The 57,671-nt window shown below is 42.9% G+C and carries 53 protein-coding genes, 1 pseudogene and 1 riboswitch (1 of these 55 running past the window's edge); of the genes and pseudogenes, 41 read left to right on the top strand and 13 right to left on the bottom strand.

What is annotated here, in order from left to right; translation table 11 throughout:
• Both IQ19_RS18235 and plsY read right to left on the bottom strand, forming a co-directional pair.
• On the bottom strand, positions 1–199 hold the start of the coding sequence (locus tag IQ19_RS18235; RefSeq protein ID WP_144543882.1) for a DUF421 domain-containing protein. 461 nt of this gene lie to the left of the window's left edge; 199 of the gene's 660 nt are visible here — the first part of the coding sequence; it begins with the start codon at positions 197–199; its stop codon lies off the left edge, out of view.
• Between the two features lie 118 nt (positions 200–317).
• Entirely contained in the window at positions 318–944 is a 627-nt protein-coding gene (plsY, locus tag IQ19_RS18230; RefSeq protein WP_144543915.1) for a glycerol-3-phosphate 1-O-acyltransferase PlsY, read from the bottom strand.
• A 168-nt stretch (positions 945–1,112) separates the two neighbouring features.
• Here plsY and IQ19_RS18225 point away from each other — a divergent pair, with 168 nt between their 5' ends.
• The 8 genes from IQ19_RS18225 to IQ19_RS18190 all read left to right on the top strand — a co-directional run bounded on the left by IQ19_RS18225 (position 1,113) and on the right by IQ19_RS18190 (position 8,511).
• The gene (locus tag IQ19_RS18225) at positions 1,113–1,904 is read left to right on the top strand and encodes a class I SAM-dependent methyltransferase (protein WP_144543880.1); all 792 of its coding nucleotides are present in this window, start codon (positions 1,113–1,115) and stop codon (positions 1,902–1,904) included.
• 247 nt (positions 1,905–2,151) lie between these two features.
• Positions 2,152–2,538: an anti-sigma factor family protein gene (locus tag IQ19_RS18220; protein WP_144543878.1), complete on the top strand. Its 387-nt coding sequence runs from the start codon at positions 2,152–2,154 to the stop codon at positions 2,536–2,538.
• A gap of 315 nt (positions 2,539–2,853) precedes the next feature.
• Positions 2,854–3,117, top strand: a complete 264-nt coding sequence (locus IQ19_RS18215) for a hypothetical protein (RefSeq protein ID WP_144543876.1) — start codon at positions 2,854–2,856, stop codon at positions 3,115–3,117.
• Positions 3,110–3,445 (top strand): GNAT family N-acetyltransferase, encoded by a 336-nt coding sequence (locus tag IQ19_RS18210; RefSeq protein ID WP_144543874.1) that lies wholly within the window; start codon positions 3,110–3,112, stop codon positions 3,443–3,445. The genes IQ19_RS18215 and IQ19_RS18210 overlap by 8 nt, the downstream gene beginning before the upstream one ends.
• Positions 3,446–3,479: 34 nt before the next feature.
• A complete protein-coding gene (locus tag IQ19_RS18205; protein WP_144543872.1) occupies positions 3,480–4,097 on the top strand; it encodes a TetR/AcrR family transcriptional regulator in 618 nt (205 codons plus the stop codon).
• 235 nt (positions 4,098–4,332) lie between these two features.
• A complete protein-coding gene (locus IQ19_RS18200; protein WP_144543871.1) occupies positions 4,333–5,268 on the top strand; it encodes a diacylglycerol kinase in 936 nt (311 codons plus the stop codon).
• Between the two features lie 267 nt (positions 5,269–5,535).
• Positions 5,536–6,915, top strand: coding sequence for a 23S rRNA (uracil(1939)-C(5))-methyltransferase RlmD (gene rlmD, locus IQ19_RS18195; protein WP_144543869.1), 1,380 nt, complete (start codon positions 5,536–5,538; stop codon positions 6,913–6,915).
• Positions 6,916–7,053: 138 nt separating this feature from the next.
• Positions 7,054–8,511: a PAS domain-containing sensor histidine kinase gene (locus IQ19_RS18190; RefSeq protein ID WP_242021042.1), complete on the top strand. Its 1,458-nt coding sequence runs from the start codon at positions 7,054–7,056 to the stop codon at positions 8,509–8,511.
• Between the two features lie 401 nt (positions 8,512–8,912).
• On the opposite strand, the gene IQ19_RS18185 is transcribed toward IQ19_RS18190, so the two are convergent.
• A complete protein-coding gene (locus IQ19_RS18185) occupies positions 8,913–10,829 on the bottom strand; it encodes an alkaline phosphatase family protein (protein WP_144543866.1) in 1,917 nt (638 codons plus the stop codon).
• Positions 10,830–11,115: 286 nt separating this feature from the next.
• On the opposite strand from IQ19_RS18185, the gene IQ19_RS28610 reads away from it, so the two are divergent.
• The 4 genes from IQ19_RS28610 (at position 11,116) to IQ19_RS18170 (ending at position 14,368) form a co-directional block, all read left to right on the top strand.
• Positions 11,116–11,565 (top strand): SH3 domain-containing protein, encoded by a 450-nt coding sequence (locus tag IQ19_RS28610; protein ID WP_242021041.1) that lies wholly within the window; start codon positions 11,116–11,118, stop codon positions 11,563–11,565.
• 48 nt (positions 11,566–11,613) lie between these two features.
• Complete coding sequence (locus tag IQ19_RS28605; RefSeq protein ID WP_242021040.1) at positions 11,614–12,219, top strand: C39 family peptidase; 606 nt, start codon at positions 11,614–11,616, stop codon at positions 12,217–12,219.
• 320 nt (positions 12,220–12,539) lie between these two features.
• Entirely contained in the window at positions 12,540–13,196 is a 657-nt protein-coding gene (locus IQ19_RS18175) for a 5-bromo-4-chloroindolyl phosphate hydrolysis family protein (RefSeq protein WP_144543864.1), read from the top strand.
• Positions 13,193–14,368: a toxic anion resistance protein gene (locus tag IQ19_RS18170; protein ID WP_144543863.1), complete on the top strand. Its 1,176-nt coding sequence runs from the start codon at positions 13,193–13,195 to the stop codon at positions 14,366–14,368. The genes IQ19_RS18175 and IQ19_RS18170 overlap by 4 nt, the downstream gene beginning before the upstream one ends.
• Before the next feature lie 249 nt (positions 14,369–14,617).
• Here the strand turns inward: IQ19_RS18170 and IQ19_RS18165 are convergent, their stop codons facing one another.
• On the bottom strand, positions 14,618–16,276 hold the full coding sequence (locus IQ19_RS18165) for a PAS domain-containing sensor histidine kinase (protein ID WP_144543862.1): 1,659 nt from the start codon (positions 16,274–16,276) through the stop codon (positions 14,618–14,620).
• 224 nt (positions 16,277–16,500) lie between these two features.
• Here IQ19_RS18165 and IQ19_RS18160 point away from each other — a divergent pair, with 224 nt between their 5' ends.
• The 12 genes from IQ19_RS18160 (at position 16,501) to IQ19_RS18110 (ending at position 25,019) form a co-directional block, all read left to right on the top strand.
• Positions 16,501–16,731: an excisionase family DNA-binding protein gene (locus IQ19_RS18160; protein WP_144543860.1), complete on the top strand. Its 231-nt coding sequence runs from the start codon at positions 16,501–16,503 to the stop codon at positions 16,729–16,731.
• Positions 16,732–16,823: 92 nt separating this feature from the next.
• Positions 16,824–17,384 (top strand): FAD-dependent oxidoreductase, encoded by a 561-nt coding sequence (locus IQ19_RS18155; RefSeq protein ID WP_144543858.1) that lies wholly within the window; start codon positions 16,824–16,826, stop codon positions 17,382–17,384.
• A gap of 216 nt (positions 17,385–17,600) precedes the next feature.
• Positions 17,601–17,771 (top strand): hypothetical protein, encoded by a 171-nt coding sequence (locus IQ19_RS27820; protein WP_158638853.1) that lies wholly within the window; start codon positions 17,601–17,603, stop codon positions 17,769–17,771.
• Between the two features lie 183 nt (positions 17,772–17,954).
• Positions 17,955–18,956, top strand: coding sequence for a LacI family DNA-binding transcriptional regulator (locus IQ19_RS18150; RefSeq protein ID WP_144543857.1), 1,002 nt, complete (start codon positions 17,955–17,957; stop codon positions 18,954–18,956).
• A gap of 24 nt (positions 18,957–18,980) precedes the next feature.
• Positions 18,981–19,934: a sugar kinase gene (locus tag IQ19_RS18145; protein WP_144543856.1), complete on the top strand. Its 954-nt coding sequence runs from the start codon at positions 18,981–18,983 to the stop codon at positions 19,932–19,934.
• Positions 19,935–19,943: 9 nt separating this feature from the next.
• Positions 19,944–20,567: a 3-hexulose-6-phosphate synthase gene (gene hxlA, locus IQ19_RS18140; RefSeq protein ID WP_144543854.1), complete on the top strand. Its 624-nt coding sequence runs from the start codon at positions 19,944–19,946 to the stop codon at positions 20,565–20,567.
• Positions 20,564–21,121, top strand: coding sequence for a 6-phospho-3-hexuloisomerase (hxlB, locus tag IQ19_RS18135; RefSeq protein WP_144543852.1), 558 nt, complete (start codon positions 20,564–20,566; stop codon positions 21,119–21,121). The genes hxlA and hxlB overlap by 4 nt, the downstream gene beginning before the upstream one ends.
• A 25-nt stretch (positions 21,122–21,146) precedes the next feature.
• Entirely contained in the window at positions 21,147–21,776 is a 630-nt protein-coding gene (locus tag IQ19_RS18130; protein ID WP_144543851.1) for a bifunctional 4-hydroxy-2-oxoglutarate aldolase/2-dehydro-3-deoxy-phosphogluconate aldolase, read from the top strand.
• Positions 21,777–21,814: 38 nt separating this feature from the next.
• A complete protein-coding gene (locus tag IQ19_RS18125) occupies positions 21,815–22,843 on the top strand; it encodes a TRAP transporter substrate-binding protein (protein ID WP_144543848.1) in 1,029 nt (342 codons plus the stop codon).
• A 78-nt stretch (positions 22,844–22,921) separates the two neighbouring features.
• Positions 22,922–23,398, top strand: a complete 477-nt coding sequence (locus tag IQ19_RS18120; RefSeq protein ID WP_144543847.1) for a TRAP transporter small permease — start codon at positions 22,922–22,924, stop codon at positions 23,396–23,398.
• Positions 23,395–24,684: a TRAP transporter large permease gene (locus IQ19_RS18115; RefSeq protein WP_199749496.1), complete on the top strand. Its 1,290-nt coding sequence runs from the start codon at positions 23,395–23,397 to the stop codon at positions 24,682–24,684. The genes IQ19_RS18120 and IQ19_RS18115 overlap by 4 nt, the downstream gene beginning before the upstream one ends.
• Positions 24,685–24,737: 53 nt before the next feature.
• Entirely contained in the window at positions 24,738–25,019 is a 282-nt protein-coding gene (locus IQ19_RS18110) for a cupin domain-containing protein (protein ID WP_144543846.1), read from the top strand.
• Between the two features lie 34 nt (positions 25,020–25,053).
• Here the strand turns inward: IQ19_RS18110 and rpiA are convergent, their stop codons facing one another.
• Together rpiA and IQ19_RS18100 are read right to left on the bottom strand one after the other, a co-directional pair.
• On the bottom strand, positions 25,054–25,743 hold the full coding sequence (rpiA, locus tag IQ19_RS18105) for a ribose-5-phosphate isomerase RpiA (RefSeq protein ID WP_144543844.1): 690 nt from the start codon (positions 25,741–25,743) through the stop codon (positions 25,054–25,056).
• Positions 25,744–25,805: 62 nt separating this feature from the next.
• The gene (locus IQ19_RS18100) at positions 25,806–26,375 is read right to left on the bottom strand and encodes a CBO0543 family protein (RefSeq protein WP_144543842.1); all 570 of its coding nucleotides are present in this window, start codon (positions 26,373–26,375) and stop codon (positions 25,806–25,808) included.
• Positions 26,376–26,538: 163 nt separating this feature from the next.
• On the opposite strand from IQ19_RS18100, the gene IQ19_RS18095 reads away from it, so the two are divergent.
• A complete protein-coding gene (locus tag IQ19_RS18095) occupies positions 26,539–27,462 on the top strand; it encodes a DMT family transporter (RefSeq protein WP_242021039.1) in 924 nt (307 codons plus the stop codon).
• A gap of 117 nt (positions 27,463–27,579) precedes the next feature.
• On the top strand, positions 27,580–28,257 hold the full coding sequence (locus tag IQ19_RS18090; protein WP_144543838.1) for a DUF421 domain-containing protein: 678 nt from the start codon (positions 27,580–27,582) through the stop codon (positions 28,255–28,257).
• A 231-nt stretch (positions 28,258–28,488) separates the two neighbouring features.
• Here IQ19_RS18090 and IQ19_RS18085 read toward each other — a convergent pair whose 3' ends face one another.
• The 4 genes from IQ19_RS18085 to IQ19_RS18070 form a co-directional block, all read right to left on the bottom strand.
• Positions 28,489–29,451 carry a D-2-hydroxyacid dehydrogenase gene (locus IQ19_RS18085; protein ID WP_144543836.1) on the bottom strand — a complete coding sequence of 321 codons (963 nt, stop codon included), beginning with the start codon at positions 29,449–29,451 and terminating at the stop codon, positions 28,489–28,491.
• 553 nt (positions 29,452–30,004) lie between these two features.
• On the bottom strand, positions 30,005–30,349 hold the full coding sequence (locus tag IQ19_RS18080; protein ID WP_144543833.1) for a hypothetical protein: 345 nt from the start codon (positions 30,347–30,349) through the stop codon (positions 30,005–30,007).
• A gap of 113 nt (positions 30,350–30,462) precedes the next feature.
• On the bottom strand, positions 30,463–31,281 hold the full coding sequence (locus IQ19_RS18075; protein WP_199749497.1) for an MBL fold metallo-hydrolase: 819 nt from the start codon (positions 31,279–31,281) through the stop codon (positions 30,463–30,465).
• A gap of 286 nt (positions 31,282–31,567) precedes the next feature.
• Positions 31,568–33,040 carry a TerD family protein gene (locus IQ19_RS18070; protein ID WP_144543829.1) on the bottom strand — a complete coding sequence of 491 codons (1,473 nt, stop codon included), beginning with the start codon at positions 33,038–33,040 and terminating at the stop codon, positions 31,568–31,570.
• Between the two features lie 211 nt (positions 33,041–33,251).
• On the opposite strand from IQ19_RS18070, the gene IQ19_RS18065 reads away from it, so the two are divergent.
• A complete protein-coding gene (locus tag IQ19_RS18065) occupies positions 33,252–33,989 on the top strand; it encodes a glycerophosphodiester phosphodiesterase (RefSeq protein ID WP_144543828.1) in 738 nt (245 codons plus the stop codon).
• 546 nt (positions 33,990–34,535) lie between these two features.
• Here the strand turns inward: IQ19_RS18065 and IQ19_RS18060 are convergent.
• Both IQ19_RS18060 and IQ19_RS18055 read right to left on the bottom strand, forming a co-directional pair.
• The gene (locus tag IQ19_RS18060; protein ID WP_144543826.1) at positions 34,536–34,976 is read right to left on the bottom strand and encodes a hypothetical protein; all 441 of its coding nucleotides are present in this window, start codon (positions 34,974–34,976) and stop codon (positions 34,536–34,538) included.
• Positions 34,977–34,985: 9 nt separating this feature from the next.
• Positions 34,986–35,336, bottom strand: a complete 351-nt coding sequence (locus IQ19_RS18055) for an ASCH domain-containing protein (protein WP_144543824.1) — start codon at positions 35,334–35,336, stop codon at positions 34,986–34,988.
• A 136-nt stretch (positions 35,337–35,472) separates the two neighbouring features.
• Here IQ19_RS18055 and IQ19_RS18050 point away from each other — a divergent pair, with 136 nt between their 5' ends.
• A complete protein-coding gene (locus IQ19_RS18050; RefSeq protein ID WP_144543822.1) occupies positions 35,473–35,757 on the top strand; it encodes a DNA-binding protein in 285 nt (94 codons plus the stop codon).
• 258 nt (positions 35,758–36,015) lie between these two features.
• On the opposite strand, the gene IQ19_RS18045 is transcribed toward IQ19_RS18050, so the two are convergent.
• On the bottom strand, positions 36,016–37,707 hold the full coding sequence (locus IQ19_RS18045) for a glutamine--tRNA ligase/YqeY domain fusion protein (RefSeq protein WP_144543820.1): 1,692 nt from the start codon (positions 37,705–37,707) through the stop codon (positions 36,016–36,018).
• 372 nt (positions 37,708–38,079) lie between these two features.
• On the opposite strand from IQ19_RS18045, the gene IQ19_RS18040 reads away from it, so the two are divergent.
• The 13 genes and pseudogenes from IQ19_RS18040 (at position 38,080) to IQ19_RS17980 (ending at position 57,470) form a co-directional block, all read left to right on the top strand.
• Positions 38,080–38,844 (top strand): alpha/beta hydrolase, encoded by a 765-nt coding sequence (locus IQ19_RS18040; RefSeq protein WP_144543818.1) that lies wholly within the window; start codon positions 38,080–38,082, stop codon positions 38,842–38,844.
• A gap of 632 nt (positions 38,845–39,476) precedes the next feature.
• The gene (locus tag IQ19_RS18035; protein ID WP_144543912.1) at positions 39,477–40,628 is read left to right on the top strand and encodes an MFS transporter; all 1,152 of its coding nucleotides are present in this window, start codon (positions 39,477–39,479) and stop codon (positions 40,626–40,628) included.
• Between the two features lie 458 nt (positions 40,629–41,086).
• Positions 41,087–43,834 carry a dynamin family protein gene (locus IQ19_RS18030; RefSeq protein WP_144543816.1) on the top strand — a complete coding sequence of 916 codons (2,748 nt, stop codon included), beginning with the start codon at positions 41,087–41,089 and terminating at the stop codon, positions 43,832–43,834.
• Between the two features lie 471 nt (positions 43,835–44,305).
• Entirely contained in the window at positions 44,306–45,670 is a 1,365-nt protein-coding gene (locus IQ19_RS18025) for an aspartate kinase (protein ID WP_144543814.1), read from the top strand.
• 896 nt (positions 45,671–46,566) lie between these two features.
• Positions 46,567–47,206: pseudogene (locus IQ19_RS18020) on the top strand (glycosyltransferase).
• Positions 47,207–47,342: 136 nt separating this feature from the next.
• Positions 47,343–48,533, top strand: coding sequence for an MFS transporter (locus IQ19_RS18015; RefSeq protein WP_144543812.1), 1,191 nt, complete (start codon positions 47,343–47,345; stop codon positions 48,531–48,533).
• A 129-nt stretch (positions 48,534–48,662) separates the two neighbouring features.
• Positions 48,663–50,033 (top strand): sigma-54 interaction domain-containing protein, encoded by a 1,371-nt coding sequence (locus tag IQ19_RS18010; protein ID WP_144543810.1) that lies wholly within the window; start codon positions 48,663–48,665, stop codon positions 50,031–50,033.
• Between the two features lie 215 nt (positions 50,034–50,248).
• Positions 50,249–51,868, top strand: a complete 1,620-nt coding sequence (locus tag IQ19_RS18005) for an amidohydrolase (RefSeq protein WP_242021038.1) — start codon at positions 50,249–50,251, stop codon at positions 51,866–51,868.
• A gap of 28 nt (positions 51,869–51,896) precedes the next feature.
• Positions 51,897–53,072 (top strand): M20 family metallopeptidase, encoded by a 1,176-nt coding sequence (locus IQ19_RS18000; RefSeq protein ID WP_144543808.1) that lies wholly within the window; start codon positions 51,897–51,899, stop codon positions 53,070–53,072.
• Between the two features lie 109 nt (positions 53,073–53,181).
• Positions 53,182–54,624, top strand: a complete 1,443-nt coding sequence (locus IQ19_RS17995) for a YfcC family protein (protein WP_144543806.1) — start codon at positions 53,182–53,184, stop codon at positions 54,622–54,624.
• A 27-nt stretch (positions 54,625–54,651) separates the two neighbouring features.
• The gene (locus IQ19_RS17990) at positions 54,652–56,043 is read left to right on the top strand and encodes an alanine/glycine:cation symporter family protein (protein WP_144543804.1); all 1,392 of its coding nucleotides are present in this window, start codon (positions 54,652–54,654) and stop codon (positions 56,041–56,043) included.
• 93 nt (positions 56,044–56,136) lie between these two features.
• Positions 56,137–56,239: riboswitch (glycine riboswitch) on the top strand.
• A gap of 152 nt (positions 56,240–56,391) precedes the next feature.
• Positions 56,392–57,258, top strand: a complete 867-nt coding sequence (purU, locus tag IQ19_RS17985) for a formyltetrahydrofolate deformylase (RefSeq protein WP_144543802.1) — start codon at positions 56,392–56,394, stop codon at positions 57,256–57,258.
• Between the two features lie 86 nt (positions 57,259–57,344).
• Positions 57,345–57,470: an FbpB family small basic protein gene (locus IQ19_RS17980; protein WP_110067014.1), complete on the top strand. Its 126-nt coding sequence runs from the start codon at positions 57,345–57,347 to the stop codon at positions 57,468–57,470.
• Positions 57,471–57,671 lie beyond the last annotated feature (201 nt).

The raw sequence follows: 57,671 nt of genomic DNA, 5'->3' as shown, positions 1-57,671 counted from the left end.
GCAGGCCAACAAGAATGCCCAGGGCAATTAGCGTAGGCATATACTCAGTACTGATTAGAGGTTCGGAGGCGATCGTCCCGACAATGATGATGGCAACTAAATCATAAGGGGTCATTTGGATAATCGTTGATTTGCCCATTAGCCTCATCATCACGATTGTTATTAAATATAGGCTTAATACCTTAAATATTAAGAACATATATAAGCTCCTTTAAATTAATCATTATTCAAAGGATTAGCTACATCGGAGCCTTTCATGTGATAAATCAAAAAAAAAAGCCCGGACACTGAATAGGGAATCAGTATCCGGTCCTGGCTTATGCGCGTTTTTTATTATCCTTCGGAGGAATGCGGTCATCTTTTAACCGTTTATCGTTTATCTTGGGCTCCTTTTTATCAATAAAGTTCTTAATATTGGAGCGGTGCAGAAAAATTAAAAATAAAAGGAAAATAGAAAAGATAAGTTCATGTTTATGCCCTGGTATAAAGAGGGAATAAACCAGTAAAGAAGCACCAACCGATAGGGAGCCATAAAATACATATTTCGTTGCATAGATGACTGCAATAAAAGAAATATAAGCAATCAAAAACATCCAAATGTTTGAGACAAGCAAAACGCCTGCTGTGGTGGCAATGGCTTTTCCGCCGCGGAAACCGGCGAAAACGGGAAAGCAATGCCCGGCTACAGCAACCAGGCCAACCATTAGCTGATCTGCATCAGATTGCAATAGGAAAGGCAATGCCGCAGCAAGTGCACCTTTGCCGATATCAGCAAGCAGGACAACAATAGCTGCCCTTTTTCCAAGCACCCGCAGTGTATTGGTCGCGCCTGGATTATTGCTCCCATGATCCCGGATGTCGATCTGAAACGCATATTTACCAACTAATAATGCGGTAGGAATCGATCCAATCAGGTACGCTGCCAGAAAAATAAGTAACGTCATCGTATCAATCCTTTTCATCAATATATTCAACCCTTGTTTAAATTCGTCCTTGCTTAAAAAAAATTTTACCGAAGCACCCTCTTTCGTTGTCATTGCTTACAGTTTACCATATAATGGTTTTGTTAAAAGTGGAATTCGAAATTATTTGAATAGTTGGCGGTGAGGAACATGGCAAAAACGAATTTCGGACAGGCAGCAAAAAGCTATGCGAGGTCCCGAAACGATATCCCGGTGAGCTTTTTCGAAAGCTTAAACCTGCGAGGCATCTCGTTTGAAGGAAAGAAAATTGCAGACATAGGCTCCGGCACAGGGGCTTTAACAAGGAAGCTGAAGCTAAGGAAGGCAGATGTAATTGGAGTGGACCCTTCAGTGGAAATGCTTGATGAAGCCGTACGGATCAATCTGGCAAGGTTTGAGGCCATCCCCTATTGGCACGGAACTGCAGAGGATACAGGGTTAGAGCCGAATCACTTTGATATGGTAACCGTTTCCAGAGCGTGGCACTGGTTTAATCGGGAAGCGGCATTGAAGGAAATGAAGCGGATTTTGAAGCCAATGGGGAAATTGATAATAACTGATTCCGGATTCCTGCCAGGCAGCATGGCAGTTGAAGCGGCATTTGAGCTACTGGAAAGCCATTTGGGGCAAAACTTAAAGCCAGCCGGATCCAAGGCAGAGTCCAGACAGCGGATTAACGGGTTCCCTGTTGAGTGGTTCGCTGAATGGCAGGAGAACGGATTTGAACTTAGAGACTTTTACAAACTGGACTATGAAGTAATGTTCAGCACCGAGGAGTGGGTGGATCGGATCATGTCCCTATCCTATCTTGCAGGTGCTCCGGCGGAGAAAAAAGAAGATATTTCTTCTGTTTTATTAAAAAAGCTGCACACCCAATTTGGAGCAAATGCATCTCATACCATTCCACATGCTTGCCATGTTTGTATTCTGGAAACTTTTTAACCCTCATTTTTTGAGGGTTAATTTTTTTTTCTGTGTATTAAAAGTGTTGAATTGTATGGTTCTCTCGATTATGATTATTTCGGCACTCAAAAAGAAAGCTTTGCATTCGAAGTTATAAATAGAATAAGCTTTACTTGCTACAAAAAAAATTGGCACGCGAATGATTTACTAAATACCCAGCCGGATATAAAGGAAAGCATTGCCGGTGTGCGTCGCTGCAAAAAACATTGGAAGGAGATGATTTTTCATGGATCATTACTCACTGGAAGAATGGCTGAAATATGTGAAAAATGAGCTGGGAGAAAAAGATCGCGAAGCATATGAAGATCATCTCTATACCTGCGACCAATGTTTGGAAGTTTATCTTGAGGCGATGGAAGAAGAGGAATATGCACTGCCGGCAATGCCGCGAGAAGACGAATTTACTAATCTTGTCATGGCACAGATTCCAGATAATAAAGTAAAAGAACCCCCTATGCTGAATGTGGCAAAGGAACAAAAGAAATCAACAAGCCAGAAAATGTGGTTTGAATGTTGCTTTACAATTGCTTTAGCCTGTCTGCTGCTCATCGGCGGACTAGTGAAGATGCTTGAAGGCACTAAAAACAAAGAAGAAAAGCTTGAACAAGATTAAACTCTTAACAAGATATTAGGAGTTTTCTTTTTTTTGTGCTGTGTTAAAGCTTATTGTTGATTTTGGCAACCTGTTGATTGGAGTGGAAGGCGCGAGACTCCAGCGGGAGGAGTGTGTCAAAGGGAGCACCCCGCAGGCGCGAGTGCGCCGAGGAGGCTCCCGGACCGCCCGCGGTTCGCTGAGCTCCTGGAGCGAAAATCAACAGACAAATTTAACAGAGCCGTCTCTAAAATATTTGAAAATTCAAGATAATTATTTTACAATAAAAAAGACCAGTCGGTTTATTTAAAATAATAGTCTTGAGGAGTGAGGAATGTGGGAAGAAAGCAGGTTCCGTATGAAATGCAGAAAAAGAGCAAAAGCGTCCATCTGGAGCAGTGGATTTGGGACTTGGCAGCCCAGATGCAGCCTTGCCGATCAGCAGCAATCAGAGATTTGTTTCTCGATAAAATAAAAGAAGATTTGCTGGAAGCGGGTTTGGTAAAAGAAGATTCCGCAATTACTAAGGAGCATGCCGACCTTTATATAAAAGAAGTCCTAAAAGAGGGTTCCTTTAACAAAAAATGTTTCTGTGGATGAGAAAAATGAAGGAGAAAAAAATGTCTCAGACAAAAAATATTTATATGGTAAAAGAGTTCATTTAAGGCCGTTTCAGCAGGGGGACCACGAGAATATTTATTATGCATTTCTGGATCCCGACTTTCGGAAACTGACAGGAACCCAGTATTTTTTAACAATGGAATCGATAGAGAAGGCATATGAAAATTTTAAAAGCGATAAAAGCCGTATTGACCTGGTGATCACATTAAGTGAAACAGAGGAAGCAATTGCGGATTTGGCATTAAATGAAATCAACCTCTCCTCACTACTTGTTAAAAAAGCAACAAAGTTTGCGAAAACAGCCTAATAAAAGGTAACTTAATTACAACGGAGGGACAGATTTGGCGCCTATCGTATCCGAGGAATATAAACGGAAGAAGAAGAAGGAGATTCTGGCCGGCGCGCTTGCCTGTTTCGCCAAGAAGGGATTTCAGGCAGCTACCATTGATGACATTGTCGCATACTCAGGAATAAGCAAGGGTGCCATCTATAATTATTTTAAAAGCAAGGAAGAGATTTATCTGGAGCTTATGAACGAGCAGACAGAAGCAACCAATGCGAGGCTTTTAGAGAGAATCTCCAATCTATCTTCATCTGAAGAAAAGCTTGAGTACCTTTTTGATTTATACAGAGAAATGAGCCCTTTTAGCCAGGAACGCAAGGATAAAATTGTGGTTCATCTCGAATTTACTTTGCATTCGTCAAGGGATGAAAATTTGAACCGGATTTTGAATGAAAGAGGAAAGAAGTTCTTTTTAAAGCTTATCACCGATATTCTGGAAGAAGGGCAGGCTGCCGGAGAATTCCGCCCGGATGCAGACCCGAATTATGTAGCCGGCATGTTCTGGACCATAATGGATGGTGCAATGCTTCATAGCGTTTTAAATGAAGAATATCCATATAGAACAATTATCGATTACGTGAAAAGCCTCGTGCTGAAGGATCTGCAGCAGGATTAACAGCATACCCTATTATTCTTTTGAAAAACATGCTTATTTATGATACTTTTCTGCCGGATGAGGGTATAATTCTTTTATGCCATCTGCCACTTGTGTAAATAGGTGGAAGTGAATAGAATAGAAACCGGAAGTGCAACGTAAAATTGCTAAGTGCATTTCTATTCGCTATGATGTAAAAAGATGGAATTGTAAAAACGGATTAAGACAAAGTTGATTAAATAATAGGATGATGGCTATGAAAAGAGCAAGAATTATTTATAATCCAACCTCGGGCCGTGAAATTTTTAAAAGGCATTTGGCAGAGGTGCTGCAAAAGCTGGAGGAGGCAGGCTATGAAGCCTCCTGCCATGCTACCACAGGCGAAGGGGACGCTATTAAAGCTGCACGGGCAGCTGTTGAGCGCCGCTTTGAATTGGTTATTGCAGCCGGCGGCGACGGTACAATAAATGAAGTTGTAAACGGGCTGGCCGAGCAGGATTACCGTCCGCGCCTTGGAATTATCCCGACTGGGACAACAAATGATTTCGCGCGGGCACTGCATATTCCAAGGGATGTAGAAGCGGCGACAGATATCATCGTCAAGGGGGATATAATTCCTGTTGATATTGGCCGAATTAATGAAAAATACTTTATTAATATCGCCGGCGGCGGAAGGCTGACAGAGCTGACCTATGAAGTGCCAAGCAAGCTTAAAACGATGATCGGCCAGCTTGCATACTACTTAAAAGGGATTGAAATGCTTCCTTCCATCCGTTCAACTGAAGTGAGCATCGAATTTGACGGCAAAATGTTTGAAGGGGAAGTCATGCTTTTCCTTGTAGGGTTAACAAACTCAGTAGGAGGCTTTGAAAAGCTTGCACCTGATTCCTGCATTAATGATGGAATGTTCTCCCTGCTGATATTAAAGAAAACCAATCTAGCCGACTTTATTCGGATTGCTACAATGGCAGTCCGCGGCGAGCATGTCAAAGATCCGAACGTGATCTATACACAGGCCAACCGGATTAAGGTCCAAGCCAAGGAAAAAGTCCAGCTTAACCTGGACGGCGAATTTGGCGGGCTGCTTCCAGCCGAATTTGTCAACCTGTACAGGCATTTAGAAGTTTTCGTGCCGATTGACCAGATTCGTGAAGAAGACCGCCCGACAGATTGGGAAAGTCCGCATGTATAAGAAAGAGTCCGCTCTATGGAGCGGGCTTTTTTTATGAATATCCCAATTCAATCAAACGTTTGATTGAATTGCTTTGCCCCTTTTGCCTGCTTCGCTTTCCAGCCGTGTTTTAACTGCTTACATATTGCTTTTAAATAACTTTGGATAGAGCAATATATTAGCACTTTATAACTGCTGCCAGTATTCGATTTCGTATTTAACCCTTTTTTGTGATACAATCTCTCTAGTCAAAAAGGTCACGGAATTAAGCTGAAAAGGAAGAAAACAATGAGCAGAACATTACCGGTTCAAAAAAATGATTATATAGATGTGATTTTTGAGGATTTAACCCATGAGGGAGCGGGCGTTGCCAAAGTAGATGGCTACCCGCTGTTTGTGCCGAACGGGCTTCCCGGCGAAAAGGCAAAGGTAAAGGTTATTAAAGTTAACAAAGGATACGGATTCGCCCGTTTAATCGAAACGTACGAAGAAAGTCCATATCGTGTTGAGGCTCCATGTCCGATCTATAAAGAATGCGGAGGCTGCCAGCTTCAGCATTTGAGCTATGAAGGCCAGCTTCTTGCAAAGGAAAAGCAGGTCAGGGATGTGCTGACCAGAATTGGGAAGCTTGAAGATGTAAAAGTGCATCCGGTGCTCGGCATGAAGGATCCGTGGCGCTATCGCAATAAAGCCCAGGTACCGATTGGCGAGCAGGAAGGCGGGCTGATCGGAGGATTTTACCAGCAGCGTACCCATCAGATCATTGATATGAAGGAATGCCTTATCCAGCAAGAAAAAAATGATGAAGTGGTCCAAAAGGTTAAGGAAATCTGTGGGCGCTATGGGGTCCGTGCCTATGATGAAGGCAGGCATAAAGGCGAACTTCGGCATGTGATGGCTCGGTATGGGCTTGTGACCGGTGAAGTCATGATTGTACTTGTCACCAGAACGAACGAACTTCCGTACAAACAGAAAATCGTGGAAGAGATTGTCTCGAACATCCATGGCGTTAAGTCAGTAGTGCACAATGTCAATTCAAAAAAGACGAACGTAATCATGGGGGATGAAACCCGTGTCCTGTGGGGCGAAGAGGTTATCTATGACTTCATCGGGGATATTAAATTTGCTATTTCCGCCCGCTCTTTTTATCAGGTGAATCCTGAGCAAACGAAGGTATTATATGAAAAGGCGCTTGCATATGCGAACTTGAGCGGAGAAGAAAAGGTTATCGATGCGTACTGTGGGATCGGGACGATTTCCCTTTTCTTGGCGCAAAAAGCCAAAGAGGTTTTCGGTGTGGAAATTGTGCCTGAAGCGATTGAGGATGCAAAGCGGAATGCCGCCCTCAACGGAATTACCAATGCAGAATTTGCTGTTGGGAAAGCGGAAGAAGTCATTCCGGATTGGTATAAAAAGGGCAATACAGCAGATGTCCTGGTTGTGGACCCGCCGCGAAAAGGCTGTGAAGAAGCCCTGCTACAAACCATACTTAGCATGAAGCCTAAAAAAGTCGTCTATGTGTCCTGCAACCCGGGAACACTTGCGAGGGATTTGCGTATCCTTGAAGACGGCGGTTACAAAACTGTTGAAGTGCAGCCGGTTGATATGTTCCCGCAGACCATGCATTGTGAGGCGGTTGCGAAAATTGAGTTGAGAGGAAGCAACTAACCCTAAGGGAAGTTGCTTTTTTTATTATTAGATGTTGTTTCTGTAAAATATTGAGTTTCTCTAAAGATGTCTATGTTTTTTATCGTAACATTCTGTAAAATAGACTTAATAAAGTCGTAAAATGGGGTGAACTCTTTGATGAATGGTTTCCCAATTCTTGGGAATGAAGGTGATCCGATTTATTCCAATCCTGATGAATTAATAGATTTGTTTCTGAATTGTACGGCAGATGGGGTTGCCATAATTGATATGGAAAACCGTTTTATTAGAGTAAACCATATGTATACTGTAATTTTTGGTTATACCGAAAAAGAAGTGATCGGAAAAAAGTTTACGGAATTTCAAAATCCTGAAGAGGTTAAGGGTATTATTAAACTGGTGAAGCTCGGAAAAGTGTACAGCAATGTGATGACGCAGCGTTATCATCAAGATGGTTCCGTTTTGGATATATCAGTGTCGTATTCACCCTTCCGGAACTCAAAGGGCAGAATTATTGCGGTCCTGGCTATTTTCCGGGATATGACGGATTTGAAGAGCATGGAAAGAGAGTTAAGGAAAACGCGGGAGCTATATGATTTAATTACAGAAAATACAACAGATATGATTAAGGTTTTTAAGAAGGATCAAATCCTAATTTATGCATCCCCCTCACATGAGAAAGTACTGGGCTATTCCCCAAGGCAGCTTATAGGGAAAAACTGCTGTATCGTCATGCCGTCTGAAGAAAAAGAAAACTTTGATAAAGTATTTCAACAGCTATTAGAAACCGGCGAGCCGCAGCTGATTGAAACGAAACTGATAGCAGCCGATGGCCGTACTGTTTTTGTGGAGACAAGTATCTCTCCTATCTTAAACGATGAAGGGGAAATTGAATTATTTGTGGCAGTGGGCAGAGACATTACCGATAGGGTGAGTAATGATGCTGCATTGCGGAATCTCGATCGTCTCTCTATTATTGGGCAGCTGGCTGCGGGCGTCGCCCATGAAATCAGAAATCCGCTGACCTCTTTAAAAGGTTTTTCTAAGCTGCTTCAATCGAGTGTTAACCAGGATAAACAGGATGACTATCTATCTATTATTATGGAAGAGCTCGACCGAATCGACATGATCGTCAATGAATTTATGTCGCTGGCCAAACCCCAGGCGATAGAGTTTGAGAAAGGGAATTTAATTTCCATCCTGGAAAGCACCATTAATGTTCTTCATCCACAGGCCCTGCTCCACAATGTCCAAATCCAGCTTGACTATGGTGAGGATGATATTGTGTTATTATGCTCCCCTCATCAGCTTAAGCAAGTATTTGTCAACTTCCTGAAAAATGCGATTGAAGCCATGCCAAATGGCGGAAATGTCCATGTCAGCGCACAAAAGCAGGATAATAGAAGAGTGAAGATAGCTTTTTCAGATGAAGGACCAGGGATTGATACCCATTTGCTGAGCTATCTCGGTACACCGTTTTATACAACAAAAGATAAGGGAATTGGGCTTGGGCTGACGGTCAGCAATAAAATCATCCAGGAGCACAACGGCTCGATGAGAATAGAAAGCCAAATTGGGGAAGGAACCACCGTGCTGGTGGAATTGGATAGCATATAGTTATATGTGACTCATCTCTTTGAGGGGTGTGTTTTGTTTTTGGATTGGCAGGTAGTCGGGAGCTGGAGAGCAGTGGTAAAGAGTTGTATTCGTGAAACCCGCTTGCAAACTATTGAAAGGCGGACGCAAAGGATGAGATCCCATGTAAAAGAGAAACCCGCTTGTAAAAACAAATAAAAGCCGCCCACAAAGAGAGGGAGCTCGCGCAAACCAGAAAAAACCGCGCATAAAGGTTTCCTGGACGCAAAAGAGGAGTTCCGCGCGTACGTACAAAAGCCGCACACAAAGAGAGGGAGTCCGCGCGTAAACCGGAAGAATCCGCGCATAAAAGAATGTAGGCCGCCAAATCCTCCATAAAATAAATAAAAAGGCCTTGCTTTCATTCCGCAAGGCCTTTTTATTTATTCAATAGCATCCTCCAAAATATTACCCTCAAGGAAGTCTGGGCTCGGTATGCCTAATAGCTTATACACAGTCGGGGCAATATCAAGTGTAGTAATCGAACCGATATTTTCATCCTTTTTGAAGGAAGGGCCCTGGGCGATAAATACTGCCTTAAGCTCTTTTCGATCAGGGTTGCCGCCGTGGCTGCCGAGCTCTATTGCAGGCAGTTCAGCTTTGGTTAGGCTGCTGCCCATCATATAGCCCTTAGCTCCAAGCAAAAGGATTTCCCCTTCGTTGGGATGGTCCTTTTCTTCTTCGCTTCCATCTGCAATTTGATAGGGATTTTCCTTTTTGTGCAATAAATAATTAAAAAATTGCTTTGTTTTTTGATCAAAGTCGCTAAAACGTTTTTGCGCGATGGTATTGCCAATCTCTTCAAAATACTGTTTGAGTGCTGCTTTTTTGAATTCAGGTTTTATTTGATACCCGCTAAATAGATTTTCAACTTTCTTGGTGACATTCTCTTTTTCCTCTTTTGAGAGGTCTTTATTAATATAAATCTGTGCAGCGGATCCGCTGGCAAAAGCGATAGCTTTTGATCTTTCTTCGTCAACCTTTCCTTCCTTATCGCTCTTCAAGAGGCCTGCTTTTTTTAACAATGTGTTTGGGGCCAGGATGGTATGGACAGGTTCCATCCCGTGATCGGAAACAATCAGAAGGTGGTCACTTTTGGTTAGGGTATCCATTGTTCGCCCGACCACGCTATCAGCAAGCTTGTAGGACCATTCAATATATTTCATATGCTTCTTTGACCTTTCCTCTGTATATTCTGGCTGCCTTGGATCTGTCAGGAGGAAATGGTGTGATTCATGGTCAATTTGCGGTGCGTAGAACATCAGTAAGTCGGGCTGGTATTTTTCTTTTATATAAAGAGAGACATCTGTAGTCCAGTTGACAAAGCGTGAACTTATTTCTTCGTACTCGTCTCTGGAAATCCAGCCTTTCTTAAAAGCCTTTGTGTCATCCTGGACAGGAAAGAAGCCGAATTTCGATTTGATTTCTTCTTTGAAGCCATCTGGTCCTTTAATAAGCCCTGAAGTGACAGATGTCCGGTAAATGCTTGCCTTTTCGAGAGTTGGATCTGCCTTCAGTTTAAACCAGAAGCCTGCCGATTTGCGATCCACCTCAACAGGGAAGGAACCCCATTCATTGGCTTTTACTACAGAATCATCCTGAGCAGCAGAACGATTATTCGAAAAAATAAAACGGTCATAATTTGTTTTGCCATCATCTGTTGTATCCATTGCCAAAATATTGATTTCTCTATTTTTGGCTTTTTGGAGGGGCAGCTTCATTTTTGCTTCTTTTAAAGGACTAAAGCTTTTTTCAGTGTGTTTCCCGCCGTCAGCAGCTTTGAAGTTTAGCTTGTCCAATGAACTTTCAGCCCAAGTTTCACCGTAATAGACAGCGTAATCTGCCTGCGAACCGGCATCAGGGTTTGACCCGGGAAACAGGACGGTTGCTGTTGTTTTGCCGTTCCTTTTGGCTTCCTTCCAAAGCGGGCTTTTATCAAGAGGCTGGTGAAAGGCACTCTCTCCGTTTGCAAATTCCCTGTGTGGGTCCTGCCACTTATTGCTGACCATGCCGGTTTCGGAAGGAGTTGCACCCGTTGCAATCGCCGCATGGGAGGGAGCAGTTAGTGATGGGGTAACAGTCTTGGAATCTTTGGCAGCCACTCCGTTTTTCATAAGAGACTCGATATGAGGGAGATTGCCGTCCTTCACGTACTCCTTTGTCAGATCGTTGCGCATCCCATCAAAGGAAATCAAAATAACCTTGTTATCCTGATCCTTAGTTTCTGACGCATAACCTGAAGTTGGAGAAACAATAGAACCAACCAATAAAATGATTATATAAAAATAGTGCTTTTTCATTATGTTTTCCTCCGTGGTGTATGAAAATTGGTACAAGAGGTTATTCCCTATTAATCTGCCATTTAAACAAAGGTTGAATGAGCCCCTTTCATCTAGGCACATCCTATTTCAATTTTTTTGGATTAAAGGGGGTGTATTTTCGGATGCCGATTTTCCTGCATTTATGAAACTAGTTAATCCTTTAGATTCAATAATATTTTTCCAGTCCCAAAGAGGTAGACTAGCTGTATCTTAATCTATATTTTTATAATAGTTCGTAAATTCGACATTGTTTGGAGGAGAGAATATGAATAGATTGAAAGGTCGGCCTGGAAAAAGGACTCTATTAAAGGGATCAGTTGCTGCTGTTATTTTAACAGGAGGTGTGTTTTTACCATTGGCTCCTTTAAGTTCCAATCAGAGCGTGGCAGAAGCAGCAGCTTCATCTTACATCGTTGACGCTACCAACCTTAATGTCCGTTCGGGACCTGGAACAAATTATGAACGGATAGGAAGCTTGCCTCAAGGCAGCAGTATTCAGGTAATCCAGAGGTTGGATAACGGATGGTATAAGACTACTTACAAAGGCCAAACAGGCTATGTCAGCGGTCAATACGTGAAAACGAATGATAAGCTCTACCGGGTGGATGCAACTGCTTTAAATGTCCGCAAGGGTCCAGGATTGAATTACAGTAAAATCGGCCACTTGAAGAATGGATCGGTATTGAGCGTTATACATAAGGAAAGCAATGGCTGATATAAAATTTCCTATAATGGCACTTCAGGCTATGTGAGCGGCGAATATGTGACTATAAGTGACTCCCAAGTAGCCAAACTCAATGTCCCGCTTATTGCACAGCGGCCTGAATTGCCAAGCGGCTGTGAAGTGACGTCACTTGCCATGGCGTTAAAATATTACGGTGTAAATATCAGCAAAACTACCCTTGCGAAACAAATGCCTTATGATTCAACTGAGTTAGTGAGAAATGCAGACGGATCTATTAAAACTTGGGGAGATCCGGATATTGGATTTGTTGGAACTCCTTTTGGGACTGGCCACACGATAAACCCGGGACCACTGAAGAAATTGCTGGATCAGTACCGTCCAGGCGGAGTGAACCTGACAGGAAAAGATTTTTCGGAAATAGAGAAGCATGTTTCTCAAGGCAGCCCCGTGCTGGCATGGTTTACGATCAGCCATGAAATCCCTAATAAAAGAAGCTGGAAAACGCCTGCGGGAAAAATTATTAGTGCCCCGACACCATTGCACTGTATTGTTGTAACAGGAGTGGATGCTGACTATGTTTATTTTAATGATAGCGAAGCAGTCAAAAAAGACGTGAAAATGCCAAAAGACAAATTTATTAAAATTTATAATGCTATGGGCAAGCGTGCATTGGCAGTAAAATAGCAAGCCAGCTGTCCAAGTTCATAGATGAAATCTTATATACCAATAAAAGCATTTGCGGGATTCGGCGCAAATGCTTTTTTATATAGGAAAACGAATTAAATACGTCTCAGGTCTTAGATGTCTTTACTTATGTGGTCTATGGCGGGGCTGCGGGGTTTTTTGTATCGTTATACTTGAGAAGTTTTTTAAAAGTGTTTTAATAGATTTAAGGGCGGGTGCCTGATTTTGATTAATAGTGCTGTATTTTTTCCTGTGGATGAAACTTTGTGTTGGCGAGTAACGTATAAATAAGTAGGACTATGAGTCAGGAGTCGATAGAGATGAATTCTTTTGTAGGTTTTGCATTCCGTGTGCTGACGGCTATTCCATTGTCTGTCAGTGTTTGGCTGGTAAGTTATTTTGCCTTTGATCAAACCTTTCTCCTGTCGGGTGCTTTTGGTGTTGGAACGGGACTGCTCACTTATTGGGCGGGCGGAGTGATCCAGAGGAACCGTTTTTTGAAAAAGCATGGATTGACGAGAAGGGAATACCAATATATAAAGAGAAACCTTGATGAAGCGAAGCGGAAGTTAACCCGTTTGCATAAGGCAATGTTTTCGATTCGCCATTTTCCAACGCTAAAGCAGCGGATGGAATTCATGAGGGTGACGAGAAGAATATATAGGCTGACAAGAAAGGAACCGAAGCGCTTTTACCAGGCGGAACAATTTTATTTTTCACATCTGGACTCCGCAGTGGAGCTGGCGGAGAAGTATGTCTTTCTGTCGTCTCAGCCGAAAAAGACGCGCGAGTTAGATCTGTCTCTTCAGGAAACGCGCCGTACACTTGATGCGCTCACCCATCATGTTGAGGAGGACCTTCATCGGGTTATAGCGGAAGATATTGATCAGCTCAACTTTGAAATTGATGTTGCCAAGAATTCTATTGAAAAGATAAAAGATTCGAGAATTCATGATGAAAGCAGGAGATTAAAATGACTGAAGAAAATCCGTCCCTGTTAAAAAAAACAAACAGTGCGAACTTAATGAATGACCTGTTGGCCGACCCATTTGGGGAAAAGCAGGAGCTTGCCTCTTCACCGTACACGGAGGAAAAGCGGACAAGGCTGATTGATGTCATTCCAGAAGAAAATCGGGAAAAGGCTTATCAGCTGGCCAAGCAAATTGACCCGGCCAATCATCAGGCAATGATTTCTTATGGAACGCCAGCCCAGTCAAAGTTATTATCTTTTTCCCATACGATGCTGGAGCATGTTCAAAAAAAGGACGTCGGCGAAGTGGGGGAGATTATTAATGAATTAATGAAGAAATTTAATGATGTTAACCCTGACGAACTGAAGCCGGAGAAAGCCTCTTTTTTGGCGCGGATGTTTGGGAAACTATCGGGGTCTGTGCAGGAAGTGCTATCCAAGTATCAGAAAACAGGAGCGCAGATTGACCGAATTAGCGTGAAGCTGGAGCGAAGCAAGAACCTCCTTCTTTCCGATATAGTCATGCTTGATAAACTCTATGAAAATAATAAAGAGTATTTCCAAGCATTAAATGTATATATTGCCGCAGGTGAGCTGAAGCTTGAAGAGCTTCATGATCAGACCATTCCGGAGCTTAAGAAGAAGGCAGAGGAAACAAATGACCAGATGAAGTTCCAGGAAGTAAATGACATGATTCAGTTTGCGGACCGTCTGGATAAGCGTCTTTATGACCTGAAGCTAAGCCGTGAAATCACGATTCAAAGTGCGCCGCAAATCCGCCTGATTCAGAACACGAACCAGGCATTGGTTGAAAAAATCCAGTCGTCCATCATGACGGCTATTCCGCTTTGGAAAAACCAGGTGGCGATCGCACTGACACTGCTCCGCCAGCGCCATGCGGTAGAGGCTCAGAAGAAAGTTTCGAAAACAACGAATGATCTTCTTTTGAAAAATGCCGAAATGCTGAAAATGAATACTATTGAGACAGCACGTGAAAATGAGCGCGGCATTGTTGATATTGAAACATTAAAGAAAACGCAGGAGAATCTGATTTCCACTCTTGAAGAGACTTTGAGGATCCAGGAAGAAGGCCGGAACAAACGCCGCCAGGCTGAGCATGATCTCGCCAACATGGAAAGCGATTTAAGGCAGAAGCTGCTGGAGATTAAGGGGAGCTAGCGGCTGAGACAGGGGAAGATTTCTACGATTCGTTGATAAAAACGGATTTTCGTTGAAATATTAAATTTTTCGTTGATATATCGTCAATTTCGTTGATATATTGATTTTTTCGTTGATAAAACGGAATTTCCCTTTGATTACACCCTGGATTTGCATTGTTAAAGCCAACGTCATCAACATTTCAACTTCATAGATATTAAAAAGAGCGATTTTCAATCAAACGTTTGATTGAAATCGCTCTTTTCATGTTTAGATCGTCAATTCTGCTTCCGCAACGGGAGCTTGCTTTTTAACAGGCAGCTTAATAACTGCCTCGGTTCCATTTCCTTTTTCGCTATTGAAATGGATGGAGCCGTTATGGGATTGCACGATTTTGAAGCTGACAGTAAGGCCGAGGCCGGTTCCTTTTTCCTTGGAGGAGTAGAAAGGTTCGCCGATCCGGTTTAGCCGTTCTTCTGACATGCCGCAGCCATCGTCCTTCACAAGGATGGTCACCTGTTCATCAGCAGACAGGAGCGTAATGACCACCTTGCCGCCTTCATTAGAAGCTTCAATGGCATTTTTAATAATATTAATAAAGAGCTGTTTTAACTGGTTTGGTTCGCATTCAATCATAAATACATCGGATTTTAGAAGAAATTCAATTTCAACATTATGCATGCTGGCTTCTGTTTTTAGAAGTGAAATAACATTAAACAGAATGGTCTGGATGTCTGCTTTCGTAAAACAAATGTCCTGCGGCTTAGCCAGCAGCAGCAGCTCGCCGACAATATGGTTAATCCGGTCCAGCTCTTCCTGCATGATTTGATAATAGAATTGATGTTTTTCATCCTCAAGCTGCATCAGCTGCACGAAACCTTTTAAGGAGGTCAGCGGATTTCTGATTTCATGGGCAACACTTGCAGACAACTCGCCTACAACGGAAAGCTTTTCAGTTCGGCGCAATCTTTCCTCTGCTTGCCGAAGCATTGTCACATCCTTGCCATAGCCGATGATTCCTGCAATTTGCCCGTTGACGATAATTGGCAGGGCAGTGCACTGTAACGTTATTTGGCCGCCGTTCTTATGCCTAAATTCAAATTCACAGGTTCTTGGCTTTTTATGTTCAAGAATGGATGTGAAATCTTCTTTGACTTTCTCTTTAAAACGATCAGGAGAAATATCATAAATATTCTTTCCGATCGTTTCTTCAGGGCTATAGCCTGTCACTGCTTTAAATTGAGGGTTCACCTTCATGATGGTTCCATCAAGATCGGTCATATAAACAATTTCTGTATTGTATTCAAACAATGATTTGTACTGCTGCCGGCTTTCTTCGAGCAATTGTTCCACTCGTTTTCTTTCCGTGATATCACGTCCGATAATCACGAGTCCTTTGCGGTTTCCGTCTGAATGGAAAAGTGGAACCTTGATCGTGTCAAAGGTCTTTTCTGTCCCATCAGGCAAGGGGATGACTTCTTCCAGGCGGGTGATTTTCCCGTTTTTCCACGCCTCTTCATCTGATGTTTCACAGTAACGAAGTGCGTCAGCATAAAAATCAGTATGTTCAGCAAGCTCCGAGTCTTTCTTGCCTTTATAGTCTACATTTTCAAGGTTAAATAATTTTAGGCCGAATTCATTGGATTCAATCCAGCGACCTTCCCCATCCTTGAAATTAACAAAGTCCACCATGGAATTGATCAAAGTGGAAAGACGTTTTTCATCCTCCCTGGAAGCATTGAGCTCTTCTCTTTTGCTCATAAAATAATAGAGCAGCCATCCTGTAACCAAAATATACAGAAATTCTTTACCCCTTTTAAGGTAATAAGCAAGAGAAGAAGGTTCAAGCAAATCTAAAAGGTAGTTAGTTCCGAATACCCAAAAAAGACTGATGAAAATAAATAAACCTAATAGCCTTTTTTTATCCATTAGCTTGTCTTCCTCCTGTTCTCTATTTGGCTGAAAGGAGGGATGGTATTCAGTCAAATAAGTATTTTTTTATTCCTCCATTATAGCTGTATAATAGAAAGGATATTAGGATTCAAAAAATAGTATATACAGGTACTATTTTATATGATTTTGAAAGAGTCTTCCAGTGCCTGTAAATTTGCAGATAAGAATAATAGACCGAAAATAAAAAAGGAATGATTAACATGTACCTTACCATTAAAGAAACCGCAGATTATTTATCCTATCCGGAAGCATACGTAGAAAGCCTGATTCAGCAAAAAAAGATTCGCGCCATCCATGACGGGGAGCAGTATTTGGTTTATAAGGAACAGTTTAACTCCCATTTGAAGCAGATGGAGAAATATAAAGAGCTTGTTGAAGAAATCTTAAATGAGCCTATACCAGAGGACCGTGATATTAAGGACGAAGATTAGGTGTGGGTTATTTTTCCTCAGATAACATTTTTTACATTTATTATTAGTTTAGATAGACTATAAGAAATAATGTTTTAAAGGAGGAAGTTAGGGTGTATGATATTTTAGTTGTCGGAGCTGGTCCTGCTGGTGCAAGTGCCGCGCTATTTGCTGCAAAAGCCGGGAAGAAAGTTGCTGTTTTTGATAATGATAAAAGCATTACAAAGCGTGCCTGGATTGAGAACCATTATGGAGTTATAGAAGTTACAGGCCCGGAACTAGTTGAAACGGGCAAAAAGCAGGCGGAAAAATTTGGCGCGGAAATCGTAGAGGCTACGGTTGAGAACATTGAGAAAGCAGATGGCTGCTATACGGTTATAGCTGGCTATAAAACGTATTCTGCCAAGCATGTTATTATTGCGACTGGACTTCTGACAGATGTAGCAGAAAAAGTAGGTCTGAAAACAAAGCCAGGCACAGAGCCTCGCATTAAAACTGTCTTAGATGTAGATGCTAACGGCAAAACAAATATGAACGGGATTTGGGCAGCTGGAACAATAGCGGGAGTTAGTGTCCATACGATCATTACAGCAGGCGACGGTGCAAAGGTAGCGATTAACGTGATTAGTGAACTAAACGGTGAGCGTTATGTGGATCACGATTTGATGAAGTAATATATATTAATAGAAATGAAGGCAATCATTCCTTTACAGGGCGATTGCCTCTTTTTATATGTATTTTTCTGGCTGTTATTAAATTACTATATTTCACAAATTACCCAATGAATAGAATGAATAGCCTATGAGAATCTAGTATTTATTCCCTAATACTAGTTTTTAAAAAGTATAAAACTTAATAGGTAAAGTCTATTAATCTATAGGGAGGTATGCATGGAGCCTAAGCCAAAAAAGACGCATAAAGTAAAAACGGCACCAGAACTGATTTATGCAGGAAGCAATATAACAAAAAGAGCAGGTGTTTTCCAAATATTAGGGGCACTGCTCTTTTTCTATTTTAATAATATGACTATATTTAGGTTATTAGTATTGTGTTTTTTCTAAAAGCTGACTCTCCTATGGAACGTCTTTTTTAGTTAGTGTTGAAAAAATATTTTGTTTATTTTAAAAAAAGTCTTGTAAAGCGCTTTCAGTTTTTTTATAATTACGATAAATCGATTTAGTAAACCGGTTTAGTAAATCGGTTTAGATGAATTGGAAAAAATGAATGGATTCGGAGAAAAGTTTATGAAAACGGTTACTATGGCTGATGTTGCTCAGCATGCAAATGTATCAAAAAGTACAGTCTCCCAATATTTGAATAAAAGGTTTGATTATATGGGGGAAGAAACAAAGAAACGAATAGAAGAAGCCATCAAAGAGCTGGGCTACAGGCCAAATATTTTGGCAAGAAGTTTAAAGCAAAAGTCAACAACAACTATTGGTGTGATTGTGGCAAATATTCTCCACTCTTTCTCGACCCAGGTAATTAGAGCAATTGAGGATATGTGCCATGAATCTGATTTTCATACTATTGTCTGTAACGCTGATGATGATCCCATAAAAGAGAAGAAATATATTGAAATGCTTCGTGCTAAACAGGTAGACGGGATTATCCTGCTTCCAACTGGTGATAATAAAGACCTTTATAATGACATGTTAAAGGAAAAATACCCAATAGTGTTCGTTGACCGGACAGTTCCTGGTGTAAATATCCCCTCTATGTTACTTGATAACGAAAAAGCGGCGGGCCTGGGCGTACAGCATTTAATTAATAAAGGTTACAAGCAAATCGGTGTTATCACCAATGTAATCAGAAATGTAACACCAAGGATGGAACGCCTAAACGGATATAAAAAAACATTGCAGTTAAACGGCATACCAATTAAGGAAGAGTATATTAAGAGCCTGGAAGTCAGCAAGATTAAAGATGGGCTAAGGGAAATGCTATCCCTCGAAAATCCCCCGGAAGCCATTCTTGCAGGAAATGATCTTACTCTAATAGAGATCCTTAAATATGTAAAGGAAAAAAATTTAAGCATACCGGCAGATCTGGCTATTATTGGCATTGATGATGTCTCTTTTGCGAGTTTTTACGAACCAGGCCTGACTATAGTGGCACAGCCGGCATTTGAGATAGGAAATAAAGCTGCTGAACACTTGTTAAATAAAATACAAAAAAGAGCAATACCAGAGGAGAGACTGGTTTATCGGTTTGAGCCAAAACTTATTATAAGAGAATCATGTTAAAAGAATCGAAAAGGATGTTAAGCCATGAATGATGTTATTACAATCGGGGATGCCATGATTACCTTCAATCCCTCTACAACAGGTCCAATGAGATTTGTTTCGACCTTTGAACGAAAAATCGGCGGGGCGGAATTGAATGTTGCCATTGGCTGCTCCCGTTTAGGTTTAAAGACAGGCTGGATTAGCCGTCTTGGGAATGATGAATTTGGCAGACATATTTTTAATACAGTACGGGGAGAGGGAATTGACGTCTCACAGCTAGAACTTGTAGACGGGTATCCGACTTCTCTAAATTTCAAAGAGATTATGGGCGATGGGAGCGTCAGAACCTTTTATTACAGAACCAACTCTCCAACTGAGACATTAACAGTTGATTCACTTGATGAAGATTATATTAAACATTCAAAAGTTCTTCATATAACAGGGGTATTTCCTGCAGTAGATAAAGAGAAAAACATTGATCTTATAAAACATGCGATTTCTTTAGCTAAGAAGCATGGCGTTCTTGTTTCATTTGATCCAAATATCAGGCTGAAACTTTGGAGCAAGGAAGAAGCGAGAAGAGTGTTAAGAGAGTTTCTTCCATTTGTTGATATTTTCTTAACTGGAGAAGAAGAGGCTGAACTGCTGCTGGGTACAAGCGATCCAAGTGAGATCATAGAAAAAAGCAAAACTTTCGGCATTAGCCATATCGCCATTAAGCAAGGAGAAAAAGGCTCTATCGGATACCGTGATGGCGAGTACATTGAGGCTCCGGCAGTTAAAACAAATAAAGTTGTGGATACAGTAGGTGCTGGGGATGGGTTTGATTCCGGATTTATCTACGGGCTTTTAAACCAATGGCCGCTGGAGAAGACGTTGAAATTTGCAAATGTCATAGGTTCGATGGTTGTCAGTGTTTCAGGAGATAACGAAGGCCTTCCGTATCTGGAAGATGTTCTCGTTCAATTGGGAGAAAGAGAATTCGTAGAAAGATAGGGTGAGAGTATGAATCTTCAAATAGCCCTTGACCGCCTTACGAGGGAAGAATGTTTTAAGATTTTAAAAGAAACAGAGAAGTTTGTGGATTGGATTGAAGTTGGCACTGGTGTGATTAAAGAATATGGTATGTCGATTGTACATGAGATCAAGCAATCATATCCTCACAAAACGATCGTTGCTGATATGAAAACATGCGATGCAGGCAAGCATGAAGCTGCACAAGCGTTTGAGGCAGGAGCTGACATTACAACGGTGATGGCATTTTCTGCAGATAAAACAATTGCTGATACTCTTAAGACAGCAGAGCAGTATGGGAAGCGCATTATGATCGACTTGCTGGGGGTTTCGGAACGCAGCAGGATTATAGAATTGCAAAACCTTGGAGTAGAACTTGTTAGTTTGCATTATGGCAAGGATATGCAGTCTGAAGGGGAACTGGGGATGGATCTTTTCTCTTTAACTCAAGGCCTCTCAAATCTTGAAGTGGCTGTAGCCGGAGGCATTAACCTGGAAACTCTGCCAAGCGTAATTGAAAAGGGACTTAGCACAATCATAGTTGGCAGTGCTATCACAAAAGCTGTAAACCCATGCGATTCTGCCGCCGCAATGAAAGGGCTGTTAACTAAATGAAATCAATCATTAAAACTGTTGCTGATGAAATTTCAGCTGTTCTGTCAAGTATTAGTGAAGAAGAAGCCATTCACCTATCCAGGCACCTTCGGGTAGCAAAACGGATTTTTGTTTATGGAGAAGGACGTTCAGGCTTAATGGGAAAAGCATTCGCTATGCGGCTGATGCATGGAGGATTCCCTGTTTATGTGATTGGGGAGACGGTAACGCCTAGTATAGAAAAAGATGATTTATTGGTAGCTATCTCTGGATCCGGCTCAACCGGAGCAATCTTGCAATTTGCTGCAAAATCAAAAGAGATTGGTGCAAAGGTATTCCTGGTTTCCACGAATAGGGAATCCAAAATTGCTTCCATTTGTGATGGGATTCTCGTCATTCCAGCTGCAACCAAGTACCGAAGACCAGAAGAACCAAGCACTATCCAGCCGCTCGGCAATCAATTTGACCAGTCAGTACACCTTGTTCTCGATGCCGTTATCATTGGAACACTGCAAACAGAGAACCAAGATTCAGCATATGAAGAAATGACAAAAAGACATACCAATTTGGAATAGAAGCAGTAAGGGGCGGGTGAAAAAAATGAAACCAGTGGATTTTATTAAAGAGCAAATCATTGTTGCTGTCATAAGAGAAGCAAAAATAGATAATATAGTGCCGATCGCAAATGCTCTTCATGACGGCGGAGTCAAAGTATTGGAAGTTACAGCGGAAACTCCTGGATTTCTGGCGATGATTGAAAAAGTAAGAGTGGAGCTTGGAGAAAAAGTGCTTGTAGGGGCAGGAACTGTTTTAGATCCTGAAACAGCCAGATCAGCCATAATGGCAGGCAGCCAATTTATCGTTTCTCCATCGCTTAATACCGAAACAATTAAAATGGCTAAGCGGTACGGAATAGCAAGCATCCCTGGAGCTTTAACTCCTACAGAAATTTTAACAGCTTATGAGAATGGTGCTGATATGATAAAAGTCTTTCCTGCTAATGCCTTTGGTCCAGGATACATAAAGAATATTCATGGTCCGTTCCCGCATATCCCACTGATGGTGACTGGCGGAATTAATGCAAACAATATTAAAGAGTATATTGGAGGTGGTGCTTTAGCGATTGGGGTTGGAAGCAGCCTGGTAAATCCTAAAAACATAAAAAGCGATGAGGATTACCTAAAGCTCACAAAGAAAGCGCTTGAATATACAGAACAGGCTAAAAGATAATGAAATATTCTAATGAAAAAACAAGGGGGAAATTAAAAATGAGAAAGTTATTGTCAATTTCTTTTGTTTTACTTTTAACTTTATCAGCTGTTTTAGCAGGCTGCAGCAGCAAAGAAGAGGCAGGCGGAGAAGCAGGTTCCAAAAAGATAAAAATTGTAGCGGCACATAATCAAACATCTCCTGATAATCCGTATCAAACAGGATTATTAAAGTTTAAAGAAGTCGCAGAAAGCAAGTCAAACGGCGATATCGAAGTTGAAGTACATGCAGGAACCATTGGTACAGAAGAATCAGAATTAGTTGAAAAGCTTAAGTTAGGTGCAGCAGATGTTGTTTTAGTATCACCAGGTTTTATGACTCAAACAGGCATTAAGGAAATTGATTTATTAGCTCTGCCATATTTATTTGACAGCTATGAGCATTGGGAAAAAGTTGTTGATGGAGAAGTTGGAGAAGAAATGGCGAAGCTTGTTAATGAAAAATCAAATAATGACTTTAAATTAGTTGGCTATTGGTCTGCTGGTGTTAGACATTACTATGGCAAAAAGCCAATCGAAAAGATGGAAGACTTAAAAGGCATGACATTCAGAACACAAACTTCAGGTGTAATCGCTGACTATTGGAAACAAACAGGCGCAATCCCAACTTCTATTGCATGGGGAGAATTATACCAGGCATTGCAGCAAAATGTTGTAGATTCATCTGAAAACTCCTATCCATACTTTATCCAGCAAAATCATCATAAAACAGACAATGGAAAGTACATTACTGAAACAGGACACGACTTTACAACAAGATTCTTATTAGTAAACGGCAAAAAGTTCGACTCTTATACAAAAGAACAGCAGGATATTATTTTAGAAGCAGCGGAAGCATCAGTACAAGCTGAAAGAGAAGCAGTTTATGCTCAAGAAGAAGAGTATAAGAAAAAAGCCATCGATGAAGGTGCTTCAGTAAACGAAATTGATCGTACGCCATTTATTGAACTGGCTGAACCATTGCAAGAAAAAGCTGCTAAGGACATGGGTGCAGAAGAATTACTGAAGAAAATTAAAGATCTTAAATAATCTGAAACGAATGTGTTAAAGGGAAGAGTGTCAATGCGGTCTTCCCTTTAATCCTTAATAGGAGGGAAGACGATAAGCATGATTAAGATTCTTGAGAAGATTCAAATGGGCATCGGTGTTATAAGCTTATCGATATTTTTTATTGCAATTATTATTCAAATAGTCACAAGGCACTTGGGAATACCGGTTATTTGGACAGAGGAAGCAGCTAATTATTCATTCATCTGGTCAGTCTTTATGGGTGCCTCCGTTATGGTGAATAAAAAAGAACATTTTAGCTTTGACTTTTTAGAACAAAAACTCCAGGGCAAATCCAAAGCAGGTCTTTTAATCGTTATTGATTTTATTGTATTATTGTTTGCTCTGGCTTTATTTTATTATGGAATCCAGGCTGTGCAGAACTTCTGGAATTATAATTGGGCCTCACTTCCTGCTATGAAAATGGGTTATGTCTGGATTTCCATTCCGATCATGGGGCTTACAATGTCCATCTATTCTGTAAACCACCTGATTAATAACTTTAAACAACTAAAGGGAAGGGAGGCTAACATATGATTGGCATTATTCTAGTAGGATTATTCCTGATTCTAATGCTCATAGGGGTTCCGATTGCTTTTGTAATAGGTATTGTAGCTCTTCTTGGAATATTTAGTGTTCCTTATATTCCAGAAGTAACTGTTCCTATGAAAATGCTAAATGGCATTGATTCCTTTGTTTTGCTTGCCGTTCCCCTGTTTATCCTGGCAGCTAACTTGATGAACAGCGGAAAAATATCACAAAAGCTAATCGACCTTTCCCTTGCTGTTGTAGGGCATATTCGAGGCGGGTTGGCACACGCCAATATACTGGTTTCTATGATCTTTGCAGGTGTATCAGGTGCTGCCCAGGCAGATACAGCTGGGGTAGGGAAAATCTTGATTCCCAACATGAAAAAGCAAGGCTATGACACAGAAACAGCAGTGGGAGTTACGGCTGCATCCTCAACAATAGGTGTTATTATTCCGCCAAGTATCCCAATGATTATCTTTGCCGGTTTAACAAATGCCTCTGTTGGCGCTTTATTCCTGGGCGGAATTGTCCCAGGTGTTTTAGTGGGTGTAGGCATGATGCTTTTCGTCTATATTATGGCTTTGAAAAAAGGCTATCCAAGGGCTGATAGAGCAACTGTCCAGCAGTTTTTAAAGCTGGTGTATGAGACAGTTCCTGCCCTGATTACACCAATCATTATCATTGGCGGAATTATCTCCGGATTCTTTACAGCGACTGAAGCAGCTGCTGTTGCATCCCTTTATACACTTTTAATCAGCATGTTTTTCTATAAAACATTAAAGATATCCGATTTACCAAAAATATTAATGGATACTCTTGCATTAAGTTCATTGTCCCTATTTGCCCTTGCTGCTGCAAGCGCGCTGGGGGAGCTTATGAGTTACTACCAATTGTCTACCATGGCGCAGGAGTTCTTTGTTAATAATGTTGGAGCCAAATGGGTATTCATATTGATTATCATAGCGTTCTTCCTATTTGTAGGAACTTTTATGGATGCCATTCCAGCAATGATCCTATTCGTTCCTGTTATTTTGCCGACTGCTACTCAATTTGGTATCGACCCTGTTCATTTAGGTCTTATTGTTGTAATGACTCTTGCTATCGGACTGGTTACTCCGCCTTATGGATTGTGTTTATTATTGGCAGCTAAAATTGGTAAACTGAGCATTGAACGATCATTATCGGCTGTAACGCCATATCTATTGATTGTCTTAGCTGTATTGCTCTTTGTGGCCTTTTTCCCGGATATTGCCTTTTATATTCCAAAGTTAATTAATCCAGGCTTATTTTAACAAATGATTATAAAAGCTGTGCAGTGAAAATCGCATACGGAAAGGAAGACATCATGGTAAAGAGAGATATATTAAGCAGTGATGGTTCATTAATGATTGTAAAAGTGGAATTGGAACAAGGATTTCTGGGAGACATTGACCAGCATCCAGAGGAGCAGATTAGCTATATTGAAAAAGGAAAAGTAGAGTTTGAAGTAAATGGAGAAAAAAGAATCCTGAATAAGGGAGACATTCAATACATTCCTTCCAATGTAAAACATCAGGTAAAAGTAATAGAGGAATGTGTTATTATGGATGTTTTCACACCGATTCGGAAGGACTTGCTTCCAGTCTAATGCAGAAAAAGGAGAGGGAAAATCCTCTCTTTTTTCATTGTTTTTTTTCATATATCTTTACTGATTCTCCGCTGCCAACGATGACTAAATCTGTCATTCCAATAAATAACCCGGTCTCTACCACCCCTAATAACTCTTTAAGCTGATTATGAAGCTCTTTAGGGTTCGAAATCTGTTTGAACTTGCAATCTAATATGTAGTTTCCATTGTTTGAAACAAAAATATCTCCGTCTTTTTTTCTTAGTTCAGGAATAGCGCCAAGATCTCCAATTCTTTGTGCAGTTACTTCCCATCCGAAAGATACAACCTCTACAGGAAGGGGGAACTTACCTAATTGATACACCATCTTGGACTCATCTATAATGATGATAAGCCTGTCGGAATTGGCATCTACAAGTTTTTCACGGAGAAGCGATCCTCCTCCGCCTTTTATTAGATTAAAGTCAGGGTCAACTTCATCAGCACCATCAATAGCAAGATCTAGTCTCTGCACCTGGGAAAAATCAGTCAGTGGAATGTTAAATTCCTTCGCCCATCCCTCCGTTCTTAAAGAAGAAGGAATTCCTTTAATATTCAGGCCCTGATCCACCTGCTCACCAAGCATCTTTAACATCCAATAAACAGTAGAACCTGAACCTAAGCCGATGGTCATTCCGTTTTTTACAAATTCGGCTGCTTTTTGTCCAGCCGTTTTTTTCTGTATAGTCTTAGTATCTAGCACCATCACATATCCATTTTTAACCATTATAACAAATGATTGGGTGGGGGTATCCAAAGGTTGGAAATTTATTTTTCGCTTTTTTTATGCATCCACTGAAAGAGCTGGGTCAGCCAATATGCCAGCAGGAACAGAATGATGTAAATGAAAAAGATATAAATGTAATTGACCCACTTATATTTTTCAAATAAGCCATGGGCAACCAATAATGGTTTAAAGCCGAAACCAAATCCAAGAGCGGTTAGTAAGGCATAGAGGTAATAATTTTTCTTGTTTTTTAAAGTCCATTGGTAAACGAGCATAATGGTTACAGGGATGATGGCGGCGTCCAAAGAAAAACTGGGTATGAAAGGGAAAAGCTGATAAGGGTATCCCCACAGGCCAAAGCGGATTCCAGCTGCATCTACATAGGCAAATAGAATATGGACAGCGAATCCGAAAAAGCCGATTTGAAAAATATGTTCCCGATCAATTTTTAAAAAAACAAGGATTAAGGGACCCACCAGCAGAACAGTTACGGTCCAAAACTGCCAGGTGCCAAGGTGCGAGTACAGATTCCAATACTCCATTGACTGAGATGCGAGTTCCTCTTGCAATGATACGAGCTTCTGAAAAAATTTCTCCTGCTTGGGTGTCAATAATATCCCTCCCTGCCAATCGCTGATGGTTATTTTATCCTTCCGGATATTTTTTCATGCAAACTAATATAATCTCTATGGAGCTTTAAAAGGCCAAAGATATATCAATTGTGATAAAATGGAAGGCATTATAATAGTTGATTTTTGGAAAGAAGGATCGATTGTGAAAAACCTGCAAACTTATTTTATTCTCACTTTCATTATGGCCACATGGGGATTGAATGTTAGCATTATTAAAATTCTTGTCAGCTATTTTCCGCCGGTTACGATTACTTCCCTGCGGATACTAGCTGCGGGTCTAAGCGTATTTATCATATTGGGCGCTATGGGAAAAGTGAGAAAGCCGAGTTTCAGGGAAATGAACTTTATTATGTTCGGAGGCCTTCTCAGCGTTGTGAGCCATCATCTCCTTTTGGCAATAGGGCTGACTCAGACAAGTGCAGTAAATGGCGGGCTTATTTTAGGTGCCGGGCCGCTTCTGACGGCGATTTTGTCTACTATCATACTGAGAAATAAGCCTACAGGTATCCAGGTGCTTGGATTCCTGCTTGGGGGTGCTGGTGTCACGTTCATCGTACTTTCAGGAGGTAAAGGAGTCTCCAGCTTATCACAGGGTGACTTTTACGTGTTTTTATCCATCCTGTCACAGGCCCTTAGCTTTATTGTGATCAGCAAGGCTTCGAAAACACTTGACCCACGGCTGTTGACCGGCTATATGCTGATATTTGGCGGAGTGATTTTGTTTGCCCTTGGGAGCTTCATGGAACCTGGAGGGCTGAAGGGCATGTCCGAAGCACCAGCATATGTGTGGGCGGCATTTGCAGCATCTGCGGTATTGGCAACCGCTGTTGGACATATGGTTTATAACACGGCCATCAGTAAAATCGGACCTGCAGAAGCCAGTATTTTTCTGAATCTGAACACTTTCTTCTCCTTAGCTGGCTCTGCCCTGATTCTAGGCGAAGTGATTACTGTAAACCATTTGCTGGGACTTGTCCTGATTGTCGCGGGTGTTTTATTTGGTTCAGGAGCATTGGAGGAGCTGGTAATAAGGCAGAGGCGCAAACGTCATAGCCATCATATTTAAGTAAAAGCAAGGGCCAATGCCTTTGCTTTTTCTTTTTCAAAAAAATGGAAGGGTGAAAAATGTATTCAAGGCTAAAAAAAGGGAATAGAGAGGCTATAGAGAGAGGAGGAAACTTGCATGTATTTATCGATTACAATCAAAATGGTAGTGGGATTAGTAACATTGTTAGCTGTAACGCGTCTTCTGGGAAAAAAAGAATTATCCCAGGTTACCCCATTTGATTTCTTATATGCTGTTGTTCTGGGTGGGATTGTAGAGGAAACGATCTATGATAATAAAGTTACGCCGCTGCAAGTTGCCTATTCTGCTGTTCTTTGGGGTGGCCTTATATATATTATTGAAATCCTCGCCAAAAAGAAGAACTTTTTCAGATCTATTCTAAAAGGAAGCGAATCCATCATTGTTAAGGATGGAAAGCTGAATGTGGGGGAAATGCAGAAGAACCATCTTGAAATGGAGCAGCTGCGGACAATGCTGCGGCAAAGAGGTATATTTAGCATGAACGAAGTAAAATATGCCTATCTTGAGACAAATGGCGGCTTAAGTGTAATGAAGTATCGAAAGGAAGATCCTGTTACTCCTGAAATGATGGGCATGGATACTGAAGACATAGACCCTTCCATTTTATTGATTGATGAAGGAGAAGTTGTGGAATCTGGCCTAAAGATGGTTGGAAAAGATGGAGAGTGGCTAAAGGACTCGATTAAGAAAGCAGGGTACAACGATATCAAAGATATTTTCTGTGCAGAGTGGTCAGAGAAGGAAGGGTTTTATATAGTGACATATAAAAAATAAAAGGAGGCTGTCTCAAAAGGTTTTTGCACCCTGTTGATTGGAGCGGAAGGGGCGAGACTCCTGCGGGAGAAGCGAGTCAGCGGGAGACCCCGCAGGTGCGAATGCACCGAGGAGGCTCCCGGACCGCCCGCGGAAAGCGAGTCCCTGGAGCGGAAATCAACAGGCCAATTTTATAGAGGAAAAAAAGAGGGTGCCCGAAAGTTATACTTTTGGGACACCCTCTCTTTTCTGTTAATAACCTTTTCGGTAATCGACCAGGTTGATGGCTGGTCTTTCTCCTTTTACATAGTTTTTTAAATTGGGAATAAAGATATCCTCGATAACGCGCTGATTATAGAACTCTGTAGACCCGGCCGTATGAGGAGTAACGATTACATTTTCAAGCTCCCAAAGCGGGCTGTCCTCACCCAGAGGTTCTTTTTCAAAAACATCAAGGCCTGCACCGGCAATTTGGCCATCCTGCAGTGCAGCAATCAGGTCATTTTCCACGACAATTTCACCACGTCCGATATTGATGAAAAAGGCAGTATCCTTCATTAGTAAGAATTGTTCGGCGCCGAATAATTGTCTTGTTTCTTTTGTAAGCGGCAGGGTGATGGCAACATAATCACATTGCGGAAGCACATCGTTCAGCTGGCTGGATGTGTACATTTCATCTGCATATTCTTCGGGTTTTCCTGAGTGGCGAACGCCCAGAACCTTCATGCCAAAAGCTTTGGCGATCTTGGCAGTTTCTTTGCCAATGGCACCCACACCGATGATGCCGATGGTTTTATTGTGAATTTCAAGCTTCATGCCGGAATGATGCCATTTTTTGGATTGCTGATTTTTTACATATGTATGGATTTTTCGGGTTAGTGCAAGCATAAGGGCAAAAATCGTTTCCGAAATCGGATTGGCATGGACGCCGTTTGCGCTTGTGATTTGAATGCCCTGGGATTCCATTTTTGCAAGAGGCAGGGAGTCGACTCCGGCGCTCCAGGATTGGAACCAGCGGAGTTTTGTGTTTTCTTCCAGGATATGTTGCCCAATCTCCTTTTTCCAGCCGGCGATTACTTCTGCTTCCTTTACGTAATCCATCCATATCTCGGGATCTTTACCTGAGATGAGTTCCCAATCTGGGATGATTTCATTTATTTTCTCAAGCTGTGATTGTTCAAGATCATGCGTGACAATGCAGGTTTTTTTTAACATAGTTAAGCCTCCGTTACTTATTTTTAGAAAAGTCGGTAAATATATCATAGCAAAAAGGGGAGGAGCTGTAATTGGGAAGTTTTCTAATATAAGAGGGAAATTAGAGAAGAAGTAGGATGGTCCAGCGAAAAAAGGCTGTGAATCATCGGAAAACTTTTGGCAATTTGAGCGGGCAAACGCTGGTATCTGAGCGCATTAACTTTCTTGGGAACGAAGATGTACTACTGGCCGGCAAAAAGATGTAAAGCAGTCAGCCGACAGATGTCTTGCCGAGAAAATTAGGAATTTGTTAGAGAATTATACTGCTAACAGCAGTAAAAACAGATTAAAATAGCAGAAATAATTTTGAACCGACAGGTAATCGGTTCAGCTGCCAAAAAAGTGTAGGCAAATCAGCTTTACCAACGAAAACCAGTCATATATCAACGAAAAAATAAATATATCAACGAAATTTTAAGTATATCAATGAAAATTATCATTATATCAACGAAACGTCCAATTTATCGGCCAAACCAAAAAGTCCCCGGCACGGAACCGGGGACCTGCTGCTATATTAAGGCTGGAAACCTATTAATTTAGCTTTTTTATCAACACCGAGTGTTTTATCATCCGGAAAAGTGATGACAGAGCTGATATAGTCCCAGCGGATGAGGAAGTGGGTCACACAATCTTCCTCTTTCTGCTCTTTCTCAGGGATGTCTGTACCGTCTTCTTCCTGGATTTTTGTGCGTTTGAAGCAAGGATTTTCAACCCAGATCCCCATACTTTCCGTTTTGATCAATTTGACAAGGTACCATTCATCCGGCTGGTAAATGCCGGTTGTAGGACCTACCAGGTCATTCGGAAAGTTTTTGAATTTTATTTGGATTTTCTGGTCTTTAAAGTTTTCCAGATGCATACTCTAACCTCCTGAACTATTAAAATATCTGTTTCTATACTCTTCCTTTTTTTGATGCTTTTAAACATCACAAAAAAGCAAGGTCCACTCTTCAAAGTGAACCTTGCTTGCTTTTAGCGTTCGCCGTCTACATATTTTCCGTGGTCCGGGATGGCGATTTCGTCAAATTCATTGACCAGCTTGGCGAGGTTTTCTCTTAATGTACCGGCAGCCATTGGGACGCCATGTCCTGTAATTGCAACAGTCGGCTGCAGCGCCTCAAGTTTCTGGACTGAGGTGCGGGCTGCTTCCCAATCGGTTGTTAAATAGCGCGGCGGGCCGCTGACTTCCTGCTCCTGTGTCAGCACGCTGTAAAGTGATTCCTGTTTCACCGTTACAAAAGCGTCGCCCGCAATTAAGACACGGTCAGCTTCTCTGAACAATGAAACATGTCCAGGTGTATGGCCCGGTGTGTGGATCCATTTCCATCCCGCCATATGCGGAACGCTTTCATCCTCAGGCAGAGACTGAACATGGGTACCCAGATCAATGCCTTCATGCGGAAAGGCCGGGGATATTTTGGCAACCAATCCGCCTTCTACACTGGCATCCGGTTTAGGGTAATCTTGTTGTCCTGTTAAAAATGGCAGCTCCAGCGGATGGGCGTATACAGGAACCTGCCAGCGCTCGACCAAATCGATAATGGCGCCAACATGGTCAAAATGGCCGTGCGTCAATATAATGGCCCGCGGTTTTGCATTCTCGCCGTATAGCTCCTCGGCAGCTTCTATTATTTTGTCAGCTGACTTTGGCATGCCTGCATCGACAAGTACCCAATCACCGGGCTCCTCGGATACCCGTACAAAACAAATATTTACAATCTGCACTGTCAGGCAGTACACACCGTCTGCCTCATTAACAATCATTCCGCTCGTGGAGGAAGTCATAGGCATATAACGTTCGGTTGATGAGCTTTCTTTCAAGGATATTACCTCCCTTAATAGCTTTAAGTATAGGTCGTTTTTATTCAAGTCAGAGGATTGTCCAGCTTCAGCAGCCTGTTTAAGGACAGAAGAAGTGTGATTCCTGTTTTGGCTTAGGCTGGTAAAGGCACCTTTCACTTTTTCTTTTTGAGTATACCCGCATAAGGACTTTGTATGCGGCATATCTAGGAGGAGGAGGGAATAATTTCAAAAAAAGCCCTGCCGATTTCCGGCAGAGCTGTCATTAGGTCAAATATTAAGATAAGAATTCGTGTGGATTCAAGCCGAGTTCCATGCAGATTTCGGTAACAGCTTGTTTTTCATTTTGATCAAATTGGCCATCCGCGTAGCCGATCGCGATGCAATAGCGGGCTACAAGGCGGGCAATTTCTGGCTTGTTTCTAACCCGGCCAACAGCTTTAAAGGCTTCTGCCCGGCCGATAATCGGATCCATTTCAATTCGCTGCACAAACATATTGAATTGCTGAATGACTTTTTGTGTATCAAATACTTTTAATTCCTGGCTGCTGTTAACAAATTCAATCATTTTTTCACGTTCAGAAGGATCAAGTCTGCCATCAGCCATCCCGACAAGTGCGCATGAGGCGACAACGGCATCCATGACATCCTGGCTCTTGAAGCGTGTAAACAATTCCTGTGCTTTTCGTTTCTGGTCATTGGCCCATTGGACATAGTCTGTTTGATTGGGAGACCAGGAATTTCCGCAGGCATTGCAGGTGAGTTTAAGCTGGTTTTTTCCAATAAAGCCGCCAAGAAGGCCGACCGGTCCGAGAATAAGCCCGCCGATAGCCGCTTTTCCGAGTCCGAACCCTTTTTGTCCCGTTCGGATGTTAGTAGATCCGCACCGTGTGCAGGCGATGTTTCCATCTGAATAGGGTTGGGCTTGCACTGGCTGCCCGAATCCGGTTTGGCTGCCGAATGATGATGGCTGAGATGCAGGGCTATTATAGGCTGTTTGATTGTAAGAAGGCTGGCTATAGGCAGGCTGATTGAATCCTGTCTGTGCAGGCTGGCTGTACGATGGACTTGGCTGGCTCTGAGGAGAGCTATATCCTTGAGAAGGCTGTCCAAAGTTGCTCGTCTGCTGGTATTGGTGTTGGCTGTATGCCGGCTGCGGGCTAGGCGCGGGCTCATCGTCAACGGAAACGCCAAAGTTACGACAAAGAGCAGCTAACCCGCCCTGGAATCCGCTTGCGATTGCATTGAATTTCCACTCGCCATTATGGCGGTACAGCTCTGCCGTCACGATGGCTGTTTCAACGGTAAAATCGCGGCCAAGATCGAAGCGCAGCAGTTCTTCATTTGTAAGAGCATTAAAGATTCTTACATAAGCATTGGATACTTGTCCAAAGTTCTGGCCTTTTGACTGGGCGTCATGGATGGTAATGGTAAAAGCAATACGGTGAATATGCTGCGGCACCTTATTTAATTCAATCCGGATTTGTTCATCATCCCCGGCCCCAGCCCCAGTCCGGTTATCGCTGCTGTATAGGATCGATCCATTCCCGCCTGAAGGATTATTATAGAATACAAAGTCACTATCACTTTGGACTTTTCCGGACGCATCTGTTAAAAATGCTGAAGCATCCAGGTCATATTGGGCTTGATTGTGGCTGACATCCCAGCCCAACCCTGCCACAACAACCTGCAAACCGGGATTAATCTTTGTTAAATCCACTTTTTGTCCCTTGCTTAATCGAACTCCCACAGATTTCACTCCTTCTTGATAATTGGCAAATATGTATAGTTATAGTGTTATACGTCTTAAGCAGTTAGAAGTTTCATAGTTTTCATTATAAGGGAATTGGCGGCGAAGTGAAACTTACGGGGCTTTATGCCGGCTGAAAAAATGGATTTGTGATGGAGACATAGAATAATACTAGAAATAGAAAGGCGGTTATGAAAGAGGAGGAACTGAATTGAAAAAGGAAGTAAAGATTTTTGCCCATCGGGGTATGAGCGGACATTATCCTGAAAATACGATGGCGGCTTTCCAGGCTGCATTGGAAGCCGGAGCTGCCGGCATTGAACTGGATGTGCAGATGGCAAAGGACGGGAAGCTGGTTGTCATTCATGATGAAACGGTGGATCGGACCACAAATGGCTCAGGCTATATAAAGGACATGACCTATGCTGAAATTGTGCAGCTTGATGCAGGGGGCTGGTTCGCTGCTGCTAACGCCGGTGAAACCATCCCGGAACTTGATACGGTTTTTCAATGGGCTGTCAGGGATGGTAATGAATTGCTGATCAATGTTGAATTGAAAAATGACCTGATTGAATATCCGGGGCTGGAGGAAAAAGTTATTGAACTGGTCCAGCGCTATGGAATGGAGGAAAGGGTGATTCTATCATCTTTTAATGAGGAGAGCATGAGAAGAGTTCGCAAGCTGCATCCAACCTTGCAAACTGGCTACCTGATTACCGGTGTGCCGGAAGATACCCTGGTGGTTGCGAAAAGAATCGGAGTGAACAGCATTCATTGTGAAGAAGCCTTTGCTCTGTCTGAATTGGGCAGAGAAGCAAAGGAAGCCGGCTTTCCATTGCGGGTTTATACCGTAAATGATGAAACGCGAAGTGATTTTTTGACTAAAGCCGGAGTGGAAGTAATTATGACCGATTTTCCGGGGAGATTTTTGAAGAATTGGCTCGGTTAAAGCTTATTGTTGTTTTTTGCACCCTGTTGATTGGAGCGGAAGGCACGAGACTCCTGCGGGAGTGCGGATCAAAGGGAGACCCCGCAGGAGCAAAGCGACGAGGAGGCTCCCGGACCGCCCGCGGAAAGGGAGTGCCTGCAGCGGAAATCAACAGGCAAATTTAACAGAGCCAAAGAATTAATTATTTCAGGGATCTTATTGCTATGGTTTACTGTTTTTAAGGGCTGCCAAAAACCAATTTTCGGCTTGGAAAAACATTTAACCGCGAAAAATCCATTTTATCCGCGAAAGTTTCGATATAACCGCGAAATCAAGAATATATCCGTGAAACTATACTGGCATCCCCTCGGCTGTGGAATTTGCAGGTGTCCTGGCCGGTTGCAGGCTGCCGGATTTTGCAAGCAACCCAGCGGCAGGAAGAATTTCTTTTAAAAAACATACGTACGTCAGCAGATTCTAACAATATACTGTGCACTGCCCATCTGCTAAATTCTAAACTAAACAAAAAAACAAGCGCAATCATTCTGCGCTTGTTTCATAGATCTCCTACCAAAGCACAGGCTTGGCCACCATGAACCAAAGCATGAGCATTAATAGGAATAGGTAGATCCAGACAGAGCGGGTGAGTTTTTTCACTAGAAATTGCTGGTCTGCTCCGGGGTCATCAAATTTTTTCAGGACAGGCGTAAAGGCCCGTGCGAGAAAAAAGACAGATCCCCCCATTACCATCAGGGTTGCGACGATCCAGGATGTCGTCCATGCCCAGTGGCTGTTTACGATAAGAAGGACACCCGAGCCGACAAGCACATGTCCTGCATGCTTGACGAGGCGTACGGATGTCCTGAAGATGCCTATATATGCCTGCTGGACTCCGGGCTGTGCTGATTCCAGTTTATTGACGATCGGAATCAGGACGAAGAACGGTCCAACAGATAGAATGGCACTGCTGACATGGATATATAGCTGCACTCGGTACAGAATTTCCATCCTGGAAGATTACTTCTTCACAGGGCTGAATTCATGAACCCATACACGCATTTGCGGCAGCCAGGGCATTCCCGGGTGCATAGAAAGGATGGATTGTTTATAGTCCTCCAAGCTTTCAAAGCCTTCCTGGCGGGCGTGTTCGTCCGTTAATTCTCCAAGTGACTGGGAATATACGTTTTCAACGACAAAGTCCTGACCTTCAAGCGTCATGATTTCCCCGACATCGGCATATCTGCCGTTGCGGCGTGTAGCTGTTTTCTTTCCTGCTAATACTTTCTCAACATCCTCTTTAACAGTAACCATACGGTCGACTGAACATGTTTTTGGCGGTAATGTATTTGGATCATTCTGGTTTGACATTATGTAATTCCTCCTTATGTAAATGCTTACTTTAAAACATTACCATATTTTTAAGCGGGAAGGTAGTTTAGCGGAAAAAAGTCTGAAACCAAAAGCGGTATAAATCGTATAAAGAAGGGAGGGGGAATGGGGTAAAATGGATATAAACTTATTTTGGATCGGCGTGGGGCTTGCCGCTTTAGGCTATTTTATAGGAGATGGATTGAAAAATTTCAAAAATCCAAAAGCCAGTGTATCGGACTACCCTGTGCTGATTAAAGAAACGGAACTGTATTACCATTTAGGATTAAGCCGGGAAGAAACAGTTGAGCTGCTTGCAAAGTATCCGGGTGCACCCAAAATTGAACTGGAAGGAACTGCATATTTTCAGTATCAGCATATAAAAGGCTGGCTATCATCCCATCATTTTTATAAAAAATAAATGGAAAAGGAAAGAGAATGAAAGTTTAGGCGCTTAAGCAGGTTTTGGATTCGTTGGACCCTAAATCGGAAATTCGAATTTCAGTTCTTAAAAATGGGATAAGGCCGATTGCGCATACGAAAGAAATAGTAACGGTTGTCCGGTCATTGATCAGGATACAGGCATGGTGTGGTATGCAATCAATGTTTCCGTTTCAGAGGATGAAGCTGCTTTTATAAGCAAAAAAGCTTGAGGAAACATCTCCTCAAGCTTTTCTTATTATTTCAATTTAAAAGAGCTCTTCAGCGACACAATTCGGTTGAATACTGGCTTTTCCGGTGTTGTATGTTTTGGATCGACGTTGAAGTAGCCGTGGCGGAAGAATTGGAATTTATCCTGCGCCTTGACCTCACTCATGTTTGGCTCAATGAAGCCTTGGGCGATTTCAAGCGAGTTCGGATTCACGTAGTCGAGGAATGTCTTTCCTTCGGCTTCGTTTTCAGCTGTGTCATCTGTATCTGCTTCTGCGTTTTTATCAGCATCCTCGTCAAGGATCAATGGCTCGTATAAACGGAATTCAGCCGGAATGGCGCTCTTGGCATCCACCCAGTGAAGCGTTCCTTTGACTTTTCGGCCAGTAAAACCTGTTCCGCTCTTCGTTTCAGGGTCATACGTACAATGGAGCTCAACGACATTGCCGTCCGCATCCTTAATGACATCATTGCATTTGATAAAGTAAGCATGCTTTAAGCGGACCTCGTTGCCAGGGAAGAGGCGGAAGTATTTCTTCGGCGGATCTTCCATGAAGTCGTCCTGCTCAATATAGATTTCTCTGGAAAACGGGATTTGGCGTGATCCCATTTCCGGATTCTCCGGATTGATTTCGGCATCAAGCATTTCGGTTTGATCCTCAGGATAGTTTGTAATAACAACCTTTAAAGGACGAAGAACACCCATTGTACGAGGTGCCTTCAGCTTAAGATCTTCGCGGACGAAATGCTCAAGCATCGCTTCGTCTACAACGCCGGATCCTTTCGAAACGCCTGTCTCTTTTACAAACTCGCGGATTGCTTCCGGTGTGTATCCTTTGCGTCTTAAACCGGAAATCGTCGGCATGCGCGGGTCATCCCAGCCATCAACGTATTTCTCGTCCACAAGCTGCTTCAGCTTTCTTTTACTCATAACGGTATTTGTAATGTTCAGGCGGCCGAATTCGATTTGCTGTGGAGTGTTTTCCATTTCGCACTCTGCGACAACCCAGTTATAAAGCGGACGCTGATCTTCAAACTCAGTCGTACATAAGGAGTGGGTTACACCTTCAATCGCATCCTCAATCGGATGGGCAAAAGCATACATCGGGTAGATGCACCATGTATCGCCTGTGTTATGGTGAGTTGCATGTGACACACGGTAAATAACAGGATCACGCATGTTCAGATTCGGTGAGGACATATCGATCTTCGCTCTAAGAACCTTCTCGCCGTTTTCGAATTCGCCTTTTCGCATACGATCAAATAAGTCAAGATTCTCCTCAACCAAACGGCTGCGGTATGGGCTTTCCTTACCAGGCTCTGTCAGCGTTCCGCGGTATTGGCGGATTTCCTCCTGGCTCAAGTCGTCCACATATGCTTGGCCCTTTTTGATTAAAAGAACAGCGCGATTGTACATTTCTTCGAAGTAGTTGGATGCATAGCGAAGCTCCTCCCATTCATAGCCAAGCCATTTAACATCCTCTTTAATTGCGTCAACGTATTCCTGATCTTCCTTTAACGGGTTCGTATCATCAAAACGCAGATTCGTTTTGCCGTTAAAATCATCCGCCAGGCCGAAGTTGATGACAATCGATTTGGCATGTCCGATATGAAGGTAGCCGTTCGGCTCTGGAGGGAAACGGGTAATGATTTCTTTATGCTTCCCCGACTCCAGATCCTCTTTAATAATCGTTCGAATAAAATTTGAATTTTGTTCCAAACCGGTATCAGCCTTTCTGTTTATGTAGTTAGTACTTATTTTAATAATATTGGGAAGGAAAATAAAGTGAAACTTCCCTTAGTGCGGTTTTCGGCTGGGAGTTTATGTTTGCACGGAAAACGCTGCAAACTTTTAATCTGTATCCTCTTTTAGAGACAGTTATTCCCAAATAAAGGAGTTTTGAGCCCAAACTGTCCAATGCCTTATTCATTCTATCTATTATAAACAAGACGATGCCGGAAAAAAAGTTTTTCTGCTAGCGGGGCTGGAAGTTTTACGATAATGTTAAATTCTTTCAAAAAAGCAGGGTATGCTTGCGTGGAAAAGAATACTTATTAATAGGAAATAACTTTATTGGATGGAGGTAGGAGCATGGCAGAAAAGTATCCTGTTTTAGAAGGGGCAGAGCCTTTTTATTTTGAAGGGAACGAAATCGGGATTTTGGTATCCCATGGCTTTACCGGTTCAACCCAGAGCATGCGGCCACTTGGCGAGGCTTATGCAAAGGAAGGGTATACGGTTTGCGGGCCAAGGCTGAAGGGGCATGGCACCCATCATGAAGAAATGGAAACGACCACTTACCAGGACTGGATTAATTCTGTTGAAGAAGGCTACCAGAGGCTGAAGGAACGCTGCAGCACGATTTTTGTAACAGGCTTGTCCATGGGCGGAACGCTGACCTTATATATGGCGGAGAAGTATCCTGAGATTAAGGGGATCATCCCGATCAATGCGGCAATCGAGATTCCGGATATGGCTGCAGCTGCGAATTTAGAGGACGTCAGATTCCTTGATGCCATTGGCTCTGATATTAAAAATCCTGAAGTAAAGGAACTGGCTTATGAAAAAACGCCGGTGAAATCGCTTGGGGAAATCACCGTACTAATGAGTATGGTAAAAGCAGATCTAGGCAAAATTAATTGTCCGGCGCTCATTTTTGTTTCAAAAGAGGACCATGTTGTACCTCCATCCAATTCACAGGACATTTATAACAGCATAAAGTCAGGTGCCAAAGAGCTGGTAACAATGGAGAACAGCTATCATGTGGCAACGCTTGATAATGATCAGGAGCTTATTATACAAAGAACACTGCAATTTTTGCAGAGATCACTGGAAACAAGCAGTTTTCAGGGATAAGGGTGAAGGGGGCGAACTTAGCTCCCTTTTTCTTTTGGCGGAAGCGGAGTTAGACGGTGAGGTCCAGGGAGATGGCGAGGGGAATGGTGGCAGTTTTGATAGGACTGCTTACATTTTCGCCAGCGCGACAATAAGCAGGTATAAGGTTTTTTCCGGCATCTGGTCTTTCCTTGTCTAGTTTTTTTGAGAGTAAAATACATCCTCTTCAGGCTCCGAGAAAGATACGTGCGAATAGAAAGCCGGTCGCCAAGCCTAGGGAAGTAAATGAAGTAAAAATGAACAAAAATAGGCAAAAACCAGCAGATTCTGTTGCCTTATGTGGAGTACCTGATGCTTAGCCTCCTAATAAAAGGCATGTGAACAATTTATCAACGAAAATAAGAATATATCAACGAAAACTGCCAATATATCAACGAATTTTTCGATATATCAACGAAAAATTAAATATATCAACGAATCAGCCACTGCGGCAAATTCCCGTTCCTTTTTCATGCCTGGTGTGTTAGCATTTAGTGATGCGAAATATTAATCTGCTAAAAATCTTCTTCAGGAAGATTTTTTACGTATAAGGAAAGAAGGGATATCATTTGAATAAAGCAGTGAAGGAGACTTTGTGGACGAAGTCTTTTATTATGCTGATGGTCGGGAATTTGTTTGTGTTCATGTCGTTTCAGATGCTGATTCCGACTTTGCCTCCATATATTAAGTCGATCGGGGCTTCCGGCCTTGAGATTGGGCTGGTGACGGCACTGTTCTCGATCGGTGCAGTTTTGAGCCGGCCGTTTATCGGATTCATGCTGGAGTATAAAGCGAGGAAGCCGCTTGTGCTTATCGGTGCAGTTGCGCTTCTGGCAATTACGATTGTTTACCCGCTATCAAGTGTTGTGGTCATTTTCCTGATGTTCCGGTTCATTCACGGGCTGGCATGGGGCTGGTCGACAACGGTTAATGGAACAGCAGCAGTAGATGTGGTGCCGAATTCCCGCCTTGGCGAGGGGATGGGCTATTATGGCCTATCTGTTACAATCGGGATGATTATTGCGCCAAGCCTTGGGATTTATTTGTACCAGGTTACTTCGTTTACGAATCTTATTTATATCTCGAGTGTTCTCGGCGTAATCGCGATTGTGCTTCTGGCAATCGTCCATTACCACACGCCTGAAGCTGTGCAGAGGACGCGCAAAGAGGATCTCAAATTCTCTTACTTGGGATCTTTAGTGGAAAAATCAAGCTGGTTTCCTGCTTTCATTACAATCATTGTGACGTTCGGATATGGATCGATTGTGACATTCATTGTGATTTTTGGAGAAGAACGGGACATTGATCAGATTTTTCTATTTTACTTATTCAACGCGATAATGGCTTCGCTGTCGCGGCCAGTTGCCGGTAAGTGGTTTGATCAGCGGGGAGCTAAAGGGCTCGTGCTTCTTTGTACGTTCCTGACTTTCATCGGCATGTGGGTGCTTTCGTTTGCCCATTCGAATTTGTTTATCATCATAAGCGGAATCCTGTTTGGGGTCGGCTTTGGTTCACTTATACCAACTCTTCAGTCATGGACACTTTCCATGACGCCGTCTAACCGCCGCGGGGTAGCGAATGGGATGTTCTTTTCATCGATTGACCTTGGGATCGGATTGAGCGGGCTTGTGTTTGGCGTGCTGGCACAGTTTGTGGAGACAGCAGCGCTTTTTCAAATCTCAAGTGTTTTCCTGATTATTGGCATGATTGTTACCATTTTGCATGGCAGAAGGCGGGCAGCCATCCGGGCACAGCAAGTATCATAAAAAAGAATGAAAACTGGCAGTCAGGAATATATATTTCTGTCAGCCAGTTTTTATTTTTTATTGGGTGGTATTTAAATAAGAAGATATCTTTTTGACTATTAAAAATGTTACACAGAAATACAACAATGTATCAAAAATGATAGGGAAATGAAATTTTTTGCAGAAAAATTTTTGTTACAATATAAGGATAAAGAGTGAAAATTGGCGCATTCTGCGTTTTTTTAATAAAAATGAATAAGTTGGGGTCTGGTATTGTCCAGCTCCACAAGGAGAACATTGACAGCATAATCATTGCACGACTAAAAGCGTTTGCTTTTAGGTGGAGCGCCTACACCCCTCGAGGTCATAAGCCAATCCCTTTCAGAAGGGAAGAACACCTTCTGAAAGGGCTCGTCTTATGCTTGCCGGGGGTGAACAAGGCGCTTAGGCATTTCAAATAAGCACTGCGGGGGATCAAGATGACATTAGAGAAGCAGCTAATCAATAAATCCTATTATCAGACCTTCATGGAAGGCAATGAAAAGGTGCATCCAATCAGGGTTTTGGGTGAGATGTATGTGGCTGAGCAGCAGAACGAAGTGCCCGATTTAACGTATATCCGCTTTGCACAGGGAGAGGTTTATTTCCTTAACAAAGACTATGAAGCGGCTATTTTTAAATGGGAAAACATCCCGAATGAATTGGGGCCTTGGGCACAGAAGAATATGGCGGATGCCTACTTTGAGCTGGATCTGCTTTCAAATGCAGAGGACTTTTATAAAGCAATTGAAACCGAGTCTGATGTGTTGAAAACGGAAGTGCTTCTGCAGCTGTTTTCACTGTATATACAGCGAGGCAAGCTCGAAATGGCGGTTGATTCCATTAAAAATGCGGTTCATTTAAATCCGGATTATCCGGATGTCACCGATATGGCGAGAGGCTTCTTTGAAGAGCACAGCGATTGGGGCAATGCGGTTGAGCTGGCTGTTAATGAAGCAATCCGCACGGAGTCACTGTCCTGGTTTGAGGTTCTGCATTCCTATGTGGAACAGGGGCGTACAGCTAAAATAGAGCCGAACTATTTCAGCGAAGCATTGGTGACTTTGTTTAAAACAGACGAGGCACACTTTGAAAGCCTATCAGCGGCAATGTGGAATAGCTATAAGCAAAATGATCTGTATTTTTCATGGCTTAAGGAGTTCAACCACTTGCTGCTGAATATTGAGCCAGGGCGGTCCCATACGTGGCAGCAGCTTTCAGAGCTCTATAAAGATACTTATTTTGAACTAATCAACGGCAAGCATCTAATCAGGGATTTGTCCCATTTAATACCGAATCATTTATCCAACTGGATAAAAATTGCGGCGCCTTCCCACACGCTGGTTTCTGCAGCAGCTGTGCTGGCTTGGAGCGAGATTTTCCCTTCTAATATTGACGCTTCTGCTGTCAGCGAGGCGGAAAGCCTTGTGAGCCAGTCTGTACGTTATCAGGATGGTATGGAGGAAGGGTTTAAGCTTTTCGAAACTGTTATGAAGTGGGCGAAGGAAAAAGGTGTCTTAATGGGCGAGCGGTTCGAATGGATGGTCCGTGAGCTTTTGGATTTAGATTCTAACCACCTGCTGATTGCAGGTTCGGCTTCAAATGGAAAGTCTTCTTTTGTAAACACTTTGCTTGGTGAAGAGCTAATGGGCGATGCGACTTCAGCTTCTGTGCTTTTCAAGGATGCCGATGAAGCGGAAATCCATGCGATAACAGATGAAGATGTAAGGAGCATTTCCGACCTTGAGGATTTCAGGCAAAGCGCGGAAAAAAGTCAGCATACGCTCATTCACTGCAAAATGCCAGTCTCCTTTTTACAGGAAAATAGGCTTGCCCTGATTGACACTCCGGGACTGGCCGGGCAGAGCAAGTTCCGAAATGGTGCGTTTCAATATCTGCATTTGGCAGACAGCATGCTGTTTGTCCTGAATGCCGATTCGCCACTGACAGATAAAGAGCTTGATATGGTTGTCAGAATGAGGGAACAGGCTCCGGAGCTGCCAATCCATTTCCTTCTGAGCAAAATGGATCGGGTTCCAAACAGCCAGGATGCCATGGAACTGGTCGAGGAAACCGCCTCAAGGATCAATACTTATTTTCCAAAGGCCAAGGTGTTCGCATTCTCCACCCATTATGAAAGCCAAAGCCAGCTAAAAGAGTTATCTGCCTTTATCCGGTCGATGATGGACGGACGAAAACTGAAAGAGGAACGTACAGCCAAAGTTCTGTATTATATTAAGAAATCCATTAAGTTCCTGCTTGAAAAACGCGTGGAAATGGAAAATAGCTTGATTGATACGATTAAATGGAATGAAGAAATGGTTACCAAGCTTACCGGAGCGATCAATCAGCTGAGTGATATGGAAGAAGAAAAAGTCCGCACCATTAAAAAGTCTTACAGCAAAATTAAAGATGAAATGAGACAAGATCTGAAGAAAAAGATTCCTGAACTGCTGCGGAATAGCTCTGAATTGGTTACCGAAGACAGCGATTTTGGAAAAATCCATGATGAGCTGAATGACGAAATGAATAAGCGAATTCATGAATATATTGAAGAGACGGTGCTGCCGGACTTCCATGTTTCCATTCAGGATTGGATTGCGGAAAGCGAAGGAGAGTTCAAGGATAGCCAGGCATATCTGAATGAAATGAGCGAAAGCTTTAATGAACTGTACGGTGAGGAAAAAGTGACGCTGGATTGTGATTTTAAGGTGCTTGATGACTGGCGCCGGGATGCAGACCGCATGACAAGGGGAAGCGTCCAGCTGGAAAAGGTCAATATTCTGAATCGCTTCTCGCCATCGCAATTCTTGCTGAAAAGCGCAGGCAAGCTGCTTGGGGCAATTCCGCAAAATAAAGGAATGCTCCATAATAAATACAAGCAGTATATCGAGAATGAGGATTACAGCGAAATCGCTGAATCGATTACAGATAAGTTTATGCAGCAATTCGAATTATTCGAGAAGTCGCTTGAACGGGATATTAAGATGTTCTTCCGAAATCCATTCGATGTGCTGAATAAAACGGTTGAAGAAACACATGAAGAGATTGAAGAAAATAAACAATCCTTAAGCGACATGCGCAAGAACCCTGAAATTTACCGCGATCCGCTTACTCTGTTTGAACTGAAACTCCGCCAGTTTGAGTGGATGACAACGGCAGGGGAAAGGGTTAAGGAATATCGTTAATAGCTGGAGAGGAAGATGCGATGAGAGCATCTTCCTCTTTTTTTGAGAAGGATCTGTTAAGCTCATTGTTGATGGAACGGAAGAGGCGAGATCCTCGGAAATGCCTTCGCATTTCCCTTGTGCGTTGTTGATTCAAGGAAGCTGATTTGGGAGACCCCACCGGCTCTGGGCGCCAAGGAGGCTTCCGGACCGCCCGCGGTTCGCTGAGCGTCTGGAGTGGAATTCAATAGGCAAAGTTTAACAGAGTCTTCATGAAAAAATTTATTAAAATTGAAAGCGCTTTCCTTTGTTATTGCGAAAAAGTATTATATGGCTGTTTAAAGCTTTTAATTGTGGATTATTAATATTTTAATATAAATTAGTGTATTTTTATAGAGAACAAATGTCCTCTATAGGTAGAAAAACCTCTTGATTATTTTCAAGATAGGAGTAAAATAAAGATTAAATTTTCAGAGATTAGGAGATGTCAGGATGAAAGTCGTGAAGTTTGGAGGATCCTCTTTAGCATCCGGAAAGCAAATCGAGAAGGTTTTTAACATAGTGACAGCTGATCCAGAGCGGAAGGTGGTCGTGGTATCGGCTCCAGGGAAGCGATTTTCAGAGGATCATAAGGTTACAGATCTATTAATCGCCTGCGCGGAAAAACAGCTGCAGGGGGAAGATGCAGGAGAATTGGCGGGCGCCGTGCTGGAGCGGTACGGCCAAATTGCCGATGAATTGGGACTGGCTCCTGACATTAAAGATATTATTAAGCAGGATCTGTTTGAAAGGCTGGATTGTGATAAAAGCAATCCTGAAGTGTTTATGGATCTTGTCAAAGCAAGCGGCGAGGATAACAATGCAAAACTGGTAGCAGCTTATTTTCAGCAGCAGGGAGTGGAAGCCAGATATGTGAACCCGAAAGAGGCCGGCCTGCTCGTCAGTCCGGAGCCAGGGAATGCGCAGGTGCTTTCTGAAGCATATGAAAACCTTTATAGGTTAAGGGAACAGGACGGAATCTTAATTTTTCCAGGATTCTTTGGCTACAGCCGGGATGGGGAAGTGTTCACATTTTCGAGAAGCGGATCGGATGTAACTGGTTCTATACTGGCGAATGCAACAAAGGCAGATTTATATGAAAACTTTACGGATGTGGATGCTGTTTATGCGGTTAATCCATTTTTAGTTGAGCGGCCGAAGGAGATTAAGGAACTAACATACAGGGAAATGCGCGAGCTATCCTATGCAGGCTTTACCGTATTGCATGACGAAGCGCTTGTACCGGCGTTCCGTGCAGGGATTCCAGTACAGATTAAGAATACGAACAATCCAGCTGCACCGGGGACAAGGATTGTGAATGAGCGGGACAATACAAACGGGCCTGTCATCGGGATTGCGAGTGACCAAGGTTTTTGCAGCATTTATGTCGGAAAATACTTGATGAATCGCGAAGTTGGATTCGGGCGCAAGCTGCTGACGATCTTTGAAGAGTATGGTCTCAGCTATGAACATACACCATCTGGAATCGATGACATCTCGATCATCCTGCGGGAAGACCAATTCAAGGACGGCATGGAAAAAGAAATCCTCAGCCGCATTGAAACAGAACTGCATGCCGATGAGGTGAAGGTCCAGCACAGCCTTTCGCTTATTATGGTGGTAGGCGAAGGCATGCGCCAAAACATTGGAACCATGGCCAGAGCTTCCAAGGCGCTCGCTAAAGCGAAAGTGAATATGGAAATGATCAACCAGGGTTCATCGGAAGTGAGCATGATGTTCGGCGTTAATGCAGTGGACGAAAAACGCGCGGTGCAGGCATTATATGATGAATTCTTTGCTGCGGTGGCGGCGGTGTGAGGCAGACGGGAATGCTATCCATCGTTTAGGGTAGCGGTAATGGGATCTAATTAAAGAAAAACGGTATCTGCAAGTATATGAGCCTTGTAGGCAAAAAACAACATAATTCGAATGATGGAGTACCCGATTCAGACTGGGGTGCTCTTTTTTATTGGAGGAGATTAAATTTAATAAAGTTCATCGTGGTCAATGCGCTCTGCCTACTAATTAAACTAGAATAATTACAAGTTGCAAATAAAAAGGGTAAGTTGCTAATAAAATTAAAAAGTTGCAAATAAAATAAGAAAGTTGCTAATAAAATCCTCTAACTTACAAATATACAGGAATTTTCTTTTGGAAAGGGGGATTTTCAGCTAAAAATCACCTGCTAAACTGATGAAATTTCATCCTAAATTATAAAGTTTCCGGCTTTTTGCAAGAAAACACCTGATATTGCTGTAAATTTCTCAAGTTGGTCCTTATATGTGCTGGCTCACTGTTTTTGATAATGAATCAGACTCTATTATTGTTTTTCAATCAACAGCCAGTTTAAGGGCAGCCTCTAGTTGGAGGGCACCATCTACATCTTTCCAAAAAAGCTTTTCCGCCCAGGCGGCGTAAACGACGAGTGGATTTCGGAAAGTCCTCTATAACCGCTTGCCAAGCTCAAAGTCACGCCGGAGGATTTCCTGTTTAGGCATCAGGTCAACACTTACAATGATAAAGATTCTGTCATGAAGTCAATGGTAAAAGCGCAGGTGCTGAATAAATGGATTTCAATCAAACATTTGATTGAAAAGAGAAGCTTAAGGGGAATTCCTTAAGTTTTATTTAATTTGCAGCAATTTAAAGAATGAAAAAACTAAATCTATCCAAAATAAGAAGAAACTTTTTCAATTCTGGAAGGAGCAGGTTTAATGAAAAGAATAGTGTTGTTGGGGCTGCTATTGTTATTTCCGCTAAACGTGCTGGTTTGGCCATGCAGTGCCGCAGCGGAGAAACCATGCATCACTCAATCAGAGGTAAATTTTGAAAATGAGTTCAGGAGACTTTGGATTGATCATGTATTGTGGACAAGCAATTATATTACAAGTGCAACAACTGCAGGTGCGGAGGATCAAAAGCAGGTGCTGGCGAGGCTGCTGAAAAATCAGGAGGATATCGGGAATGCTGTCAAGCCTTATTATGGCGAGGCAGCTGGGAACAAACTGACAGAGCTGCTTAAGGAGCATATTGTTATTGCAGGGAATATTGTAGATGCGGCAAAGAGCGGAAATGGAGACAAAGTGAATCAGCTGGACAAAGAATGGGCATCGGAATGCTGATGATATTGCGGCGTTCCTAAGCGGCGCCAACCCCCATTTGAAAAATGAAGACGTGAAAAAACTATTGTATATGCATTTGGAATTGGTAACAAATGATTTATCTGCAAGCTTGGTAAAGGATTGGGATGCAAGAATTGTTTCTATTGATGAAGGATTTACACATATTATCATTATGGCAGATGCCATCTCTGGAGCGGTTGTGAAGCAATTTCCGGACAAATTTAAAAGCTGATATTAAGGAGCTCCAGCACAATGCTGGAGTTTCTCTTATTTTTCCTTTGACAAAGCTGGCTGTCCCATTATAAGCTAATGAGCGTGTCAAAAATAGAATTGTAAAATTTTCACATATAGAGGGAGGGGTATCCGCTGTGTCAGGGGAACAGAGAAAAAAGATGATCATTTTAATGATCAATATGTTTATTGCAATCGGAAGCTTTGGGATTATTATTCCGATATTGCCTGCTTATTTGGAATCCATTAATCAGGGGGGAACGGCAGCAGGCCTAATGATTGCCATTTTTGCGGGTGCCCAGCTTATTTTTTCTCCTATTGCGGGAAAATGGGCAGACCAGTACGGCCGCAGGAAGATGATCATATACGGATTAGCCGGCCTGACATTATCCATGCTAGTCTTTTATGCGGTGGATTCAATTTGGTGGCTTTACTTTTCGCGGGTAATCGGAGGGATAGGAGCTGCGCTGCTGATTCCAGCCATTTTTGCGTACATCGCTGATATTACAACTTTGGAACAACGAGCCAAAGGGAATGGACTTGTCTCAGCTGCGATGTCACTGGGGATAGTTGTCGGACCCGGAATTGGCGGATTTTTGGCAGACTTTGGGCTGAAAATGCCATTTTTGATTTCAGCACTCGTATCCCTTGTAGCCGTTATTTTTTCAATCGTGTTACTGGAGGAAAGCAGTACATTGCAGCAGCCGGCTGCTGAAGATATGCCTGAAGAAGAAACAATGGTTAGGAAGCTGGCTATGTCCGTTAAGAAGCCTTATTTCATCCCGCTTATTATCACATTAGTGATGAGTTTCGGGCTGATGGCTTATGAATCGGTTCTTGGACTTTATCTTGATAACCAGTTTGATGCAACTCCACAGGAAATCGCCATTATGGTTACATCAACAGGGGTTATTAGCGTTATTGTCCAGCTTTTTGTAGTGGATCGTGTTGTCAGCAAATTTGGGGAAGGAATGGTGCTGAATATCTTTTTGGCTGTTGCCGCATTAGGCTTCCTTGTGTCGCTGTTTGCAGGCAGCTATGCGCTTTTCTTCGTCATTTCGCTTATCATTTTCCTGGCGACATCCATCCTGCGTCCGGTGTTAACGACGCTTATTTCAAAAATGGCCGGCAATGAGCAGGGCTTTGCGATGGGCATGAATAATGCCTATATGAGCATCGGAAATGTGCTTGGCCCGACCATTGCAGGTGTGCTTTACGATGTTCGGATTACGTATCCTTTTGTACTTGGCTTGGCTTTATTGCTGGTTACATTATTTATTACAGTTGCTTGGCAGAAGCGGTCGCCGAAGCCTAAAGCGGCTGTGTAGTGAAAAAAGCTTGGAGACAATGTCTTCAAGCTTTTTTCTATGGCTTTTTTTACAAGAGAGTAATTTTCATATCGCTAGATTAAGCCCTATAATAAAGATAATGATTTTGTTGGACAGGTGGGCTGCAATATGATGGACCATATTAAGGAGAAGATGAATTTATCGGATTACGATAATGTGTTGATTGCGGACGAACAGGGGTCCGTTATTTTTTATGATTTGGCGGATCTGAATGTGCTGAAGGAGCTCGGGCAGAGGCCTGAGGAGTTTATGGGGAAGCATATTACGACTTCTTTTAAAGACCTTTCTGAGAAAAACAGCACGATTTTACAGGTGTTAAAAACAGGAGAAGCGATATGCAATGCGGAGCAGGAGCTGATTACGAAGACAGGCAACACCTTTGTTACCAGGAATTCGACCTATCCGATTATCGAAAATGGCAAGGTGATTGGTGCGGTTGAGTTTTCAAAGCATTTTTTTGCAAAGGAAAATATTCAATCGCTTGATAAATATGCGGGGAATAAGGTTTACCGTAAAAACAATACGATTTATACGATTGATAATATTATTACCGGGAATCCTTGGATGGAGAGGGTTAAGGAGCAAATACGGAAAGTGGCGCGAACGAATTCGACCGTACTCATCTATGGAAAGACTGGGACAGGCAAGGAGATCGCGGCGCAGGCTATCCATAATTTGAGCGAGCGCTATGAGAAGCCGTTTACCTCATTGAATTGCGGAGCGATTCCGGCAAGTCTGCTTGAAAGTACCTTATTCGGGACGACGAAAGGAAGCTTTACCGGATCTGAGGATATGCCTGGTTTATTTGAGCAAGCCGAGGGCGGGACACTATTTTTGGACGAGATTAATTCCCTTGACTTTGATCTTCAGGTGAAGCTTCTAAAAGCGATTGAAGAAAAAACAATCAGGAGGCTCGGAGGCAAGAAAAATATTGCACTGAATATTAGGGTGATTTCAGCAACGAATGAGGATCCGGATATTTTGCTAAGGGAGAACCGCCTTAGAGAGGACCTTTTCTACCGGCTGGGGGTTGTGCAGTTTGACTTGCTGCCGCTGCCCCAGCGAAAAGAAGATATCGAATTGCTGACGGAGTATTATATCAATTTTTATAATGAACATATGAATATCTTGATAGAACGGGCAGATGAGGAGGTAATGGCACTCTTTCAGCGCTATGATTGGCCGGGTAATATAAGAGAATTAAAGAATGCGATTGAAACGGCCTATAATCATGCAGAATCCAATGTCATTACAATGGAGGATATTCCAGAGAGAATCCGCAGATACAGTGAAAAAATGCCAGGGACTTTAGCTCAAAAAGCGGTCCAGCCATTAAAAGAAGCTGTGGAGCAGTTTGAAAAGGAAATGATTATGGCTGAACTGGAAAGGTCCGGCGGCGTGATCGCGAAGACTGCTAGAAAGCTGGGGCTTTCCAAGCAATCCTTGAAATATAAAATGGATAAGTACATGTTGAGGTAAAAATATTTTTACGGAGGGGGTGAAAATTTTCACCCTCTTTTTGTTTTTGGTAAATAACCATTCACCTAATATTCACTTAATTACATTTTTGAAACCTTTTCATTCCTGGGGTACGGGCGATTAGGAGCTTGGTGTTTAAATAAATTTAAAAAGTTGGCATACAACTTGCATCTATTTAGAAAAGCAGAAATATTGTTGGCGAAAGGAAAACGGTGATGATGATGACTAAAGGATCTATCTACTTCAACGGAAAAATTTTAACTGCTAATCCGGAACAGCCTTATGCAAGCGCGATGGCAGTATTGGATGGCAAAATCATAGCGGTCGGCGAAAAGGAAGAAATGCCAGAAATAGACGGCGATCAAATTGACCTGCAGGGAAAAAGAGTGCTTCCAGGCTTAATTGATGCCCACTTGCACCCTTTGTATTTGGCGAATGCAGCAAAGCAAATCCCATGCACACCTCCTGTTGTGTATTCGATAGAAGATTTAATTGCTGAAATCAAAAAGCAGGTTGAAACAGAGGGGAAAGATAAATGGGTTGAGGCCTGGGGATATGATGAAGGAAAACTGGAAGAAGGGCGAACACCAACGCGCTGGGATCTTGACAGGGCAACACTGGAGGTTCCGGTTGTTGTAACCCGTACTTGCGGCCATATTGTTTCAGTGAACAGCATTGCGCTGGAATTAGCCGGGATTACGAGGGATACGCCAAATCCGTTTGGAGGAGAAATAGACCGGGATGAAGAGGGAGTACCGACGGGCATTTTGAGGGAGAATGCGAGAAATCTAGTTTTTAAGGCTATGCCTGTCCAAACGCTTGAGGATAATGTAAATATTCTTGCAGAGCTCAGTCCGTTCCTGCTTTCTCATGGGATTACGGGCATAACAGATCTGCTGGCAAGGAAGGAAACCTTTGAATATATCGATTTGTACAATGAAGCAGCCGGAAGAGGGCTTAAACAGAGGTCAGTTCTTTATTATGTGAAGGAGGATCTGGAGGAAGAGCATGCCTTTACTAAAACTTCCCTTGATCGAGAAAACCAGATTTTTATAGGTGGAATGAAAATGTTTGCTGACGGCAGTGTTTCCGGGCAAACGGCGTGGGTCAACCCGCCATTTTTGGGAAGAAAAGAAAATTCCGGCATTCAGATGACAACGAGGGAAGAGCTTTTGGCAGGAGCGGAAATGGCTGAAAGGAATGGCGTCCAGCTGGCTATTCACGCGATGGGTGAACAGGCGATTGACTTAATCGTGGATTCATTCCATGGCAGGAAGGGGTGGCTTCAGGATTTACCATCCATCCGGATTGAGCATGCTGCCATGCCCACCGATAAAGCCCTGAGACGCGCAGCGGAAGCGGGAATTGCGTTTGTTCCGCAGACGGTATTCCTTTTTGCCGAGATTGAAAGCTATATAAAAAATCTGGGAGCGGAAAGAACGAAGAGGAATTATCCTGTTAAAACGATGCTGGAGTCCGGAATTCTGACTGCCCTTTCCTCAGATGCGCCTGCGACAGCCTGGGCTGATCCGGTCAATCCATTTATCGGCATTCAATCCGCTGTAACACGAGTGGCTTATGATGGTACAGACACAGGCCAGGAAGAACGGGTTGATGTGGAGACAGCGATTGAATTGTATACACGTGAGGCCCAGAAGATTACTCGGATTCCAGGCGTCGGGCAATTAGCTGAAGATTATTATGCTGATTTCATTGTGCTGGACCGCGACATTCTGGCTATTAGTCCTGAGGACATCGGTGAGGTGACGGTTGAGAGAACGTATCTTGGCGGGGAACTGGTTTTTGAGAAAGAAGCAGTCTCGGAGAAATTATAAAAAACACAATCTTCCAGGAGGTATAGATTTGGCTAATTCAACTTTAAATCCTGCAATAGAAAATGTCAGAGAAGAAGTTATTAATTGGCGGCGGCATCTGCATCAAAATCCGGAGCTTTCTTATCATGAGGAAAAGACTTCAAAATTTGTTTATGAAACATTATTATCTTTTGGAAATCTTGAGGTCAGCCGTCCGACAAAGTATAGTGTGATGGCCCGGCTGGTTGGATCGCAGCCCGGTAAGATACTGGCTATTCGAGCTGACATGGATGCATTGCCGATCCAGGAGGAAACCGATATAGAATTCAAATCGAAGAACCCTGGAGTGATGCATGCCTGCGGACATGATGGACATACAGCCATGCTTCTCGGGGCTGCAAAAATTCTCTCCGAAGTGAAGGAAGACATTAAAGGGGAAGTACGTTTCTTTTTCCAGCATGCAGAGGAGCATTTTCCTGGCGGTGCCCAGGAAATGGTCGATGCCGGGGTGATGGATGGCGTGAATATGGTCATAGGAGCGCATTTGATGTCTGACCTTGATGTGGGGAAAATTGGTGTGGTTTATGGTCCGATGATGGCCTCTACTCACGCTTTCTGGATAACGGTCAAAGGAAAGGGCGGACATGGGGGAATGCCCCATGAAACGATCGACAGCATTGCGATTGGGGCTCAGGTTGTCACGAATCTTCAGCATGTGGTAGCCCGGAATACAGATCCACTGGATCAGGTTGTTCTTTCGATTGGCAAGTTTGTCGGCGGGGAAGCAGGGAACGTCATCGCCAACTCGGTAGAAATTACAGGGACCGTTCGAAGCTTTGATGTGAAGTATCGTGAAATCATGCCGGATCTTGTAGAAAGAGTAGTGAAAGGTGTAACGGAAGCGCACGGTGCTGATTATGACCTTAAATATATCTGCGGCTATTTGCCTGTTGTAAATGATGAGGAAGTGACAAAGATAATTGAAGACACAGCCCGTGAATTATACGGGGAGGAAGGGCTGGACTTTCCGAAGCCTAAAATGGGGGCTGAAGATTTTTCAGCATACCAGCAAAAAGCACCTGGTGCCTTTTTTATGATAGGTACAAGGAATGAAGACAAAGGGATTGTCTTTCCTCATCATCATCCGAAGTTTGACATTGATGAAGACTCATTGGAATATGGCGTTAACATGTTTGTAAATGCTGTTTTTAACTATTTGAAATAGGGACCTTTCAGGCTGTTTTTCTTTACAGCCTGAGAGGGTGTTGTGAAGATAATAATCTGAAAATTATGTAAATATATTCAAGCATTAAGGTGAAAATAGGAGGTCTTGTATGGAAGTTAACATTAGCCCAGTCAGTGAGGTTAAGGTAAAGAACAAGAAAAAGTTTCAGCTTCCCCATGTGTATGTCATCCTTTTTATTATGATGGCTCTTGGATTTCTGGCAACTTATTTGGTGCCAAGCGGTTCTTTTCAAAGAGCAGAGACCGCTACAGGTGCAAAGGTCATCATTCCGGGTACATTCGAGTATGGAAATAACGTCAACCTTACACTATTTGACTTTATATTTGCAATCCCAAATGGGATGGTGCAGGCCGGGGCCATTATCTTTGGAGGATTGATGATGGGCGGGCTTGTAGCGGTACTTGATAAATCAGGACTGCTGCCTCTTGGTGTGCGAAAAATTGCTTCCCTGCTTCAGTCCAGAACCATTTTGGTGGTTCCTATACTCATGACCCCGATTGCTATTTTTACAAATATCACAGGTGCCATGGAGATGTCATTGCTTTATATTCCTATTATTGTTCCACTTGTCATTAAAATGGGCTTTGACCGATTTACAGGATGTGCGCTTGTCCTGGTCAGTACAGTAGCAGGCTTTGCCACTGCCGTAACAGCGCCGGCTACTCTTGGCATTGCCCAGCAGATCACGGAACTTCCGCTCTATTCAGGAGCGCTGTACCGGGTAACTATTTTTGCAACTATGACAACAATTGGTATAGCTTACGTATGGAGGTATGCGCGGAAGATTCAAAGAAATCCTGAGTTTAGCTATGTATATGGAGATGGAAAGGACCAAAGTTTCATTGATAGGGAAACTGAGGATTCCTCTGAAAAATCGAGTAAACGCCAAAAACTGGCATTCATTGTGCTGGGGCTTGGCATTATTGTCATGCTATACGGATTGTTTGTGTGGAAGTGGTACTTTATTGAGCTTGGAGGATGGTATGCTTTTCTTGGAATTGCAATAGGCTTGATTTGCGGAATGACTCCAAGCAGAATTGCGGAGGTTTTCCATGACGGGTTTAAGATGATGCTTCTGGGCGTATTGTTAATCGGTATCGCCAGATCCATCTCAATCATTCTTGAAAGCGGAAATATCCTGGATACAATTGTTTTCGGCATCAGCCGGCTGGTAGGTTCCCTGCCGGGTGAATTAGCTGCTGTGGGAATGCTAGGTATTCAAGGTTTATTTAACTTCCTGGTTGGCTCGGGAAGCGGGCAGGCCATGATTATGATGCCTATTATGACAGGGATATCCGATTTGCTGGGAGTTACACGCCAGACGGCTGTATTGGCCTTCCAATTTGGGGATGGTTTTACCAATGTGCTATACCCGACAGCCGGCCCGTTTATGGCTACGCTGGCGCTGGCGCATGTTGGCTATAGTAAGTGGCTTAAGTTTATTTTGCCTTTAATGGGTATTTGGATTGTGCTTTGCATTTTATTCCTGGTGACGGCTCAATTAATAAGTTGGGGAGCAGGGCTTCAATAAATAGATAAATAAAATGGGGGGCAATATATGGATTCTTTTATGAATTTTGTTGCGAGGGTGTCAGAGTTTACAACCGTGCCTTTAATGATCTTGCTGGTAGGAGGGGGAATCTTTTTAACGATTAAGCTGGGGTTCTTTCAGTTTAAGTATTTCCCTCATATTATGAAGTTGACGTTCGGCAGCATGTTTAAAAAAGGTGATGGTGAAGGGACGGTTACTCCGTTTCAGGCTGTTTCCAGTGCGCTAGCATCAACTGTCGGAGCAGCAAATATAATTGGTGTTCCGGTTGCGATTGCGCTTGGCGGCCCCGGAGCTGTCTTTTGGATGTGGATGGTTGCGATTATCGGAATGGCCACGAAGTATTCGGAGGTTGTCCTTGGTTTAAAATACCGTACGACCAATAAAAAGGGAGAGTATATAGGCGGGCCGATGTACTATATTGATAGAGGCTTGGGCTGGAAGAAAACAGCTATCATGTTTGCGGTTATACAGCTGCTTGTGGTGTTTGCGAGTACTTCAGTTCAATCGAACTCACTTGCAGGCGCATTTAGCGGATCTTTTCAAATTCCGCCTATTGTGACTGGAATCGTTGTAAGTGCCCTTATTGTACTCGTAATGTTTGGAGGGCTGACTTCTATCGGCAAGTTTGCAGAAAAAGTCGTGCCTTCAATGGTTGTCCTGTATTTAGCAGCCTCGTTAATCGTTATTATTCTTCATATTGATGCCGTTCCAAATGCATTTTATATGATTTTTAAATATGCATTTACCCCTATTTCAGCAGCAGGTGGTTTTGCCGGGGCGGCAGTTGCAGCAGCGATTCGCTGGGGTATAGCAAGAGGGGTATACTCCAATGAAGCGGGCATGGGGAGTGCAGCCATTTTTCATGCCGGAGCAAAAATTAAACATCCGGCATCACAGGGGTTCTGGGGTGTGTTTGAAGTCTTCGTCGACACGATCGTGGTATGTACGATTACAGCCGTTGTGATTCTTTCAACCGATGTATGGCAAACAGTGGAGGCATCTGCTGCAGCCGGAATGACAGCCCAGGCGATGGCATCAGTCTTCGGCAGCGGTCCTGCTGGCCTTATTATCACCGTAGCGGTGTTTATCTTTGCTTTTACCACGATTTTGATGGTTGTTTATGCAGGGGAAAAACAGGCTGAATATCTATTTGGCTATAAAGCTTCCATTGTGTCCAGATACATTTTTATCGGTGCGGTTCTTTTTGGTTCGGTTGGCAGCTTGCTGCTTGTATGGTCGCTGCTGGATATAATGCTGGCACTTATTGTTGTCCCTAATATGACTGCACTTCTGTTTTTGAGCGGAAAGGTGAAAGATATTACAGTTGATTATTTTACAAATTATTATAAGAAAGATCCCAGTCCAGATCCCGAGGTATTGGAAAGAAAAATAAACTAATTTAATTTGTGGCAATTTTGTGAAAGAAGTGCAGATTGATTGACATTATTAAAATAGCGTAGTATTCTGAAAATAACAAAAATTATTGAGCGAATGACGGCTGTGGGAGAGAGCAACGATGATGCCACCGAAGGAGCAAGCTTCAAAAATGACCCTTGAAGCAAATCTCTCAGGTAGACAGAACCGCAGCGGGACGCATCTCTGGAGAGCGCGCATGAATAATGCGACACCAAAGGGGTTAAACTCTCAGGTAAAAGGACAGAGAAGGGGGAGGAAGATACTGCCCCTATCTGTCCTTTTTATATGGTTACCAGTTTGTTTCCAGAAATGCGGATGGAGGAACTCAATATGAACACAAATATTAATGCAAATCGGGCGACATTGCTGATATCATGTCCTGAAAGGCCGGGCATCATTTCAACGGTATCCAATTTCTTATTGGAGCATAAAGCGAATATTGTCCATTTTGACCAGCATACGACCGATCCGCTGGCAGGCATCTTTTTCATGCGGATTGAATTTGATATGAATGATTTTGATGAGTCATTCCCGAAATTGAAAGAGGACTTGCCAGAGATGGCCAAGGAATACTCAATGGAGTGGAAGCTTAGCGGCAAGGGAGAACGCAAGCGGATGGCAATCTTTGTTTCAAAAATGGACCATTGCCTGCTCGAACTGATCTGGCGCTGGAAGTCAAAAGAGCTTGAGGTGGATATTCCTTTGGTGATCAGCAATCACCCTGATTTGAAGGAAGTTGTGGAGGGCTACGGGATTCCTTATTATCATATTCCGATTACGCCTGATACAAAAGCCGAAGCCGAGCAAAAGGCGGTGGAGCTGCTGGATGGGAAAGTGGATTTCATTGTTCTGGCGAGATACATGCAAATTCTTTCGCCAAGCTTTATTTCCAAGTATCCGAACAAGATTATCAATATCCATCACAGTTTCCTGCCGGCCTTCGTGGGAGCCAATCCTTATGCAAGGGCGTTTAACCGCGGAGTCAAGCTGATTGGGGCTACAGCCCATTATGTAACGAATGACTTAGATGAAGGGCCGATCATCGAGCAGGATGTGCAGCGCGTCAACCATCGCCACACTGCACAGGACCTCAAAATCGCCGGCCGCCATGTGGAAAGGCGAGTCCTCGCCCAGGCAGTGGAATGGCACGTCGAAGACAGAGTGATCGTGCATGGGAATAAGACGATCGTGTTTTAGGTACCTGGTACCACCCGAATTTTGCCGAAAAAATAAGATAGGGCATCCTAGAGTTATATAAACATCATGAGAGAAGGTGAGCAAACATGAAAAAGAAAAAGTTATCAATGCTTGAAATGATAAAAGAAAATAAAGAAGAGCTTTTGAAGGATCGCCGTCAGCTTGAGAAGATTGAAAAGAAGATTGACGATAAATATGCAAAAGCGCAATAGGGAAGAACGCCCGGCCTGGGTTTGAGGCCGGGCGTTTTTTTACGCCTAATAAGCCAATGGCTGTGGTAATGGAGAGGACCGTTACCATTCGTACCCATGGAAGAGGAAAAGAGAAAAGAAGAGGAACAAAAGGGCTTCGATCGTGCCCGCTGAATGGGAAAAGGGAAGAGAAAGGGAACGAAAGGGCTTCGATCGTGCCCG

It is taken from the genome of Cytobacillus oceanisediminis (assembly GCF_007830235.1).
Classification (GTDB): Bacteria; Bacillota; Bacilli; order Bacillales; family Cytobacillaceae; genus Cytobacillus; species Cytobacillus oceanisediminis.
This window is presented reverse-complemented; position numbering and strand designations above follow the sequence as displayed.

Coding starts and splice junctions, on each gene's coding strand:
- hxlA (WP_144543854.1), top strand. CDS start 19,944: ATGAATCTTCAAATAGCCCTTGACCGCCTTACGAGGGAAGAATGTTTT.
- IQ19_RS18025 (WP_144543814.1), top strand. CDS start 44,306: ATGAAAGTCGTGAAGTTTGGAGGATCCTCTTTAGCATCCGGAAAGCAA.
- IQ19_RS18175 (WP_144543864.1), top strand. CDS start 12,540: ATGAATTCTTTTGTAGGTTTTGCATTCCGTGTGCTGACGGCTATTCCA.
- IQ19_RS18165 (WP_144543862.1), bottom strand. CDS start 16,276: ATGGATAAAAAAAGGCTATTAGGTTTATTTATTTTCATCAGTCTTTTT.
- IQ19_RS18190 (WP_242021042.1), top strand. CDS start 7,054: ATGAATGGTTTCCCAATTCTTGGGAATGAAGGTGATCCGATTTATTCC.
- IQ19_RS18160 (WP_144543860.1), top strand. CDS start 16,501: ATGTACCTTACCATTAAAGAAACCGCAGATTATTTATCCTATCCGGAA.
- IQ19_RS18185 (WP_144543866.1), bottom strand. CDS start 10,829: ATGAAAAAGCACTATTTTTATATAATCATTTTATTGGTTGGTTCTATT.
- IQ19_RS27820 (WP_158638853.1), top strand. CDS start 17,601: ATGGAGCCTAAGCCAAAAAAGACGCATAAAGTAAAAACGGCACCAGAA.
- IQ19_RS18115 (WP_199749496.1), top strand. CDS start 23,395: ATGATTGGCATTATTCTAGTAGGATTATTCCTGATTCTAATGCTCATA.
- IQ19_RS18170 (WP_144543863.1), top strand. CDS start 13,193: ATGACTGAAGAAAATCCGTCCCTGTTAAAAAAAACAAACAGTGCGAAC.
- IQ19_RS18050 (WP_144543822.1), top strand. CDS start 35,473: ATGGATATAAACTTATTTTGGATCGGCGTGGGGCTTGCCGCTTTAGGC.
- IQ19_RS18075 (WP_199749497.1), bottom strand. CDS start 31,281: ATGCCTATGACTTCCTCCACGAGCGGAATGATTGTTAATGAGGCAGAC.
- IQ19_RS18085 (WP_144543836.1), bottom strand. CDS start 29,451: ATGTTAAAAAAAACCTGCATTGTCACGCATGATCTTGAACAATCACAG.
- IQ19_RS18220 (WP_144543878.1), top strand. CDS start 2,152: ATGGATCATTACTCACTGGAAGAATGGCTGAAATATGTGAAAAATGAG.
- IQ19_RS18005 (WP_242021038.1), top strand. CDS start 50,249: ATGATGATGACTAAAGGATCTATCTACTTCAACGGAAAAATTTTAACT.
- IQ19_RS18125 (WP_144543848.1), top strand. CDS start 21,815: ATGAGAAAGTTATTGTCAATTTCTTTTGTTTTACTTTTAACTTTATCA.
- IQ19_RS18080 (WP_144543833.1), bottom strand. CDS start 30,349: ATGCATCTGGAAAACTTTAAAGACCAGAAAATCCAAATAAAATTCAAA.
- IQ19_RS18060 (WP_144543826.1), bottom strand. CDS start 34,976: ATGGAAATTCTGTACCGAGTGCAGCTATATATCCATGTCAGCAGTGCC.
- IQ19_RS18030 (WP_144543816.1), top strand. CDS start 41,087: ATGACATTAGAGAAGCAGCTAATCAATAAATCCTATTATCAGACCTTC.
- IQ19_RS18225 (WP_144543880.1), top strand. CDS start 1,113: ATGGCAAAAACGAATTTCGGACAGGCAGCAAAAAGCTATGCGAGGTCC.
- IQ19_RS18010 (WP_144543810.1), top strand. CDS start 48,663: ATGATGGACCATATTAAGGAGAAGATGAATTTATCGGATTACGATAAT.
- IQ19_RS18090 (WP_144543838.1), top strand. CDS start 27,580: ATGTATTTATCGATTACAATCAAAATGGTAGTGGGATTAGTAACATTG.
- plsY (WP_144543915.1), bottom strand. CDS start 944: ATGACGTTACTTATTTTTCTGGCAGCGTACCTGATTGGATCGATTCCT.
- IQ19_RS17990 (WP_144543804.1), top strand. CDS start 54,652: ATGGATTCTTTTATGAATTTTGTTGCGAGGGTGTCAGAGTTTACAACC.
- rpiA (WP_144543844.1), bottom strand. CDS start 25,743: ATGGTGCTAGATACTAAGACTATACAGAAAAAAACGGCTGGACAAAAA.
- hxlB (WP_144543852.1), top strand. CDS start 20,564: ATGAAATCAATCATTAAAACTGTTGCTGATGAAATTTCAGCTGTTCTG.
- rlmD (WP_144543869.1), top strand. CDS start 5,536: ATGAGCAGAACATTACCGGTTCAAAAAAATGATTATATAGATGTGATT.
- purU (WP_144543802.1), top strand. CDS start 56,392: ATGAACACAAATATTAATGCAAATCGGGCGACATTGCTGATATCATGT.
- IQ19_RS28610 (WP_242021041.1), top strand. CDS start 11,116: ATGAATAGATTGAAAGGTCGGCCTGGAAAAAGGACTCTATTAAAGGGA.
- IQ19_RS17980 (WP_110067014.1), top strand. CDS start 57,345: ATGAAAAAGAAAAAGTTATCAATGCTTGAAATGATAAAAGAAAATAAA.
- IQ19_RS18130 (WP_144543851.1), top strand. CDS start 21,147: ATGAAACCAGTGGATTTTATTAAAGAGCAAATCATTGTTGCTGTCATA.
- IQ19_RS18055 (WP_144543824.1), bottom strand. CDS start 35,336: ATGTCAAACCAGAATGATCCAAATACATTACCGCCAAAAACATGTTCA.
- IQ19_RS18200 (WP_144543871.1), top strand. CDS start 4,333: ATGAAAAGAGCAAGAATTATTTATAATCCAACCTCGGGCCGTGAAATT.
- IQ19_RS17995 (WP_144543806.1), top strand. CDS start 53,182: ATGGAAGTTAACATTAGCCCAGTCAGTGAGGTTAAGGTAAAGAACAAG.
- IQ19_RS18145 (WP_144543856.1), top strand. CDS start 18,981: ATGAATGATGTTATTACAATCGGGGATGCCATGATTACCTTCAATCCC.
- IQ19_RS18035 (WP_144543912.1), top strand. CDS start 39,477: ATGCTGATGGTCGGGAATTTGTTTGTGTTCATGTCGTTTCAGATGCTG.
- IQ19_RS18120 (WP_144543847.1), top strand. CDS start 22,922: ATGATTAAGATTCTTGAGAAGATTCAAATGGGCATCGGTGTTATAAGC.
- IQ19_RS18110 (WP_144543846.1), top strand. CDS start 24,738: ATGGTAAAGAGAGATATATTAAGCAGTGATGGTTCATTAATGATTGTA.
- IQ19_RS18150 (WP_144543857.1), top strand. CDS start 17,955: ATGAAAACGGTTACTATGGCTGATGTTGCTCAGCATGCAAATGTATCA.
- IQ19_RS18040 (WP_144543818.1), top strand. CDS start 38,080: ATGGCAGAAAAGTATCCTGTTTTAGAAGGGGCAGAGCCTTTTTATTTT.